We start from the raw sequence: 55,739 nt of genomic DNA on the forward strand, positions 1-55,739 counted from the left end.
CGCAACCAAATCAAAAAAATCAAATCAAACTCACCCCGTCAGTCAGTCTGGCGGGTTCTTTGCGTTCCAAAAACATCAACGTAAAAACACATAGAACCCAATTGGCGATCAAAAACCGTGAAAAACGACTGACACCCTACTGGATGCTGCAGGCGTGATATCGATTCAAAAATAAGCCAAGACCGTTCGTTTTGGGCAATACCCCCACTTACTCCTTCCCGAAGGGCGGCCTCCACCGCACCGCTGCGCGTCATGATTTACAAAATGGGTCGACGTCTGACGTAAACATGTCGGTCGTTCATGGCGTAGCCAGGATAAAAAAAAGGAGGGCCCGCTAGACCCTCCCCGCATCCTGTGGTTAGTCGCTCTCGATCAAAGAGTGACGACAACCTTGTCCCGTGCCGATCTCGCCGCAGCGTCGGCCAGCTTCAGCGCAATCAGGCCGTCTTCAATCGATGGCGATGGTGCCTTGCCGGTCTCAATGAAATCAAGAAACGCAGAGATTTCAGCAGCATAGGCCGCCGTATAGCGCGTCATGAAGAAGTCGTGCAGCGGTGGGCGGGTGTAGCCGTCTTTGGTTGCGACTTCGATCGAGACTGGGCGCTGGTTTTCCGCAGCAACAGAACCTTCAGAACCGTGAACCTCAATACGCTGATCATAGCCGTACGTTGCGCGGCGTGAGTTGGAGATGATCGCCTGGCGGCCGGAGGCCGTTGTCAGGATTAGGCTGGCGCTGTCGTAGTCGCCGAGTTTGCCGATTTCAGGATCGACCAAAACCGCAGCTGAGGCCATGACTGAGGTGATTTCCTCACCGAGCAGAAAGCGGGCGATGTCGAAGTCATGGATGGTCATATCGCGGAAAATGCCACCGGAGACTTTGATATATTCTGGTGGAGGTGCGCCCGGATCGCGGCTGGTAATCGTCACCATTTCGACCTTGCCAATACGACCGTCGTCGATTGCCTTGCGCACCGCCTGGAAATGCGGATCGAAGCGACGGTTGAAGCCGAGCATGACCCGGCCACCGACGCTGCGCACGACTTCGGCGCAGGCTTCCGCTCTGGCAACATCGAGATCGACCGGCTTTTCGCAGAACACGGCCTTGCCTGCCCGGCTGAAGCGCTCGATCAGGTCGGAATGGGTATTGGTCGGCGTGCAGATCAGCACGGCATCAATTGATGTGTCAGCCTCAATTTCTTCAATTGTCTTGACTGCGGCGCCGGTTGCCTCGGCGATGGCCTGGGCAGCCTGCGGAAACGGATCGGCCACGGCGACCAGTTGAGCCCGTTTGTCTTCACCGATCGCCTTGGCATGCACTTTGCCGATTCGACCTGCGCCAAGTAGCGCCAATTTCTTTACCATCGTCATCTCCTCCCGGCTCCGCTTGCTTAGCGGGCCTGCTAACGCTTTTTGTTCAGTACCAAGCAGAGGAACCGCAACCTCTTTGCAGTCACTCAGTTTTGGAATATATGTTCTATTTTGCTAGTTCGTGCTAGCAATCATGTCAAGAGCCGCATCCGTCCTGTCGGACGCGAAGCCGATGACGATATGAATACGGTCACGCTCAGGAAGGGGTACTAAATGCCGGAGGCAATGGCGCGGGCGCCTGATACGATCAGGTCGTTTGAGGAACGTCTCCTGGATGTCTCGGAGGGCCTACCAAAGCGTCTACGGCAATGTGCTGATTACGTGGCTGCCAACAAAGATCGGATCGCAGTATCGACTGTGGCCGAAATGGCTGATGGCGCCGGCGTCCAACCCTCCGCATTCATGCGATTTTGCCAGATACTGGGTTTTTCCGGCTTTTCTGAAATGCAGCGGCTGTTTCGCGAATCCTATGTTGGCGGCTGGCCCGACTATTCCACCCGCCTGCATCATTTGCGCGAGACTGCCTCGGGTAGTCCATCTGCCCTGCTGGCGGAATTTGCCGAGGCCGGGCGGATTTCGCTGGAAGGACTAGTGCAATCTGTGGATTCGCAGGCGTTGGAACTGGCGGTCGAAGCGCTTGCTGGCGCTGGCGTCATCCATATCGTCGGTCTGCGCCGGTCGTTTCCTGTCGCCAGTTATATGGTCTATGCCTTTGAGAAAATGGGCGTTGCGGCCATGCTGCACAGCGGCGTCGGCAAGCTCGACAACCACCACGCGATCCGCGAAGGCGATGTGCTTCTCGCTATTACCTTCTCACCCTATTCAACTGAAACCCTCGATCTCGTCGAGCAGGTATCGCGGCGTGGAATTCCAGTGGTTGCCATCACCGATGCGGTCGTTAATCCCTTGCGCAAACTCGACGTGTTGACGCTGCCCGTTGCGGAGGTGGATTTCGGCGCTTTCCGTTCCTTGTCCGCGACCCTTTGCTTGGCGATCGCTCTTTCGGTTGCCGTTGGCACCGCTCGGCAACGGAATTGAATATTTATATTGCTGGAAGAAAAAATAGAATATATAGTCCAAATAAATCAAAAAATGGAACGGTAGCTTTAGCTGCCGTATCCTCCGGCGGCATCGAGGAGTATGGCGACGGATCGGGAGGACGATGTGGCAAAACTTGACCTGATCACCATTGGCCGGTCTTCTGTGGACCTATACGGCGCCCAAATTGGCGGCCGATTGGAAGACATGGCCTCATTCAATAAATATATTGGCGGCTCGCCCACCAATATCGCCGCCGGAACCGCACGGCTCGGCCTGAAGTCGGCACTGATCACCAGGGTTGGCGATGAGCATATGGGTCGATTCATCCGCGAACAACTGGTCCGCGAAGGCGTCGATGTGCGCGGTGTAAAAACTGACCTGAAGCGGCTGACGGCTCTGGTTTTGCTCGGCATCCGGGATGAGGAGCAGTTTCCTCTGATCTTCTATCGGGAAAACTGCGCCGACATGGCGCTGTGCGAAGATGACATCGATCCAGACTTTATCGCTGAGTCGGCCTGCGTTTGCGTGACTGGCACGCATTTGTCCCACCCCAATACCGAAGCGGCTGTGTTGAAGGCCTTGCGGCTGGCGCGTGAACATGGCGGGCGCACTGCGCTCGATATTGATTATCGCCCAAACCTCTGGGGTCTTGCAGGCCATGGCGACGGCGAAAGCCGGTTCATCGAATCGCAGGCGGTGACGGCCAAGCTGCAATCGACCCTGCATTGGTTCGACCTGATCGTCGGCACGGAAGAGGAGTTCCACATTGCTGGCGGCACGACTGACACGGTCGCGGCACTAAAGGCGGTGCACGGCGTGTCGAAGGCCGTGCTGGTGTGCAAGCGCGGTGCCCTTGGGGCCGTTGTCTTTGATGGAGAGATCCCGTCCAGCCTTGACGAGGGTCAGACCGGCCAGGGCTTCCCGATCGAAGTCTTCAACGTGCTGGGGGCCGGCGACGGCTTCATGTCCGGCCTGCTGAAGGGCTGGCTGACCGGCGAGGATTGGCCGACGGCGCTGAAATTTGCCAATGCTTGCGGTGCCTTTGCGGTGTCGCGACACGGCTGCACGCCCGCCTATCCGAGCCTGGAAGAGCTGGACTATTTCTTCAAGACCGGCATTCGCAACAAGGCGCTGCGCAAGGATGCGGCGCTGGAACAGGTGCATTGGTCCACCAATCGCGATGGCGAGTGGCCGCAAATGCGTGTCTTTGCCTTCGACCACCGCATGCAGTTGGAGGCGATGTGCGACGAGGCTGGCGTGCCGCACGAGCGGATCGGTGTTTTCAAACAGCTCTGCCTGAAAGCCGCTTTGCAGGTCAGCAATGGGCAGGCCGGCTACGGCATCCTTTGTGACAGCCGCCTGGGGCGTGAAGCGCTCTACCGCGCTGCGGGCACCGGGCTCTGGATCGGACGGCCAGTGGAATGGCCGGGGTCACGGCCGCTGGTGCTGGAGCCTGAACTGGGCGAGGATTTCGGCGGCTTGAGCGAATGGCCTGTCGAAAACACGGTCAAGGTTCTCTGCTTCTATCATCCTGGTGACGATGCGGCCCTGAAGCAGGAGCAGGAAGCTACGGTAAAACGCCTCTTTACGGCTTCTCGGCGTAACCGGCTTGAATTCCTGCTGGAAATCATTCCCTCGAAAGTCGGCCCTACCAACGACGAGACGGCCGCGACGATCATTCAGCGCTTCTACGATATCGGCGTCTATCCCGACTGGTGGAAGTTGGAGCCAATGAAAACGGCGGGTGCCTGGGCCAAGGCCTGCGATGCCATTTCGCGCAACGATCCCTATACGCGCGGTATTGTCGTACTCGGCCTGGATGCGCCCGCGGCCGAACTGGAGGAAAGCTTCAAGACGGCGGCAAGCTTTGATTTGGTCAAAGGCTTTGCCGTCGGTCGCACGATTTTTGGCGATGCAGCGCGCAAGTGGCTGGCTGGCCATAGTTCCGACGAAGAGGCGATTGCCGATATGGTTTCACGGTATCAAGGCCTTTGTCAGGTCTGGGATCGGTCGCGCCAGGCTGTGGCTGTGCCGGCCTGAGGCGGCGCTGAACATAACGAAAAATATGCCAGCGGCACCATGGGAGCGCTGCTGAAGGGAGAGAGACGATGAAAACGGTGCGTTTGACGGCTGCACAAGCCTTGGTGCGCTACCTTGCCAATCAGATGACCCCGGAGGGCGTACCGTTCATTTCGGGCGTCTGGGCAATCTTCGGCCATGGCAATGTCGCGGGTCTTGGCGAGGCCCTGCAGGGAGCGAAGGATAGCGTCACCACCTGGCGCGGTCAGAATGAACAGTCGATGGCCCATGCGGCGATTGCCTATGCCAAGCAACTCGGCCGCCGCCGCGCGATGGCGGTAACCTCGTCTATCGGTCCGGGCGCGCTGAATATGGTGACGGCGGCGGCGCTGGCGCATGTCAATCGCTTGCCGGTCCTGCTTCTGCCGGGCGATGTGTTCGCCAATCGTGGTCCCGATCCGGTGCTGCAGCAGATCGAGGACTTTAACGACGGGATCATGTCGGCCAACGATTGTTTCCGCCCGGTCAGCCGCTATTTCGACCGAATTTCCCGGCCGGAACATCTGCTGACAGCGCTGCCGCGTGCTTTTCGCACCATGACAGATCCGGCCGATTGCGGTCCGGTGACTTTGGCATTTTGTCAGGATACCCAGGCGGAGGCCTATGATTATCCCGAGAGCTTCTTTGCACCGAAGGTCTGGAACATCAGGCGTCCTCAGCCCGACGCCGATGAGCTTGATCGCGCCATTGCTGCGATCAAATCTGCCAAAAATCCTGTCATCGTTGCGGGCGGTGGTGTCCATTTCTCTGGCGCGACCAAGACTCTCGCCGATTTTGCAGCCAGGCATCAGATCGCTGTTGTCGAAACCCAGGCCGGCAAATCGGCGCTGCCTTGGGATGACGCTCTGAATTTTGGCCCCGTCGGCGTTACCGGCGCATCAAGCGCCAATGCGGTCTGCGAGACAGCCGATCTGGTCATTGGGGTCGGCACGCGTTTCCAGGATTTCACCACCGGGTCCTGGGCGCTGTTCAAGAACCCTGGCCGCAAGATCCTTGCCCTTAATGTCCAGCCTTACGACAGCGCCAAGCATGATGCGCTGCCGCTGGTTGCTGACGCAAAGATCGGCCTCGAACTGATCTCCAAGGCACTTGGCGATCACCGCTTTGCTGCGCCGGATGCAGGCCTCAAGGCTGATTGGTTCGCCAAGGCCGATGCGGTGACCGCCGCGCCGAAGGATGGCAATAGCCTGCCGACCGATATGCAGGTGATTGGCGCCGTCCAGCGCACTGCGCGCGACAATACCGTGGTCATGTGCGCGGCGGGCACCATGCCGGGCGAGTTGCACCAGCTGTGGAAGTCGGAACTGCCGCTGTCCTATCACATGGAATACGGCTTTTCCTGCATGGGTTATGAGATCGCCGGCGGTCTCGGGATCAAGATGGCCGAGCCGGAGCGTGACGTCATCGTCATGGTTGGTGACGGCTCCTACATGATGATGAATTCCGAACTGGTGACGGCCTGCGCGCTTGGCGTCAAAATCACTGTCGTTATCACGGATAACAGGGGCTATGGCTGCATCAACCGGCTGCAGATGGGCACCGGCGGCGCCGAGTTCAACAATCTCTACGCCCATACCTCCCATGTGCATGCGCCGCAGATCGATTTTGCCGCCCATGCCGCGGCCATGGGCGCCGACGCCAGCAAGGTCACAAGCATTGCCGAGCTGGAAAAGGCCTTGGAGCAGGCAAGAAGTGCCACCAGGCCAACCGTCGTCGTCATCGATACCGATCCATATCCGACGCCAGACGCCGGTGGTTATTGGTGGGATGTTGCGGTTCCCGAAGTTTCGGACCGCTCGGAAGTAAAACAGGCTCGCGCCCGCTACGAGGCAGCGCTCAAGGAAAGAAACTAACATGATCCTCTACGGAACCAACCCGATTGCCTGGTCCAATGACGATGACCGCACGCTCGGCGCCCATATCAGCCTCGACCAGTGCTTGGACGAAACCTCTAAGATCGGTTTTGACGGCATTGAGAAGGGCCACAAATTCCCGCAGGAGCCGGCAGCCCTCAAAGCCGTGCTGGAGCCGCGCGGTTTGCGCTATGTTTCCGGTTGGCATTCGCTGAACCTGCTGACCAACACGATCGAGGAAGAGAAGGCGGCGATGCAGCCGGCGCTCGACCTGCTGAAGGCCATGGGTAGCAAGGTAATCATCGTTTGCGAAACATCGAACGCGATCCATGGCGATGACGGCACGCCTGTCAACGATCGCCCGAAGCTTGCCGACGCAGAGTGGAAGAGCTTTGGCGCTGGCGTCGAAGCGCTCGGTGAGTTTGCCGCGGCGCAGGGCATCGCTCTGGCCTACCATCACCACATGGGCACGATCGTCGAAAGCGAAGAAGAAATCGATGCGTTGATGGCCAATACCGGTCCGCATGCGAAACTGCTGCTCGATACCGGCCATTGCCTGTTCGGCGGCGGCGATCCGGAGCGGGTGGCCACGAAATACATGAGCCGCGTCGGCCATATCCACGCGAAGAATATTCGCCCGATCATTGCCAAACAGGTGCGCGACGAAAAGCTGTCCTTCCTTGAAGGTGTGCGACGTGGCGTGTTCACGGTGCCCGGCGATAGCGAAGGGGGCGTCAATTTCCCGCCGGTGCTTAAAATCGCCGCCGAACACGGTTATCAAGGTTGGCTGGTGATCGAGGCCGAACAGGATCCGGATGTCCGCAATCCCTACGATTACCAGAGCCTCGGCCTTGCCTCCCTAAAAGCCATGGCCAAGGCCGCAGGATTGGATAAGAAGGACTGAGCATCGGACCGAAAAGTGGGAACCGGTTTTCGGAAAAATCCGATGGTCATACAAAAAGGTTAGAGCATCGTGCCGATTACGATTTTCGTCGCGATGCTCTAAGCGAGGCTTCGGCCTGTCATGAAATTGAAAGCAGGCCGATGAATTTTCTCGATCCCCACCATCCTTTTTTCAAGCCGCTCTGGGTACGAATTCTCGTTACCTTAGTGCCGCTGGCATGGGCGGGGGTCGAATTATATGGGGGGAGCCCGACCTGGGCGATGATCTCGCTGGCGCTCGGGGTCTATGCCGGGTTGCAGCTGTTCTGGACCTTTAACAAGACTGAAAAGCCGCCTGCCAAAAAGGATGACGAGAAATGAGCGATCTGTTGCGCAAGCCCGTTGCCGAGAGCGGCAAAGTGCATGACATCACCCCGCAAACGGCCCATTGGGGTTATGTCGGCTTTGGCCTTTACAAGCTGAAGCCGGGAGAGCAGGCGGCGGAAAAGACCGGCGACACAGAGGTTATCCTTGTTCTGGTTGAGGGCAAGGCGGAGATTTCGGCTGCGGGCAAAAACTTTGGCGAACTTGGCGATCGGATGAATGTCTTCGAAAAGAAGCCGCCCCATTGCCTCTACGTTCCTGCTGGATCGGAGTGGTCGGCCACCGCCACCACCGAGTTGACGCTCGCCATCTGCACGGCGCCGGCCAAACCCAGCCGCGAGGCGCAGATCATCGGGCCGGCCGGAATCGCGCTGACCGAACGCGGCAAGGGCGCCAACACACGCTATATTTTCCCGATCGCGATGGAAGACCGGGATGTCGCTGACAGTCTGTTGGTGACGGAAGTCTTCACGCCCCAGGGCAATTGGTCGTCCTATCCGCCGCACCGTCATGACGAGGACAACTTCCCTAATATGACCTATCTGGAAGAGACCTATTATCATCGGCTCAATCCGGCGACGGGTTTTGGCTTCCAGCGTGTCTTTACCGAAGACGGATCGCTGGATGAGACGATGGCGGTCTCTGACGGTGATGTGGTGCTGGTGCCGAAGGGCCACCACCCCTGTGGCGCGCCCTATGGCTATGAGATGTATTATCTCAATGTCATGGCTGGCCCGATGCGCAAATGGCGCTTCCAGAACCATCCCGACCATGACTGGATTTTCAAACGAGATAACCCATAACTGTATAATCGTATCGGGCAGTCACAAAGACCGCCCGATACGCGCCGTCCCGACCTGACCGTTGTTGCGAATCCATTTCAGATTGGTCGCACCGGTCTTGTAAAGCTCGAAACACATCGGCGTGCCTTTGTACCAGGTAGTGAAGCGCTGACAGAGCCGGTCACCGTCGATCCACCACTTGCCCGTATCGTTCGGCTTGACGAAGCGGCCAAGGCCGAGCGCCTCTCCCGAACCGTCAACGACGCCGCTCCTGCGATAGTTCAGTGGAAACTCGCCGCCCATCGGGGTCGCGAGATAGATCCGTTTGCCGATGATCTCGGATTTGATATCGCTTGACGTATAGCGGCTTTCTTCTGCGGCCTGCAGGCTGGCTGTCGTTGTGGCCATGACGGCGATGCAAAGTAACGAGCGTCGAAACAGCATTCTGCCAATCCTCCTGTGATCCATATTGCTTGGTTCAGTCGTAACTGCTTACGCAAGCGGTTGCGAAATGGATGATCGCAGCCGTAAAAAATGTCGCAAAGAGGTGAGAAATGAGTCGCTTTACATCAATGACCTCCCTCGATCAGGGTTATCGTGCGCTTGTCGTTGGCGCTTCCGGTGGTATCGGCTCGGCCTTTTGTGATCTGCTGCGCAATGACCCGGTATGCCTTGAGGTCGTCGCCCTGTCACGCAGCACTGATGGCCTGGACGTGACCGAGGAGAAGATGATCGCTGCTGCCGCCGAGCGACTTTCCGCCGAAGGCCAGTTCTTCGATCTTGTTATCTGCGCCACGGGAGCGCTGACGATTAACGGCATTGGACCGGAAAAGGCCATGAGAGCCGTAACCAGCGAGGCAATGGCCGCACAATTCGCTCTGAACGCCATCGGCCCGGCCCTGGTAATGAAGTATTTTTCGCCGCTTCTCGTCAAAAACCGCCGGTCGCTGATGGGCTTCCTGTCTGCACGCGTGGGCTCGATCGGTGATAACCGGCTGGGCGGCTGGATCTCCTACCGCGCCTCGAAGGCGGCACTGAACCAGATCATCCGCACCGGCGCGATCGAGATCGCCCGGACGCGTCCGCAGTCGGTCGTTGTAAGTCTGCATCCGGGTAGCGTCGCCACGTCGCTGTCGGCCAATTTTGCCGCTGCTCACGAACGGTTCGCACCTGAAGAAAGCGCCGGGCTGTTGCTTTCCACGCTCGATCGTCTCTCACCTGAAAGCAATGGCGGCTTTTTTGCCTATGACGGTTCCGTGATCGAGTGGTAGCGGCAAATCCACCCGCCTCCGCAGCGCGTATCAACTATAGAAATCGCGACGAACGGAGATCTGAACATGTCGGGACTGAAATCTGCGCTTGCGGGCCTCGGCCTTGGCCTTGTCGCCTCTACAGGCTATGCCCATGCCGCCAATTTCGCGTTTGAAGACTATTTCGTCGGCAAGACTGTTGCTGACGGCCATTTCGCAGCAATAAATGGTGTAAACCGCAAGTTTACCGTCGATTTGACGGGCAAATGGGACGGCCATGTCCTGACCCTGCGCGAAGACTTCCGCTTCGAGGATGGCACTCGAGACACCAAGACCTGGCGTTTCGTCAAGACCGGGCCGACCACCTATACCGGCACGCGCGAGGATGTCATCGGTAATGCGATGGTGCACATGTCCGGTGATACCGCACGCTTCAATTACCTCGTTTATCTCTCGCCCGAAACAAAGGGCAACAAGGTGCGCTTCTATGACAAGATGGTGTTGAAGCCGGACGGAACAGTTCTCAACACCGCCTGGGTCACGAAGTTTGGTTTCCCTGTGGCCAAGACCACGGTGAACTTTCGCAAAGTCGATCATGAAATCAGGCACAAGGCCAAACGGCACGAAAGGGTAAATCGGTGATGGTTATGTCCGCCACGAGCCGCGGCCGGGTGGCCTGGATTACAGGCGCCAGCTCCGGTATCGGCCGTGCGCTGGCGCTAAAGTTTGCGCGCGAAGGGTATCAGGTCGGTGTCAGCGCCAGGCGGGCCGAGGATCTGGACGTATTGGCCAAGGAAAGCATGGGCAGTATCCATGCCTTCCCGCTTGATATTACCGATGGTGCCGCCGTTGGGCGTGTCGTGGCCGAGATCGAAGATAAGCTCGGCCCGATCGACATGGCGGTTTTTTCCGCCGGCTCCTACATCCGCGAAACGCCGCATCGGTTCCAGGCAGAGCAGTTCCGCCAGATGGTCGATCTCAACCTCGTTGGAACCGGCCATTGCCTGGAGGCTGTGATTGCGCCCATGGTGGCACGCGGCCGAGGCGGAATCGGCCTCGTCGCTTCTGTCTCCGGCTATACAGGCCTGCCTGGCGGTGGCATATACGGCGCCACCAAATCGGCGCTGATTACGCTGGCGGAGGCGATGCGCCCCGGTCTTCAGAGCAAGGGTGTGTCTATTAGCATTATCAATCCTGGCTTTGTCAAAACACCGCTGACTGACAAGAACGATTTCCCGATGCCGTTCATTGTCACCGCAGAAGATGCGGCCGACAAAATATTCAACGGCATGAAGATCGGAAAATTTGAGATCGCTTTTCCTTGGCAGATGGTCTTGCTGCTGAAGGCGCTGCGACTGTTGCCCTATCCCCTCTATTTTGCGCTGACCCGCAGGATGCTGCGCAAATCCTGAGCTCTTACAGAGAGCCAGACATGAAAATGGGGGCTTTCGCCCCCATTTTCATTTTGCCAGTTCGAATTGCACGACATCCAACCGGCCTGTCCGGAAGCCGGCAGCGCAATAATGCAGGTAGTAGCGCCACATCCGGAAGAAACGCTCATCAAATCCGAGCGGCGCGATGGTCGACCAATGGGCGATGAAGCTGCGGTCCCAGGTCAGCAGGGTCCGCTCATAATCGAGGCCGAAGCGAAACGCGTCGCGTGTCTGCAGGCCAGCTTTCTGTGCCGATTCCTCGAACCGCTCGACCGATGGCAGCATGCCTCCCGGAAAAATATAGGTCTGAATGAAATCGGCTTCACGCTGATATTGCTCAAACCGGTTCTCATCGATGGTGATGACCTGGACAATTGCCCGACCACCCTCCACCAGCAGGTCGCGCACGCGGTTGAAGTAAACCGGCCAATTCTCTTCACCGACCGCTTCGAACATCTCGATCGACACGATCTTGGTGAAGTGCCCCTTCACGTCGCGGTAATCTTCCAGCCGGATGTCGCAGCGCTCGCTTAGATCAGCTGCCTCCAGCCGTGCGCGCGCGTAAGCGGCTTGTTCCTTCGACAGCGTCAGGCCGGTCACCCGGCAGCCGCTGGCGCGGATCGCGTGCTCGGCAAAGCCGCCCCAGCCGCAACCGATCTCCAGAACATGATCGCCAGGCCCAAGCGCCAATTGCTCGACAATCCGCTGATATTTGGCGGCCTGCGCCTCGGCCAGTGGCTGGCTCGGATGCGCGTAGAGCGCCGACGAATAAGTCATCGTCGTATCCAGCCATTGACGATAGAAATCGTTGCCGAGATCGTAATGGAAGGCGATGTTACGGCGGCTGCCGGCCTTGGAATTGCGCCGCAGCTTGTGGCGCAGCAGGGCCAGTTTGCCAAGCAGGGCGGAGGGCGACATCAACCCTTCCCAGTTGCCTTCGTTGGCGATGGCTAGTTCCAGAAAGCCGGCGATATCGGGGCTGTCCCAATCGCCGTCCATATAGGACCGGGAAAAGCCGAGCGTACCCGAAGACAGCAGCCTCCAGACCGGGCGGGCATTGTTGAACTTCAGCACTGCGGATGGTCCGAGCTCGGGCCCGACCACGTGATGCTCCTCACCGCCGGGAAACAGCAGGGTGAGGTGACCATGAGTCAACCGACTTGCCCAGTTACAAATCATCCGCTGCCAGATCGGCGCGCCATGAAGCGACCATTGGCAGGCGTCCTGTTCCGTATTCAGGCCTACACTCTTCTGTTTGGAAAACGAGGTCATTGCTGCGGTTTGCTGGTCGGCATGGGTCATGACGGGCTCCTTGCGTTTGCAGCTTCAGGTAAAATGATGGAACTGGCGATCGGCTCAGTGGCCTTGCGGTGCCGATGGATCGGCACGCCCTTCAGCCACAGCTTCAGCGCTTCCCAATGAATCGCGCCCATGACTTTGAAGGTCATCAGCGGATAGCGGAGCAGGGCGGAAAGAAGCGCGCCGTCTGTCAGGGCTTGGCGCTTGCCCTCGAACGCAGCGTAAAGCAAAGGCCCTTCGGCATCTGCTTCATTAATAGCGATCAAAACCCGCTCGTCTGGCGTCGTGATCTTGAACCGGTACTGGCATTCCATCGGCATGAAAGGAGAGACATACATCTGCTTGGCGCAGGCGTGTCGAATGCTACCATCTTCCTGATTGCCCACCGGAATCACATAGGTATGCCGTTCGTGGAAGGTATTTTCCACTTCGTAGAGGATGGCGATCAACCCGCCTGCGCCGTCATAGCAATAGTAGACGGTCAGCGGATTAAAGACATAACCGAACATACGGGGATAGCAGAGCATGGATACTTTGAGGTCCGCAGTGCCAAGTCCCGCCTGCTGAAGATGCTGCGCCACCCACGCTTTCAGCCCGCCAGATACACCCAGACCATGGTCTCGATCGTCGATCCGCAGTACCGCTCGCCTGTTGTAGCCGAGAAGCTTGAATGTCGCATCGATAGCCGGCAATTCATCAAGGTCAACCAGCAGGCAAAACACGCTATATCGCAACCGATGTTTCTTCGGCCTATGCCTTTCGTGAACAACATCACCGGTGAAGATTGCCGACGTCCAGTTCATTGCGCGGCCGCCAGCACCTGTTCAGCGAAAATCCGCCCGGAAGGATTGTCCACCGTCCACGGGCGCGACAGGCCTCCCAATTGTTCGGCCACCGCGAGACCGGACTGAATACCGTCTTCATGGAAGCCGCTGCCGAAATGGGCGCCGCAGAACCAGGTGCGGTTACGGCCCTGCAATTGCCAGAGCTGTCGCTGCGCGGCGATCGCCTTGCTGTCGAACAGCGGATGGGCATAGTCGAATACCTGGTGCACCTTGGACCTATCGATCTCTCGCGACGGATTGAGCGTCACGAACAGCGGCAGGGACGAATCGAGGTTCTGCAACTTGTTCATCCAATAGGTTACGCAAAGTGCGCCTTCGCCAGCCTTGCGCTGCTCCCCGATATAGTTCCAGCTTGCCCAGACCCGCTGGCGCTTCGGCATGACGCTTGGATCTGAATGCAGAACGGCGACATTGCTCGTGTAATCAAAACAGCTGAGCAGCGCCCGTTCCAGCCCCTGAGCCTCATCCAGAAGCGCCAGCGCTTCATTCGCATGGGTGGCGACAACGACCTGGTCGAAACGGTCCTGATGGCCGCTTTCGGTCACGATTTTTACGCCGAGCGTGCTGCGGATAATACTTTTGACAGGATCGCCGCTGCGAAACTGCGCTGGCGTTGCCGCCTTAAGCCTGCTGACATATTCACGGCTACCGCCGATGACAGTGCGCCATTGAGGACGATCGTTGATGGTGACGAGGCCGTGATTGATGAAGAACCTGATAAATGCAGTGAGCGGGTAGGCCCGCATGTCGGCAACTGTTGTCGACCAGATCGCAGCCCCCATCGGCAGAAGATGATCTTCTATGAATGCCGCACTATAGGCTTCGAGATCGAGATAATCGCCGAGCGTTGCGGCAGCAAGATCTGAACGCTCCAGCAGGTGAGGGGCCGCGCGATAGAACCGCATGATGTCGGCGACCATCCGCCAGAATCGCGGACGAAGTGCGTTCCGGCGCTGACCTAACAAGCCAGACAGCCCGGAACCGGAATACTCGAAACGACCCTGGTCCAAGGAGGCGGCAAACGACATGTCAGACGCCTGCGTGGGCACGCCCAAATGCTCGAATAAAGCGACCAGATTGAGATAGTTGCGGTCGTTGTAGACGATGAAGCCGGTATCGACCGCAACCTTGCCTTTCGGGCCATCCACGTCGACTGTATTGGCATGACCGCCAAGTCGATCTGCGGCCTCAAACACCGTGACATCGAATCGCTTGGCCAGCAGCCAGGCACAAGACAAGCCGGAAATGCCGGATCCCACTACCGCAATCCGACGTGTGCCGGCAGCGAATCCCTTGTCCAATCCGATATTCATGATCGCAATCGCCTTTTCACCATGTTTTACAAGGACTACGACCGGCACTATGGGCTGGATTGCCAACGTCGGATTTTTTTTGGGTCGGTGATCCACCGTAGCAGGGCGGGCGTAAAGACTGCCATGACAATAATCATTTCCCAAGCGGCTCTGGAATGCCACAATGGTAGAATGACGGCCCCACGCCCCTTCAGGCGTAACCGGCCACGTGGGAAATCCGTGCCTCCTGGGGGCGCGAACGGGATGATTATGAAGTCTGAAACGGAAGATATGTCCTGCTTTCTCGCTGCGGTGGCCCGTGAGCGTGATGTGGAGGCATTCGAAACATTGTTCCGTCACTATGGTCCGCGCGTGAAAGCCTACATGGCTCGCCAGACGCGAGACCAGCAGGCGGCAGAGGAATTGATGCAGGAAACCATGATGGTGGTCTGGAACAAGGCCGCACTTTTCGATCCGAGCAGAGGCAATGTCTCCGCCTGGATTTTCACGATAGCGAGAAACCTTCGCGTTTCCGCCTATCGCAAGCAGAACCGTCCGGAATTCGACCCGAACGACCCTGCTTTCGTGCCCGAAGACGTAATGCCAGCCGACCAGGAACTGGAAAGCCGGCAAGAGGCAGACCGGTTGCACAAGGCCATGCGGCAATTGCCCAAGGAACAACTCGATTTGTTACAGCGTTCGTTTTTTCACGAGATCCCTCACAGCGCGCTTGCCAAGGAATTCGACCTGCCGCTCGGAACCGTGAAATCAAGGATCAGGATGGCTTTCGCAAAACTCCGTGCCGCTTTGGACGATAGCCAAGGAGGGGACCGTTGATGTCCGTGCACCATCATGTCAGCGATGAATTATTGCTCGACTATGCTAATGGCAGCCTGTCCGAAGGCTGGAGCATTGCCGTTGCCACGCATCTCGCGCTGTGTCCCCACTGCCGTAAACGCCTGTCCGCTATGGAAGCAACTGCTGGCGCGATGATCGAGTCGCTCGAGCTGGAACCGGCGCAAGCCTCGAATGCCGATACATCTTGGCAGGCGATGCGGGCCCGGCTTGAGGCGGATAAAGTCGGCAACAAAGGCCAGAGTGTTGCTGACAAACCAGCTTCGGCGGCCCCCAATTTTGCTGAAGTTCCGGTTCTGCCGGAACCATTGCGCTCCTATCTTGGTAAGGACATCGATGGTTTGAAATGGAAGCCGCTTGGACGTGGCGCCTATCACATCAAGATCAAGACTGGCGATGCGGATACGAGCGTGCGTCTGTTGCGGATACCGGCTGGAAAGCCGGTGCCGGAACATAGCCACGGCGGCCGAGAGCTGACGCTGGTGCTCAAAGGTAGCTTCTACGATGGCCAGGGTCGGTTTGCCCGTGGCGATCTGGAAGAGGCCGACCAAGATGTAGAGCATCAGCCGATCGCTGATGAGGGTGAAGACTGTATCTGCCTTGCCGTGACGGATGCTCCTTTGCGTTTCAAGAGCCGCCTTGTGCGGTTGGTGCAGCCGATTTTGGGGATTTGAAACAGAATTTCAGGAAAGCTGCTGATCAGTTTCCCGTTCGGTTATGCGGTCACGCAGGTACGTTTCTGAAAAAGTGTTTACCGGTTTTTTGCGTCGCGGGCGCAGCCGAATACAAGGATTGAGAATTACATGCGCAGCTATGTAATCGCCTATTGTGCTACGGCTGCGGTGTTTTTCGGCCTGGATTTTGTCTGGTTGAGCAAGGTCGCGCTCGGTTTCTACAAATCGCGGATCGGCGAATTGATGCGGGATCAGCCGAATTTCACTGCCGCCGGTCTGTTCTACTTGGTTTACATCGGCGGCATCGTTTATTTCGCCGTGGCTCCGGCTCTACAGAGCGGGAGCCTGGTGACCGCATTGGTGAGCGGGGCCATCCTGGGACTGATTGCCTACGGCACTTATGATATGACCAATCTTGCAACCTTGAAGGCTTGGTCGCTATCGCTCAGCCTCGTCGATATGGCCTGGGGCATGGTGTTGACGTCTGTTGCAGCCGGTGCGGGATATTTCGTTACCAGCCGGCTGCTCTGATTGGTTTCACGTGAGACAAAGCTGAAGTCTGCGTTGCGCCATTTTCGTTTTTCACTATGATGAAAGAAAAAACGAAAAAGGGGGGAGGCGCAGATGTTTCTGTCGGCCCGGCAATCTGAAATCCTCGATATCGCCAAGTCCGAAGGCCGGGTGCAGGTAGACGATCTTGCATCGCGATTTTCCGTAACGCCACAGACCATTCGCAAGGATCTCAATGACTTGTGCGAAACCCGGCGGCTGACGCGGGTGCATGGCGGAGCGATTTTTCCAAGCGGCGCCGAAAACGTTCGCTATGAGGCACGCCGCTCAATGGCGGCTCCCGAAAAACAGGCGATCGGACGGGCGGCGGCCGATCTGATCCCCAACAATGCTTCTCTGTTTATCAATATCGGCACCACGACGGAAGCCGTCGGTGAAGCTTTGCTGGACCACAAGGACTTGATGGTCATCACCAACAACATCAACGTTGCCAACCGACTAAGGGTTTTTCCCGCCATTGAGGTGGTGATTGCCGGCGGCGTGGTGCGTGGCTCAGACGGCGGGATCGTCGGCGAGGCGGCGGTCGATTTCATTCGCCAGTTCAAGGTCGATTATGCTGTCATTGGCACGTCGGCTATCGACCCAGATGGGGCGTTGCTCGACTACGACTACCGCGAAGTGAAAGTGGCACAGGCAATCATCGCCAATGCCCGCCACGTGATTCTCGTTGCCGATTCCTCGAAGTTCGAGCGCGCTGCCCCCGTGCGCATTGGCCATCTCAGTCAGGTTCACACCTTCATCACCGATGTCTGCGATATCACAGAACTGGCAAGCATTTGCCGCGATCACGATGTGCGTTTGATCGAGGCCTTCAGGGTCGCACGGCAGGATGGTTAACAGTTACCGCTAAATTTTCATTTGACATTCGTTTTGAGTTCGCTTTAGCTGCTGAAAGTTTCGCATGAGCAATGAAATGCTGCATTGCGAAAGGGACGACTAAAAGGAAACAACCGTGTCCGGCGATCAAGTCTTCGACCTCTTTGTCATCGGTGGTGGCATCAACGGCTGCGGTATTGCACGCGACGCCGTGGGTCGCGGATATTCGGTCGCTTTGGCGGAAATGAATGATTTTGCTTCAGGCACATCATCTGGTGCCACCAAGCTGATCCATGGCGGTTTGCGATATCTCGAGCATTACGAATTCCGGCTGGTGCGCGAAGCGCTGATGGAACGGGAAGTGCTCTGGGCCATGGCACCGCATATCATCTGGCCGATGCGCTTCGTTCTTCCGTTCCACAAGGGTGGCATCCGGCCGGCCTGGCTGATCCGGCTCGGGCTTTTCCTTTATGACCACCTTGGCGGTCGCAAGCTTCTTCCCGCCACCAAAACGCTCGATATGCGCAAGGACCCCGCCGGAAAGCCATTGAAGCCGCTGTTCACGCGCGCCTTTGAATATTCTGACGGCTGGGTGGATGATGCCCGTTTCGTCGTGTTGAACGCGCGGGATGCAGCCGATCGCGGTGCCCTGATCCTCAGCCGGAGCCGGGTACTTTCGGCGCGCCGCGATAAAGGCATCTGGGAGATCGACGTCGAGGACCGCGCTAGCCGTAGCCGCAGCACCGTTCGCGCCCGTATGTTGGTCAATGCTGGTGGCCCGTGGGTGGATAGCGTGCTATCCAACGCCGTCGGCCGCAATAATGTTCACAATGTCCGCCTCGTGCAGGGCAGCCATATCATCGTGAAAAAGAAGTTTGACGACCCCAGGGCCTATTTCTTCCAGAATCCCGATAATCGCATCATCTTTGCCATTCCCTATGAGACGGATTTCACCCTGATCGGCACGACTGATCAGGATTATCAGGGCGATCCGAAGGATGTGAAGATCACGCAGGGCGAGATCGACTATCTCTGCAGCGCCGCTAGCGAATATTTCGCCGAGCCGGTTCGCCCGGAAGACATCGTCTGGTCCTATTCCGCCGTGCGCCCGCTCTACGACGATGGTGCCTCCAAGGCGCAGGAAGCGACCCGCGATTACGTGCTGAAGCTCGAGGTGCCCGAAGGTCAGGCGCCGTTGTTGAACGTGTTCGGCGGCAAGCTGACCACCTACCGCCGGCTTGGCGAACATGCGCTGGAAAAGATCGGCGAAGCGATCGGCGTCAAAGGCAAGCCTTGGACCGCGCAGAGCCATCTGCCGGGCGGCGATTTTCCGCCTACGGGTTACGATGCCGAAGTCGGCCGGCTGAAAAGGGCTTTCCCGTTTCTGGAGGAGCGGTGCGCCCGCCGTCTGGTTCGCTGCTATGGCTCGCTTGCCCATGCCATGCTGGGTGGCGCCAAGGGGCCTGATGGGCTCGGGCGTCATTTCGGCGGAACGCTGTATCAGGCGGAAGTCGATTGGCTGATTGCCCGTGAATGGGCGAGAAGCGCCGAGGACATTCTCTGGCGCCGCACCAAGCAGGGCCTGTATTTGAGTGCGGAGCAGGCGAGGGCACTGGAAGATTATATCGAGGAAGCGCGGGCGGCCTGATCGGCCAAAAGCGATGGAGGAAATGCCGGTTCGGGGCTTCGACCTGAGGAGTTGAAGATTCGTATCGGTACCGATGAGGGAGTGCGATGGGCCATGCGGCGCATCTGTTACTGTCGTCGGCGGGCGGAGGAGGCCTGACAAACAATGCTGGAATTGCGAAACCTGTCGAAGGTGGTAGCGGGGGATGTTCATATCCATCCCGTCGACCTGACCCTGCAGCGCGGGTCGCTCAACGTCCTGCTCGGCCCGACCCTGTCGGGCAAGACATCTCTGATGCGCCTGATGGCGGGGCTGGATAAGCCCACATCTGGCTCCATCGTGTTCGACGGCAAGGATGTAACCGGCGTGCGGGTGCAGGATCGCTCGGTTGCCATGGTCTACCAGCAGTTCATCAATTATCCCGCGCTCAGCGTCTACGAAAACATTGCCTCGCCGCTCAGACTGCGCAAGGCCGACAAGGCGACCATCGACCGCGAGGTCAAGAAGGCCGCCGATCTCCTGAAGCTCACCCCGTATCTGGAGCGCACGCCGCTTAACCTGTCCGGCGGCCAGCAGCAACGTACCGCACTGGCTCGCGCCATCGTCAAGCAGGCGAGCCTGGTCCTTCTCGATGAGCCGCTGGCCAATCTGGATTACAAGCTGCGTGAGGAGTTACGCGAGGAGCTGCCGAAGATCTTTGCCGAATTCGGGGCTATTTTCGTCTATGCGACCACCGAGCCATCGGAAGCCCTGTTGCTCGGCGGTAATACCGCGACGCTCTGCGAGGGCCGCATCACCCAATATGGCCCGACTATCGAAGTTTATCGTCGTCCGGCCGATCTCGTCTCCGCCAAGACCTTTGCCGATCCGCCACTGAACACCGTTCAGGCCGTGCGGCGGGACATGCATTTCATGATCGGCGGTATCCCGGTTCTCACCGTTCCCCCGCACTTGATGCATGTACCGGAGGGACCTCTGACGCTTGCCTTCCAGCCGCATCATCTGTCGTTGTCTGCGGATTCGACATCTTCTGACGGCGTGCTGACGGCTCGCACGATGATTTCGGAAATTTCAGGCTCCGAGAGCTTCATCCATCTTGAGTATGCAGGCGAGCGCTGGGTCATGCTGGAACATGGCATCCACGATATCGAGCCTGGTCGCGATCTTCAGGTTCAGCTCGACACCCGCCATCTGATGGCTTTCGATACCGAGGGCCGTGCCCTTGGCTCAGAGCATGTCCAGGAAAAGTGGACACCGGTTTCTCGTCCGGAAATGCTTAAACACAAAGATCTGGGGGGAGAGTAAGCCCATGGCCCGCATTTCCCTTGATCACATCCGTCACGCCTATGGCCCGAAAGGGCTCGCCAATCCGCTCTATGCGCTAAAGGAAGTGCATCACGATTTCGACGATGGCGGCGCCTATGCTCTGCTTGGCCCCTCCGGCTGCGGCAAGACCACGTTGCTCAATATCATGTCCGGCCTGCTGCAGCCGTCGCATGGCCGCATCCTGTTTGGCGGCAAGGACGTGACTGAACTGTCTACCGAAGCGCGCAACATCGCCCAGGTCTTCCAGTTCCCGGTCGTCTACGACACCATGACCGTCTACGACAATCTCGCTTTTCCGCTGCGCAATCGGCGCGTGCCGGAGGCGGAGGTCGATGCGCGGGTGCGTACCATCCTTAAGATGATCGACCTCGAAAGCTGGGCAAAGCGCAAGGCACAGGGGCTGACGGCCGACCAGAAGCAGAAGATTTCGCTTGGCCGTGGTCTGGTACGATCAGACGTCAATGCCATCCTGTTCGATGAGCCGCTGACTGTCATCGATCCGCATATGAAATGGATATTGCGCGCCCAGCTGAAGCAGTTGCACCGGCAGTTCGGCTTTACCATGGTCTATGTCACCCATGACCAGACGGAGGCCCTGACCTTCGCCGATAAGGTCGTGGTGATGTATGACGGCCAGATCGTGCAGATCGGCACGCCTGCCGAACTCTTCGACCGGCCAAAACATACGTTCGTCGGCTATTTCATCGGTTCGCCCGGCATGAATGTCCTGCAGGCCGGCATCGATGGCGATACGGCCATTGTCGGTGGCGAGCGGATTGCCCTTCCAGGCCGGCCGGTAATCCCCGGCGAGGCATTGACCGAGCTTGGCATTCGCCCGGAATTCATCCGTCTCACCCGCGATGGCTTGCCGGTAGAGATCCTGAAGATCGAGGATATCGGCCGCCAGAAGATCGTGCGCGCCCGCTTTGCCGGGCAGCCGATTGCCGTCGTGCTGCGCGAGGATGCGGACGTGCCCGCCGAGCCGAAGCTGAGCTTCGATACTGCCGCCATCAATATCTACGCAAATTCCTGGCGTGCCGATTATGCCGGCGCTGGATTGGGAGGCTGAGGCGATGAACAAGACCTGGAACAACAAGGCTTGGTTTCTGGTGCTGCCGGTGCTGCTGCTGGTCGCCTTTTCCGCCGTCATTCCACTGATGACGGTCGTCAATTATTCAGTGCAGGACACGTTCGGCAACAATGATTTCTTCTGGGCAGGCTCGGACTGGTTCACCCAGACGCTGCAGTCACAGCGATTTTGGGACGCCCTCTGGCGCAACCTGATCTTCTCGATGATCATTCTCGCCATCGAAGTGCCACTGGGCATTCTGATCGCGCTCAACATGCCGAAAACCGGGCTTGGTGTGCCGGTTTGCCTGGTGCTGATGGCCTTGCCATTGCTGATCCCGTGGAACGTGGTCGGCACCATCTGGCAGGTGTTCGGCCGCAGCGATATCGGCCTGCTCGGCTACACGCTCAACGCCATTGGCATCGACTATAATTACGTGGCCAATACATTCGACGCCTGGGCGACCATCATCGTCATGGATGTCTGGCACTGGACGAGCCTCGTGGTGCTGCTTTGCTATGCTGGCCTGGTCTCCATTCCCGACGCCTATTATCAGGCGGCCCGCATTGACGGAGCCTCACGCTGGTCGGTGTTCCGCTACATTCAGCTGCCGAAGATGAAGCAGGTGCTGCTGATTGCCGTGCTGCTGCGGTTCATGGACAGTTTCATGATCTATACCGAGCCTTTTGTCGTCACCGGCGGTGGGCCAGGCAATTCAACCACCTTCCTGTCGATCGACCTCGTCAAAATGGCGCTCGGCCAGTTCGACCTCGGTCCGGCTGCGGCCATGTCCATCATCTATTTCCTGATCGTCCTGCTGCTGTCCTGGATCTTCTACACGGTCATGACCAGCGGCGACGCACAGAGCGCAACCGCACCGAAGGGAGAATGATCATGCAGAACCGCTCTTCCCTCCGCCCCGTGCTGGTCGTCAGCCTCTATATCCTGTTCCTGCTGCTGCCGATCTATTGGCTCGTCAACATGAGCTTCAAGAGCAACCAGGAGATTCTGAGCTCGCTGACCCTTTATCCGCACGAGCCGACGCTGAAGAACTACATTACCATCTTCACCGACCCGTCCTGGTATTCGGGCTATATCAACTCGATCATCTATGTCGTACAGAACATGGTGATCTCTGTCGCCTGCGCGCTACCGGCCGCTTATGCATTCTCGCGCTATCGCTTTTTGGGCGACAAGCATCTGTTCTTCTGGTTGCTGACCAATCGCATGGCGCCGCCGGCGGTCTTTGCATTGCCCTTCTTCCAGCTCTATTCTGCGTTCGGCATGATCGACACCCATATCGCCGTCGCACTTGCGCACTGCCTGTTCAACGTGCCGTTGGCGGTCTGGATTCTCGAAGGCTTCATGTCCGGCGTGCCGAAGGAAATCGATGAAACGGCTTATATCGACGGCTATTCATTCCCGCATTTCTTCGTGAAGATCTTCATTCCGCTGATCGCCTCGGGCATCGGTGTGGCCGCCTTCTTCTGCTTCATGTTCTCATGGGTGGAGCTGCTGATTGCCCGCACGCTGACCACGGTCGATGCCAAGCCGATCGCTGCCGTCATGACCCGCACCGTTTCGGCCTCGGGGGTCGACTGGGGTCTGCTTGCTGCGGCAGGCGTGCTGACGCTGATCCCCGGTGCCGTGGTGATCTATTTCGTGCGCAACTACATCGCCAAGGGCTTTGCCCTGGGCCGCGTCTGAGGAGGAGAGCGAATGACCCTGTCATGGATGGCCTGGACGATGCCGACCGCCCTGTTCTTCATCGCCATTCTGGCGCTGCTGATTGCGATGTCTGTCTGGGAATATGTCTCGCCCGGCGGCAACCCGCGCGTCGGTATCCTGCGCTTCGAGACCACGCGTGGGGACCGGCTGTTCATCTCGCTGCTCGGCGCCGCCTTTATTCATCTCGCATGGCTGGGGCTTGCAAGCGCCAGCCTGTGGTGGGCTCTCGGCCTTTCGGTGATCTACGCCATAGGCGTTTTCCGGACGGTGTGAAGCGTCAAAGCGTTTCCAGGAAGAATGGGAAGCAATTTCCGTCCGGAAATGCATGAAAACAAAGAGTTAGAGCATGTCAGGGTTTCCGGGAAACGCTGACATACTTTGAGAATACGCCTGCAATCGCAAACTCTGGGAGGACAAGATGCGAAAGCACTTAATGACGACAACAGCAGCCATGCTGCTGGCTATGACCGGCGCAGCCTATGCGGGGATGGATGACGCCAAGCAGTTTCTCGATCAGGAGATCAAGGGCGAATCTTCGCTCTCGCGGGCTGATCAGGAAAAGCAGATGCAATGGTTCATGGATGCGGCCAAGCCCTTTGCCGGGATGGAAATCCATGTCGTTTCCGAATCGCTGACGACCCACGCCTATGAATCCAAGGTTCTCGCCCCCTGGTTCAGCAAGATAACAGGCATCAAGGTCATCCACGACGTCATCCAGGAAGGCGATGTCGTCGAAAAGATCCAGACCCAGATGCAGACCGGCCAGAACCTTTATGACGGCTGGGTCAACGATTCCGACTTCATCGGTACCCATTGGCGCTATGGCCAAGTCCGCAACCTCACCGACTGGATGGCCGGCGAGGGCAAGGACGTCACCGACCCGATGCTTGATTTGAAGGACTTCATCGGCCTTTCCTTCACGACTGCGCCGGATGGCAAGCTTTATCAGCTGCCCGACCAGCAGTTCGCAAACCTCTATTGGTTCCGCTACGACTGGTTCAACGATCCGAAGATCAAGGAAGAGTTCAAGAAAGAATACGGCTACGACCTCGGCGTTCCCGTCAACTGGTCTGCTTATGAAGACATCGCCAAGTTCTTCACCGGTCGCGAGATCGGCGGCAAGAAGATCTACGGCAGCATGGACTACGGCAAGAAGGACCCGTCGCTGGGCTGGCGCTTCACCGATGCTTGGCTGTCCATGGCCGGCAACGGCGACAAGGGCCTGCCTAACGGCAAGCCGGTCGACGAATGGGGCATTCGCGTCAACGAAAAGGATCAGCCGACCGGCTCCTGCGTCGATCGCGGCGGCGACACCAACGGCGCGGCTTCGGTCTATGCCGTTACCAAGTATCTGGAATGGCTGAAGAAATATGCGCCGCCGGAAGCGCAGGGCATGACCTTCTCCGAATCGGGTCCGGTGCCAGCTCAAGGCAACATCGCCCAGCAGATCTTCTGGTACACGGCGTTTACCGCCGATATGGCCAAGCCCGGCCTGCCGGTCGTCAACGACGATGGCTCGCCGAAATGGCGCGTGGCGCCGTCTCCGCACGGCTCCTACTGGCACGAAGGCCAGAAGCTCGGCTATCAGGACGTCGGTTCCTGGACGCTGATGAAGTCCACTCCCACCGATCGCGCTAAGGCCGCCTGGCTCTATGCGCAGTTCGTGACGTCTAAGACCGTCGACGTGAAGAAGAGCCAGACCGGCCTCACCTTCATCCGCCAGTCCTCGATAATGGATAAGACCTTCACCGACCGCGCCCCGAAACTCGGTGGTCTCGTGGAATTCTACCGCTCGCCAGCCCGCGTGCAGTGGACACCGACCGGTACCAACGTGCCCGACTATCCGAAGCTGGCACAGCTGTGGTGGCAGAATATCGGTGACGCGGCCTCAGGCGCCAAGACCCCGCAGGAAGCCATGGACGCGCTCTGCAAGGCTCAGGAAGGCATTCTGCAGCGTCTGGAACGCGCCAAGGTGCAGGGCGAGTTCGGCCCCAAGCTCAACGAGCCGAAGGATGCCGCCTATTGGGAGAAATACGCCAAGGAGCATGGCTCTCTGGCGCCGCAGCCCAAGCTTGCCAACGAAAAGGAAAAGCCGGTTACCGTCAACTACGACGAACTGGTCAAGAGCTGGCAGAAGTAAGACACTACGGTCTGCAACAACCGAAGCCGGGCGCAAGCCCGGCTTCTTTTTGCGTCGGCTTCAGATCGGCCTGACATATGCAGCGGAAACGAAAAACGCCCGGCGCAAGCACCGGGCGTTTTTCGTATTTATCCATCAACTGTAACAGCTTCGATCCGCTCAAAGCCTAAACTGCTCCAGCATTCCAGCCTCGATCACGCGCAGCAAGCACTGATTCGCAATGACCGGTCGATCAGTTGGTCGGCAGCGGTACCGGGCTGTCGGACTGATTGTGCAGATAAACGATGAGGTTAGCACGGTCTTCTTCCTTCGGCAGGCCGGCAAAGCCCATGGCCGTGCCAGGCACGAATTTCTTCGGCGCGGTCAGGAAGTGGTTGAGGTTTTCGAAGGTCCAGTGTTCAGAACTGCCCTTGGAGAAATCCTTCATGCCAGCCGAATAGGCAAAGCCTTCGTGGCTGGCGACAGGCCGGTCGACGACGCCCCAAAGGTTCGGTCCGACCTTGTTGGGACCGCCCTTATCGGCGTTATGACAGGCCGTGCATTTCTTGAAAATCGCTTCGCCAGCCTTCACATCGGCCGATGCCAGCAGCTGGGCGATCGGCTTTTCGGCGGCGGCCGGAGCAGCCCCTTCGGCTCCGCCAGCAGCCGGCGCTTCGGCGGCCACGATGGCATAGCCTTCCTTTTCAGGCTTTGGTGCGTGGAAAATCCCCTCCGACGCAATGGACACCGACATCAGCACGAAGATCGTGCCAAGCAGTGCGCCTGCTCCCATATTCATGTAGGAATTCATTGGTTATCGCTCCCCATGCAGTCCGCGCAGTAGAAATCGGACAAGCCTCCATCTATGAAAAGGCTAAGACTTTTGCTTGACAGTTGCAACCCGATTATGCTCCGCCGCCCTGAGACGTTTTGCCACCTACCCCCCTTGCTTTCAAAGGCGAATCCCGATGTCCGACCCGACAGGCACCAAAACTCTGGTTCTCATTCCCGCCCGCATGGCCTCTACACGCCTGCCGGGCAAGCCGCTGGCCGACATTGCCGGCCTGCCGATGATCGTGCAGGTGGCCAAGCGCGCGCTTGAGGCCAATGTCGGGCGGATCGTCGTTGCCGTCGATCATCCCGATGTCTTCGACACGGTAACCGCAGCCGGTTTCGAGGCTGTGATGACCGGCGAGCAACATCAGTCCGGCTCGGACCGCATCCATGAAGCACTGCTGAAGATCGACCCGCAGGGCGAGGCAGAGATCATCATAAATGTGCAGGGCGACCTGCCGACCATCGACCCCGCAACCATCCGCGCCGCATTGCGGCCGCTGGAGGATCCGGCCGTCGATATCGCGACGCTGACGGTTGAGATCGAGGACGAAGCGGAAAAGACCAATCCGAACGTAGTGAAGGTGGTTGGCTCGCCGCTGACCGAAAACCGGCTGCATGCGCTCTATTTTACCCGCGCGACCGCGCCTCATGGCAAGGGGCCGCTTTATCACCATATCGGCCTCTACGCCTATCGCAGGGCCGCCCTGGAGCGGTTCGTGGCGCTATCTCCCTCGACCCTGGAAAAGCGCGAATCACTTGAACAGCTGCGGGCGCTGGAAGCCGGCATGCGCATCGATGTCGAGATTGTCGAGACGGTACCGCTCGGCGTCGATACGGCTGCGGACCTTGAAAAGGCCCGCGTCATTCTCTCTGCAAAGCAAGGATAACTGCCGTGGCAACGCTGACCAACAAGATTTCCTTCCAGGGCGATTTCGGCGCCAATTCCGATATGGCCTGCCGTGACATGTTTTCGTCCATGGAGCCGCTGCCGTGTCCAACTTTCGAGGATGCATTTACGGCTCTGGAAAACGGTGATGCCGATCTGGCGATGATCCCGATCGAAAATACGCTGGCCGGCCGGGTTGCCGACATCCATTATCTTTTGCCGCTGTCGCGTCTGAAGATCATCGGCGAATATTTTATGCCGATTCGGTTTCAGCTGATGGTGATGCCAGGTGTGAAGGCCGAAGAAATCCGCACCGTGCATAGCCATATCCACGCGCTTGGCCAATGCCGCAAGATCATCCGCAGCAATGGCTGGAAAGCGGTGGTGGCAGGCGATACGGCTGGCGCTGCAAAGCTCGTTTCGGAAAAGGGCGACCGCTCCATGGCGGCGCTCGCGCCCCGGCTTGCCGCCTCGCTCTATGGCCTCGACATCATTGCCGAAAATGTCGAGGATTCCGAGGATAACGTCACCCGCTTCGTCGTCTTGTCGCGCGACGCCGTCGATCTGAAGCGCACCAGCGATGACGAGCATTTCATCACCACATTCGTCTTCAATGTCCGCAACATTCCGGCAGCGCTTTACAAGGCCATGGGAGGCTTTGCCACCAATGGCGTCAACATGACGAAGCTGGAAAGCTACCAGATCGGCGGCAAATTCATCGCCACCCAGTTCTATGCCGATATCGAAGGTCATCCTGAGGACGCGCCGGTGAAGCGGGCTCTGGAAGAGCTGCGCTTCTTCTCGGAAAAAGTCCATATTCTCGGCGTCTACAAGGCGCATGCCATGCGCGGCAAATTCTAACCTTTTGAAAACATTAGAACGTGACAAGCGAATGGCGGCAAGAAGCCACCATTCGCTGTTTTAATCTCAATATTTGATGCCGTAGCCGATTTTGTAGAGCGGTTGCTTGGAATCATGCGGCGTGCTCGGAGACTGCGCCTCGACCGCCTGCATGGAGGAGGGGAGTTCAAAGGGCAGCTTGCCGCGCGCCTTTTCCTTGCCCTCGATGACATTGAACAGCGCGTCGTCGCTGGCGCCGAAATTGCCGATCAGCGCTGCTGTCTTGTCCTTGATATTGGTCAGGATCGCCGGGCGCGACAGGAAGATGGTCGCGATGATCTTGGTCTTGCCAGAGATCGCGACCAGCTTGTCGTAATCGGCATTGCCCGGTTTGAAGGACAGGTCACCTTCTTCCTGGCGTGCGCCGAAGAAATAGTTGGGATGCAGCCGCTCGAACGGCGTCATCAGCCGCGCGAGCGCAAAATCGGCCTCTTCCGGCTTGTCCACCACCTGATAGCCGCGCTTCTTGGCAACGGCTGCATCGACGTTGAGAAGATAGACCTTCTTGCCCGGCTTCATGGGGAGTGTCTTGCTCTTGTTCTGCAAGAGAACCATTGCTCTCGCCTGAGCCTTCTCGCCCTCGGCGATAAATTTTGCATTGCCGACGATGGACTTTGCCTTCTGCGGGTCGGCATAGGGATTTTCGAAGAGGCCCTGTTCGAATTTCTGGACCAGCAGGCGCTGCGCGGACTGATCAATGCGCTTTTCATCGATCTTCTTGTCTTCGACTGCCTTGACCAGCACGTCTGAATTAGCGACGCCACCAAACTGGTCGATCCCGGCATTGACAGCCTTGGCAAAGCGGTCCTCGCGGCTCAGGTCTTCGACGCCCCAGGGCATGCCGAAGGTGTCCGGGCGGATGATCGGCGTGTCGCCGGGCTTTTCACCATCAAGGCACTCGTTCTTGCAATCATTGGTGATCAGCCAGTCGCTGACCACGACGCCATCGAATTTATAGCGCTTGCGCAAGAGATCCGTCAGCAGTTGCTTGCTGTAGCCGGCCGCCACCGGTTCCAGCGGCTTGCCATCCAGCGTCACGCCTTCGACGATCGAATAGGTCGGCATGATGCCCGCCACCTTGGCGGCAAAGGCGCCCTTGAACGGCGTGACATGCTGCTCGAAATCCTTGCCCTTGAACACGACGCGCCGGCCATAGGAATTGTGCCCATCGAAACCGTTGGGTGTGGCGCCGTAGCCGACCCAATGCTTGGCAACGGCGCTGACGCTGCCGGGTTTGAGCCCTGTCGTGCCATTCTGGAAGCCTGCGACATAGGCCTGCGCCATCCTCCGGGAAATCTGCGCATCTTCGCCAAAGGTGCCGGTTGCGCGCGGCCAGCGCGGCTCACTGGCAAGGTCGATCTGCGGCGACAGCGCCTGCTGGATGCCGACGGCGAGATATTCCTGGCGGGCGATATCGGCAAAGCGGCGCGTCAGCCTGGCATCGTCAAGCGCACCGAAGCCCAGGCTTTCCGGCCATTTGGAAAAGCCGCCGTTCTGAGCCGACGCGCCGAGCACATATTGGAAATGATTGCGCGGGTCGGTGCTGATGGTCAGCGGAATGCCGAGCCGGCTCGCCTCGGCAATGTCCTGCAGCTTGTTGTTTTCCTCTGCCAATTGCTCGGGCGGCAAGGAGAGGCGGGTGATGTAGGTGGCAACCTTGGCATCGTTGATCAGGCCCTTCATTCGCTCCAGATCGTAACCGCTGCCGCGCCCCTGACCGGCCTCGGCTCCGGCGGATATGGCCGGCGCTGTGCCATGCATCATCAACCCGGCCTTTTCCGTCAGGGTCATCTGGCCCACCAGATCCTTGGCCCGCTCTGCCGGGGTGCGGCGCCAGTCCTCGTAGATGTCGAGACGGCCGTTGCGGTTCAAATCCCTGAACCGTAGCCCGTCGACAGTCAGAAGCGGGGCGGAGTGCGTGATGATGACGGGCTGGTTTTGGGCATGGGCAACGGATGCCATCAGAACGGCGCAGGACGCCAGACTAAGAAACTTCATCGATATGATCCTGAATCTATGGATTTGTGCTGAAAAGCGGACAGCCGAAAGGCCGAAGCGCGTCGGTCTATCGACGCGCCGCCTGCCGTGTGGTTACGGCAATGGATCTTGAAACCATGATAATCCTCCCTGTTATGCTTCGCTGATCGTCATGGTCAGGGGCTCCTCCCACCAGACCATGACGATTACACGTGGTCACCATAGCGACACACGCTTCCCGCGTAAACGGCGCTAAAGCACTGGACCGAACAGTGGGAACTGGTTTTCGGAATAATCCGATGCGCAAACAAAACGTTAGAGCATCGCGCCGACTCTGATTTTCGGCACGATGCTCTAACGGACTGCGGAGTGGTAGAGGCTCAGGAAGCCTTGCCCCAATCGAGCCAATCGCTCATCAGCCGGTGGGCGATGGTGCCGGGGGCGGGAGCTTTGACGGTCTCAGTCTCGAGGTCGATCATCGCCTGGACTTCGGCCCGGCTGAACCAGCGGCAGTCGGCCAATTCATTTTCGTCTCGGGAGATGTCGAAACTCAGCGCCTCCGCATAGCAGCCGATCATCAGCTGGTGCGGTACGGGCCAAGGCTGGGAGGCGTGGTAGCGAACCCGGCCGATGGTGATGGCCGACTCCTCGTAGGTCTCGCGGCGCACGGCATTCTCGATGGTTTCGGCCGGCTCCATGAAGCCGGCCAGGCACGAATACATGCCTTCTGGAAAATGCGCTCCACGACCGAGCAGGCAACGGTCGTTTTTCTCATCGACCGCCATCATTATCACCACAGGATCGGTACGTGGAAAGGCCTGGCGGCCGCAGGCCGGGCATTCGCGCTTGTAGCCACCCAGCCGTGGCTCCATCGGTTTGCTACAGGTGCCACAAAACCGGTTTTCACTGGCCCAATGCAGCAGGCTGAACCCTTGGGCTGCCTCACCAACCAATTCGGCATCAAGGTTGGGATCGCGAAACAGTTCGCGCGCGGTCAGGGCTTTGTAGCCCTTGGCAAGCTGCTCCTCGCCGATCGTCACGGAAACGGCGATGCGCGGCTCGCCGCTGGGACGCCGGCCAAGAAGCACGGCATTATCAAGATCCGGCTCCAGGGCGGTCAGCTCATAGGGCGCAAACAGCGGGTCGAGAACCTGTCCCTCATGCTTGAACAGCAGGCGATTGCCGGCGAAGGCCAGCACATGCATGCCCTCGGCCTTGAAGGCCTCCGGCAGGCTCTCATCGGACCGATGCTCGGCATAGCGTTCCAGCCCGTTGCCGGCAAAGGCGGTGAGGGCACTTGCCTCCGGATGCGGCGTGCTCTGGTCGAACAGGGAGGAGGTATAGCTCATGTCAATGCATCCAAAATCGTCTGTGTCATGGCCGAAAAGGCCTCGTCCGTATAAGGTTCCGGCGCCCCAAAGCCCCAGATCGGCCCCGGCCAATTGGGATCGCCTTCGAATCGCGCGACGACATGAACATGGAGTTGCCGCACGATATTGCCAATGGCCGCGACATTGATTTTCGCAGCGTCGGTGGCGCCTTTCAGGGCGACGCTGACCATGGTCTGCTCGCGCAGCAGCTGTAGCTGATCGTCCTCGGAAAGCTCGAAAATCTCGCTCACGTCGGCGCGCCGGGGCACAAGGATCAACCACGGCCAGCGGCTGTCCCGCGACAGCCTGACATCGCAGAGCGGCAATTCAAGGATCGACTGGCTATCGCGCGCCAATCTTTCATCAAGACGGAAGGTGGTCAATTCGGAGCCTCCTGACGGTTTTGGCGAAGCTCTAACAGTTTTTTTGGCGCTTGGCTTGCATTTGCCGTCGGAATTGCCGATATGTCGCTCGGGAGGTTGGTGGTGGACGAGCCACTCGCCAACCGGGTCAGGTCCGGAAGGAAGCAGCCCTAACGAGCGCGGCACGGGTCATCGTGCCAGCCTCCCACCCTTCTGTTTATGGCCAGTCCCTGTCGAGCATGGCCGTATTCCGCCCTCACAGGGGAGACTGGCCGCGCGATGTCCGATCTGGAACCCACAGCCCATGCTGCGCCTGCCTCCGGTCAACCCGCAGCGGCCTATCGGGTTCTCGCCCGTAAATATCGCCCCAAGGATTTCACGGACCTGATGGTCGGCCAGGAGCCGATGGTCCGCACCCTCACCAACGCGTTTGAGACCGGCCGCATCGCGCAAGCCTATATGCTGACCGGCGTGCGCGGGGTGGGCAAGACCACGACGGCGCGCATTCTCGCCCGCGCCTTGAACTACAAGACCGCCGAAGTCGACCGCCCGACCATCGACCTCAAGATTCCCGGCGAGCATTGCCAGGCAATCATGGAGGGCCGTCACGTCGACGTGATCGAAATGGACGCCGCCTCCCATACCGGCATCGACGATATCAGGGAAATCATCGAGCAGGTGCGCTACCGCCCGGTCTCGGCCCGCTACAAAGTCTATATCATCGACGAAGTGCATATGCTTTCGACGGCAGCCTTCAACGGACTGCTGAAGACGCTGGAAGAGCCGCCGGAGCACGTCAAATTCATCTTTGCCACCACTGAAATCCGCAAGGTCCCGATCACGGTCCTGTCGCGCTGTCAGCGCTTCGACCTGCGCCGTATCAGCGCCGGCGATCTGGTCGGGCTGTTTTCGACCATTCTGTCCAAGGAAGGCATCGAGGCCGAAGGCGAGGCGCTGGCTATGATTGCCCGTGCCGCCGAAGGCTCGGCCCGCGACGGCCTTTCCCTGCTCGACCAGGCGATTGCCCATGGCGCAGGCCGGGTCGAGGCCGATGCCGTGCGCGGCATGCTCGGCCTTGCCGACCGCGCCCGGGTGGTCGATTTGTTCGGCCATGTCATCAAGGGCGACGTGGCCGAAGCCCTATCTGAGTTCAACAGCCAGTATGAAGCCGGCGCCAGCCCGAGCGTGGTGCTGACCGACCTTGCCGATTTCACCCATCTCGTCACCCGCCTGAAATATGTACCCAATGGCAGCAACGATCCGTCGCTGAGCGAAGTCGAGCGCGTCCGTGGTGCCGATTACGCCGAAAGCGTTGCGGTAACGACGTTGTCGCGCATCTGGCAGATGCTTCTGAAGGGCATTCCCGAAGTGGAAAATGCCGCTCGCCAGGCTGGTGCCGCCGAAATGGTGCTGATCCGGCTTGCTCATGCGGCGCATCTTCCCTCGCCGGAAGAGGCGGCCCGTCGGCTGCTGGATATGGCGCAGGATAGCGGCGGAGCGCCCCAAGGTGCAGGTTCGCGCGGCGGTCATAGCGGCGGTAATGGTGGTGGTGCCTCCGGCAGCTATGGCGGCCAGGCGGTAGCGCGGGCGTCCAGCGATCCGGCCCCGCGCGCAATGAGCCAGCCGCAGCCGACCGCGCATTTGCAGGTGGTGCCCAAGGCTGATGCGTCGCCTGAAATGGCGGTACGGCCTGACGTTAAACCCGAGATTCAGCCTAACGTGCCAGAGCCAAAGGTTCCGGTCCGGTCGCTGGAGGATATCGTCAATCTCTGCACAGCGAACCGCGATCCGAAGCTGAAGGCGCTGACCCGCGCCTATGTGCGGCTGGTCAAGCTCGAAAACGGCCGGCTCGAAATCAACCTTCCTCCAGAAGCTCCGAAATCCCTGGTCGCCGATCTGCAGAAGCGGCTGGAGGAATGGACCGAAATCCGCTGGATGGTGATCCTCAGCCGCGAGCCGGGCGCGAAGACGCTGGCCGAGCAGGAAAAGAGCGATCACGAAGCGCGGATGACCGATGCCGCTGCTGATCCCGATGTCATGGCGATCCTCTCGCGTTTCCCCGGTGCCAAGATCATGGATGTGCGTATCCGTACTGTCGCCGAGGAAGAGGACGACGTTCTGCCGGCGCCAGCCGTGGCCGAATCGGCCGAAGGCGACATCCTGCCGGGCGACGACATCGAATTTTGATAGATTGCTGTATAAACAGGAGTGACAGACGATGCGCGACATCATGGGCATGATGGGCAAGGTCAAGGAAATGCAGGCCAAAATGGAGAAGATGCAGGAGGAGATTGCATCGCTTCAGGTCGAGGGCAAGTCCGGTGGCGGACTGGTGACCGTGACCATGACCGGCAAGGGCGAATTGAAGGGCCTGAAGATCGACCCGTCGCTTTTCAAGGAAGACGATGTCGAAATACTCGAAGACCTGATCGTCGCCGCTCACAAGGATGCTAAGGATAAGGCTGAGGCCATCGCCGCTGAAAAGACCAAGGACATGACCGCTGGCCTGCCGATTCCGCCCGGCTTCAAGCTGCCCTTCTGAGGCTCTTCGACCTCATTGATGACGAGCGGGCGAGGTCAATCCTCGCCCTTTTCGTTTGCAGGATGGGAGCGGTCGACATGGCCCAGGTCCCGTTCAGGCTCGATCACGTCGCGCACCTTCTGCTTCAACTCCTTCGGCCCGGGAAAGCCGCCATCGCGCTTGCGCTCCCAGATCAGATCGCCATTGATGCGGATCTCAAAATTGCCGCCGGTGCCGGGAATCAGCCCAACTTCACCCAGACTGTCGCCGAAGGTCTGCAACAATTCCTGCGCCATCCAGGCCGCCCGCAAAAGCCAGTTGCATTGGGTGCAATAGAGAATGGTGATTTTCGGCTTGTCTGTCATGGCGATCTTAGATCCTAAAAGAAGGCACGGCCGCTGGTTTATCTGGTGGCAGAGACCCTTTTATAGAAAATCGTCGTATCGCAGAAGCGGCCATCCGGAAACAGCGCATAATCGGGCACCAGGCCAGCGCGGGTCCAGCCGAGCCTTTCGTAGATCGCCTCGGCTGGTTCGCCACTTGCGGTGTCCAGCACCAGCAGTGATTTGCCGGCCGCCGCGGCATGTGTTTCTGCCGCCGCCATCAGCAGGCGTGACAGACCTTTGCCGCGGGCGCTGCGATGGATCAGCAGTTTCTTGATATCGGCGCGATGTGGCTGGTTGGGTGGCTGTTTCAGGCCGACCTGGACGGTGCCGACGATCTTGTTCTGGTCTTCGGCCACCAGAAGCAGGAGGTCGCCTGATTCCACTGCCTTTGCGACGCGTTCCCAGAAGAGCCTGCCGGTTGCCGTGTCAAAAGGCATCATGAAGCCCACCGAGGCGCCACCCTCAACGCAGTCGCAGAGAATGTCTGCCAGGACTGGAATTGCCTTGATAGACTCGTCACCGGTCAGGGCCTTGATATTGGGCATCGTTGATTCCTCGGTAGCGCATGTCATCCGAGATCAATGATCACGGCATAACGAGCTGGTCTGTCAGTCGGGTTGCGGAAGGCGCGCACGTCACCAACGGTCATATAAAGGCAATCGCCGGGCGCGAGCCGATACACTGTTTCGCCGACTGTCAGTTCGATCAAGCCGTCAAACAGCCAGAGATATTGCCATTGTTCACGCTGGACGGGTTGGGTGGGAAACTCCACCAGGGCACCGGCGGGAAGCTCCACTTCCACCAGGTCGATCCGAGAACCGGTGCCGGGGCTGGAGACTGCACGGCGCAGATATCCGGTTTGGGGGTCGCGCCAGACCGGCTGATCGGCCCTGCGCATCAGCGGCGCACTGGCATCGGCCTTTGCGAAGAACATCGACAGTGACTGGCCGAGTGTTGCGCAGAGCCGCGCCAGCAGAGCCGCCGTCGGGCTGGCTTCGGCTCGTTCAATCTTCGAAATCATTGCCCGGCTGACGCCTGATGATTGCGCCAGTTGGTCAAGCGTCATGCCCCTTGCGTTGCGGGCGGCTTTCAACCTTGCGGCGATCATGAGATTAAGGTCTTTGTCGTCTGATTCCATTATAGGAGAATTAAAAGATATTTTATTGGAGTCAAGCCGCATTCTGTCTGTGCCGGGGCGGGCAAAATCATGTTTTATCAACAAGCCTCTTGCAAGTCGCCCAACTCCCGGCCTTTTTCGCGTGCCAAGAGAGCGTATGATTCGCACGACAGGACGAGTCGGGCACAACCCCAAGGAGACAGACGTGATAGAGATCAGAAAACCGCAAATCGAGGAAATGCGGCCGAAGATTACCGTCATCGGGGTTGGTGGTGGTGGCGGCAACGCCGTCAACAACATGATCAGCGAAGGCCTGCAAGGCGTCGATTTCATTGCCGCCAATACCGATGCCCAGGCGCTGACCATGTCCAAGGCCCCGCGCCTGATCCAGCTCGGCGCTGAAATGACCGAAGGTCTCGGTGCCGGCTCCGTGCCGGAAACCGGACGGATGGCGGCCGAAGAATCGCTGCACGAGGTGATGGATCATCTCGCTGGCACCCATATGTGCTTCGTTACCGCCGGCATGGGCGGGGGCACCGGAACGGGTGCGGCTCCTGTCATCGCCAGGGCGGCCCGCGAGGCCGGCATTCTCACGGTCGGCGTCGTTACCAAGCCCTTCAGCTTCGAAGGCCGCCGCCGGATGATGGCTGCCGAAGAGGGCATCGAGCGTCTGCGCGAGGCCGCCGATACCGTGATCGTCATTCCGAACCAGAACCTGTTTCGCATTGCCGATGCCAAGACCACCTTTGCTGACGCCTTCGTCATCGCCGACAAGGTTCTGTTCTCGGGCGTGTCCTGCATCACCGATCTGATCGTCAAGGAAGGCCTGATCAACCTCGACTTCGCCGACGTGAAATCCGTCATGAAGGGCATGGGCCGGGCAATGATGGGCACGGGCGAGGCAACCGGCGACAGCCGCGCCATAACGGCGGCAGAAGCGGCAATTGCCAACCCGCTGCTGGACGAAGTGTCGATGCGCGGTGCGCGCGGCGTGCTGATCTCCATCTCCGGCGGCATGGACATGACCCTGTTCGAGGTCGACGAAGCTGCCACCCGCATCCGCGATGAGGTCTATGACGAAGCCGATATCGTCGTCGGCGCGATCTTCGACAAGGAACTGGACGGCACCTTCCGCGTCTCCGTCGTGGCGACGGGTCTCGGCGAAGAAGGCCACCAACAGCCGCAGCGCTGATTTCACCCGTTCGCGGGGTTAAATTATCCTTCAAATGCCCCGCATTTCCGCTTTGCGGCATGCGGGCGCACTGCTATATGCGCAGGCCATGAGCACACAGAACCGCACGCCTCTCGACCATATCCGCAACTTTTCCATCGTCGCCCATATCGACCATGGAAAATCGACGCTGGCCGACCGCCTGATCCAGAATACCGGCGGCCTTGCAGAACGGGAAATGTCTGAGCAGGTGCTCGACAGCATGGATATCGAGCGTGAGCGCGGCATCACCATCAAGGCCCAGACGGTGCGTCTGCACTACAAGGCCAATAATGGCGAAACCTATGTGCTGAACCTGATCGATACGCCCGGTCACGTCGACTTCGCCTACGAAGTGTCGCGCTCGCTCAGCGCCTGCGAAGGCTCGCTGCTGGTGGTCGATGCGAGTCAGGGCGTCGAAGCCCAGACCCTTGCCAATGTCTATCAGGCCATCGACAACAACCACGAGATCGTCACGGTTCTCAACAAGATCGACCTGCCCGCCGCAGAGCCGGACCGGATCAAGGAGCAGATCGAGGAAGTCATCGGCATCGACGCCTCTGAAGCCGTGCTGATCTCGGCAAAGACCGGACTCGGCATTCCCGATGTGCTCGAGGCCATTGTCCACAAGCTGCCGGCGCCGAAAAGCCCGCTGGGCGACAAAGGCCCGCTGAAGGCGCTGCTGGTCGATAGCTGGTACGATACCTATCTCGGCGTCATGGTTCTGGTCCGCGTCATCGACGGCGTGCTGACCAAGGGCCAGACCATCCGCATGATGGGCACGGACGCCAAATATCAGGTGGAGCGCGTTGGTGTGCTGACGCCGAAAATGGTCGCGATGGACAGTCTCGGCCCTGGCGAGATCGGCTTTTTCACCGGCTCGATCAAGGAAGTGGCGGATACCCGCGTCGGCGATACCATTACCGAAGACAAGCGCCCTACCGAGACAATGCTGCCCGGCTTCAAGCCGGCCCAACCGGTGGTGTTCTGCGGCCTCTTCCCGGTCGATGCCGCGGATTTCGAAGATCTGCGCGCTGCCATGGGCAAGCTGCGCCTCAACGATGCGAGCTTCTCTTTTGAGATGGAAAGCTCGGCGGCGCTGGGCTTCGGCTTCCGCTGCGGCTTCCTCGGCCTGTTGCACCTGGAAATCATCCAGGAACGGCTGGAGCGCGAATTCGATCTCGATCTGATCGCGACGGCTCCTTCTGTTGTCTACAAGCTGTTCATGACCGATGGCAGCGAGCGCGAACTGCACAATCCGGCCGACATGCCCGATGTGGTGAAGATCTCCGAGATCCACGAGCCCTGGATCAAGGCGACGATCCTGACGCCAGACGATTATCTCGGCGGTATCCTCAAGCTTTGCCAGGACCGGCGCGGCATCCAGACCGAGCTGACCTATGTCGGCAAGCGTGCGATGCTGACCTATGAACTGCCGCTCAACGAAGTCGTATTCGATTTCTATGACCGGTTGAAGTCGATTTCCAAGGGCTACGCCTCGTTCGACTACCATTTGGACGGACATAAGGAAGGCAATCTCGTCAAGATGTCGATCCTCGTCAACGGTGAGCCGGTCGATGCCCTGTCGATGATGGTCCATCGCATGGCCGCCGAAAAGCGTGGCCGCGATATGTGCGAGAAGCTGAAGGACCTGATCCCGAAGCACATGTTCAAGATCCCGATCCAGGCCGCCATCGGCAGCAATGTCATTGCCCGCGAAACCATTTCGGCGCTGCGCAAGGACGTTACCGCCAAGTGCTACGGCGGCGACGCCAGCCGTAAGCGCAAGCTGCTGGACAAGCAGAAGGCCGGTAAGAAGCGCATGCGCCAGTTCGGCAAGGTCGAGATTCCGCAGGAAGCCTTCATCGCGGCCCTGAAGATGAGCGACGAATAGACCTTCGCTTCAGATTGAGTTTAAAAGAAAGGCGGAAAACCGGGAGGTTTTCCGCCTTTTTCAGTCAAGCTGAGGCCGCTCTCTCAGCTATGGGCGAAGATGTCGGTCTCTTCCCAGCCGAGCAGGTCGAGCTTGGCGCGGGTCGGCAGGAATGCGAAGCAGGCGGCGGCATGATCCATGCGCCCATCGCGCGCCAGTCGCGCCGTCAGCTTGTCGCGCAGTGCATGCAGATAGAGCACGTCGGACGCGGCATATTCGAGCTGCGCCGGAGACAGGGTTTCCGCGGCCCAATCCGAGGACTGCTGCGCCTTCGACACGTCAACATCGAGCATTTCCTTGAGATTGTCCTTCAGGCCGTGACGATCCGTATAGGTGCGAACCAGCCGTGACGCGATCTTGGTGCAGAAAACCGGTGCCGAGGTGACGCCGAAGGTGTGAAACAGCACGGCGATGTCGAAGCGGCCGTAGTGAAAGATCTTCTCGCGGATCGGGTCTTCCAGCATGGCGGTGAGGTTCGGCGCCTGGCGCTGGCCGGGTGCGATGCGAATAACGTCTGCCGTGCCGTCGCCCGGCGATAGCTGCACAACGCAGAGCCGATCGCGGCGCGGGATCAGCCCGAGGGTTTCGGTGTCGATGGCGATGGCGCGGGTGTAGCGCGCTGCATCTTCACTGCTGATGTCGCCTTCGTGATAGCGAATGGTGGAAGCCATGCCTGTCTCCTGCTCTGTCTTTAACCTTGGCGCCGCCTATAGCAGGAAACCTGCCGTCAGCGATACCGGCTATGGCCCTTGGGTCTTAAATCATCGCATCACAGTTTCGGATTGCTGACCGGCCCGGTATCGCAAAGTTCGGTATAGGCCAGGGTCTGGTCCAGATGCTCGGCCCGCAACGACAGCAGTTTTTCGGCATAGTGCAGCCGGGTCGAGAGATAGGCAGGGTCTTCGGCAAGATTGACGAGTTCGCCCGGGTCGGCCTTGAGATCGAACAAAAGCGGCGGCAGACCGGCAAAATGTACATATTTGAAGTTCTGATCGCGGATGACGGAGAGATTGCACTGGCTGGATTTCAGCCCAAACGCCGTCTCGACGCTGTTGCCGACCACATCGCGGAAATCAAATTCGAAAAAGGCATGATCTCGCCAGTCAGCGGGCGTCTCTCCGGCCAGCCACGGCGCCAATGAGGCGCCATCCTGGTGGTTGAGCGCGGTCACGCCCATCCGCTCCGTCAGGGTTGGCATCAGGTCTGTGGCACTGGTAAAGGCCTCGACAGTCCTGCCGTGGCTAAGCTTTGCCTGCGGGTCGCGGATCACAAGAGGCACATGGTAGCTGCCGTCGTAGACGCCACCCTTGCCGAGCATCCAGTGGTCGCCCAGCATTTCAGCATGATCCGACGTGAAGACGATCACGGTCCGGTCCCAGTCCCCACTTTCCTTCAGGGCCGTAACGATCCGGCCGAATTGCGCATCGACCTCGGCGATCATGCCATAATAGGTGGCGCGGATGATGTCGATCTCGTCAGGTGTCCAGTCGCAGACCCGGCCCTCGGCACCAGCGACGAAGGCGGATTGCGGCAGCATCGGCAACATCAGCGCCGCCAGCGGATGCACGGCCATCTCGGCCTCGAGCGATGGATGGCGATTAGGCTTTGGACCCTCACCGGGCGCAAACATTCTATTATATGGTTCAGGAGCACAGAAGGGCGGATGCGGGCGCAGAAAGGAAATATGCGCGAACCACGGCCGCGTCTGCTCCTCGCGCCAGTTGAGAAAAGCTTCGGTCAAAAAGGCGGTCTGGGTTTCCTCGCCGCTGTAGGCCGGCGGCTCCTGGCTTGGCCCTGTCGGGCCCTCTTGCGAAGTCCTGTGAATGGTCGTGACCGGCCGTTTGCCGCCGCGTTTCATTTTCAGCCAACTCAGCCATTGCCGGTCGTCTTCCAGGAGTAATTGGCCGACGGTAAAGCCCGGCAATACACCTTCATAACTGGTCAGATGCGGATCGGCGGGATCAAGGCTGCGCGGATCGGGTGAAACGTCCGTGTAGCCAAACAGAGTTGGGTCATAACCGGCCCGGCGGGCGGCGAGCGCAATCGTGTCAAATCGTGCGTCCAAAGGCGTGCCGTTGCGGCAGACCCGATTGTTCATCTGGTAGAGGCCAGTGTAGATCGCCGCCCGCGCCGGCGAACACGGTGCCGTAGCCGCAAAATGCTGGCGAAACAGCAGGCCTTCAGCAGCCAATGCATCCACATTTGGGGTTTTAACGACCGGGTGTCCGGTGGCGGATAGACAGTCTCCGCGCCACTGGTCAGCGGTAATCAGCAGGATGTTGGGCTTGGATGGCATGGCACGGCTTCGCTTATCGATTGGGGGCATGAAGTCCGTTTATATATCGGGAAGATAATAAGTGTCCTATGCCGGATTTTGGGTGCGTCCGAACGATCACCTTCAAAAGGAAGGGCTTTTCAATGGATATTGAAGCCATGTTCAAGCACGTGTGGTGCCTTAGGCCTTCGACGGATATGCGTTACGCAACAATCCACTGCACAAATTATAACCGAATCGGGTCACGTGATTCGATGTGACGCTGTTAGACAAGATCGAACTGGCCGATAAAGCAGTGTTTCCGCAATGTGCACGCCATAAGCTATGCGCCAAATTCATTGCTGCGATGCACTATTAATGATGTTCATTTTCTCCGAATCCCCTATATTTAACTTCATCGAAGCGACGCACTCCTCCTCCCAGTGTTGCTTCGAGGGGATCGGCGATACTCCTCCTCCCAATTGCCGATCAAGTTCAAGAGCCCGACGCATCCTCCTCCCGCGTCGGGCTCTTTTGCGTTTTGGCCCCTGCTGCACAACGTTAATCCGGTCAAGGTGTCGATACATTTGGCGCACGCGTATGCAGCGGCTCTTTTCCCTGCTGTGAATTCGTTTAAACAGTCCTGATGGATCAGAGCCTGGTAGCATTCACCCATCGGCGACGGGCTTGGCTGCAGGGCACGACGGAGGCTTTCGACATATGGCGGTAAAATTTGGCACCAGCGGCTTGCGCGGCCTGTCGGTTGATCTGGTGGGCAGCGTCTCTGCTCTCTACGCCACGGCCTTCGCCCGGTTCCTCAAAGCCAAAATTAATGCTGAGGCCGGGTCAATCGTACTGATTGGCCAGGATTTTCGCCCCTCCAGTCCTGAGATTGCAGCGACCTGCATGGCCGCGCTTAAACGCGAAGGTTTCCATCCCGTCGACTGTGGCGCCATTCCGACCCCGGCCTTGGCGCTCTATGGCAGCCGCATCGGCGCCGCCTCCATGATGGTCACCGGCTCTCATATTCCAGCAGACCGCAACGGCATCAAGTTCTATCGGCCGGATGGTGAAATCGACAAAGCTGATGAAGAAGCGATCACTGGCTTTGCGGCGGCTCTTGTCACGGATGAAAGCGCCAATAGCGTCGAACATGCCAGTTGCGAAGACCGCAGCGCGGAGGCTACTGCCCTGTTTCTCGCCCGCAACAAGGCCCTGCTGGCACCGGGCCGGCTCGCCGGGCTGCGGATCGGTGTCTACCAGCACAGCAGCGTTGCGCGCGATCTACTGGTGACGATCCTCGACCATTACGGCGCCGAGACCGTGCCGCTTGGGCGCTCGGAACGTTTTGTGCCTGTCGATACAGAGGCGGTTGCGCCGGAGACTGCGCAGATGCTTGCAGCTTGGACACGGGAGCACCGTCTGGATGCGATCGTTTCCACCGATGGCGATGCCGATCGCCCGCTGGTGGCGGATGAGACCGGATCACCGCTGCGCGGCGATCTCCTCGGGCTTATCGTTGCCAAACTGCTGGGCGCGGACGTGATCGTCACGCCCGTCACGTCGAATTCAGGCCTTGAGGCGGCAAGCGGCCTGGATGTCAGGCGCACCAAGGTCGGATCTCCCTATGTGATTGCTGCGATGAATGCGGCCCTTTCCGAGGGCAAAACTGCGGTCGTCGGTTTCGAGGCCAATGGTGGTTTCATGCTGGGCTCGGATGTCGCTATTGGTGGCCGGACGCTCGCAGCCTTGCCGACCCGGGATTGTCTGTTGCCGATTCTGGCGGCGCTTGACGCCGCCGCCGCTGGCCGACCGATGTCTACAGTCGTGGCGGAGCATGCCTTGCCTGTCGCCCTCTCCGACCGGCTTGAAAATTATCCGCTCGAGAAGAGCAGTGCGCTGATGGCGCATCTGCGCGCCGATCGTGAGCAACTTGCCGCCTTCCTGGCGCCTGTTGGCGAAGTGCGCGCGATCACTGATATCGACGGATTGCGGGTTACGCTTGAGGATGGACAAGTTATCCATTTCCGTCCCTCAGGCAACGCGCCGGAAATGCGCTGCTATGTCGAGGCTGCCGATGCTGATCTCGCCGCCCAAACGCTCCGCGAGGGGCTAGGTCTTCTGGAAAACTGGGGGGCTTGATCCCGGCACGGGTGCTTTAAGCTCTGACGGCTGCATGGCGACATCCGTCCGGTGCGTGCAGATTGCAAAGTGGCTTTTTTGCTTCCGCTGTACGGCACCTGCGGCTACACCCGAATGAAGGATCGATTTTACGTAAAGGACAGGCAATGGACCGAGCCCACGACCCCAGCGAGCTTGAAATGGTGGTGCTGATGACGCCTGATATGGCGAATTTTTCCGGCAAGGTGCATGGCGGTGCGCTGTTGAACCTGCTCGACCGCGTCGCCTATTCCTGCGCCTCGCGCTTTTCGCAGCAATATGCTGTGACGCTGTCGGTCGATCAGGTCGTATTCCGCCAGCCGATCCATGTCGGCGAACTCGTCACTTTTCGCGCTTGCGTCAACTATGCCGGGCGGACCTCGATGGAAATCGGCATTCGGGTGGAAGCCGAGGAAATCCGCACCGGTGAGCGCCGCCACACCAATTCCTGCTATTTCACCATGGTCGCCGTCGATGCCGAGGGCAAGCCAACCACCGTTCCGCCGCTCTGTCCCCAGAGCGAAACCAAAATCCGCAGGGAAAAAGCCGCACGCGAACGCCGGGCCCTGCGCCACGAATTCGAGGCGCGATTCAAGCAGGTCAAGGCATCCGGCCTTGTCTGATCGTCCTTTGGCCCCTTGCTGCAGGATCGCCGTCCGGCGGACCGCACCCTGTCTTTTAATTGTTCAGCAAACGATTGCTTCATGACGGAAATTACCGCTGATGTTCTGCCGATTTTCCTGCTGATCTTTCTCGGCTGGAGCCTGGTGCGCAGCCGGTTTTTGCACGCTGACATTGGCGATGCGCTGAGCGAGTTCGTTTTCAAGGTCGCGGTGCCGGTGCTGCTGTTGCACACGATTACCCAGGCGGATTTCCAAGGCGCGTCGCCCTTTCGTCTCTGGGTCGCCTATTTCGCGGGCGTTGGCGTGACCTGGACCATCGGCCATCTCATGGCTACCCGTGTTTTCGGCCGTGATCAGCGGATCGGCGTGCTTGCAGGTGTGTCCTCGGCCTTCGCCAACAACGTCTTCATCGGACTGCCGCTGGTCAGTCGTCTGCTTGGCAATGACGGCATCGTCGCCCTGTCCATTCTGCTGGCGGTGCATCTGCCGCTGATGATGGTGGTTGGAACGGTGCTGATGGAACAGGCCGAACGACGGGAAAGCGGCGTTGAAATGCGCGGCATGGCCAATATCCTGCGTCAGGTCGGTCGCAACCTCGTCACCAATCCGCTGGTCGTCGGGCTGGCGGTAGGGCTCGTTATCCATGGCAGCGGGCTACAGATTCCGCCAATGATCGAGACGGTTCTGGCTCAGATTTCCGCGATGGCGGGGCCGGCAGCCCTGATCTCGCTTGGCATGGCACTTACCAAATATCGCGTCTCCGGCAATGTTGGAATTGCCAGCGTCACATCAGGCCTCAAGCTGATGTTGATGCCCGCCTGCGTCTGGCTTGCCTGCCAGGCCCTCCTCTTGCCGCCCGACTGGACCATGGCATTGGTGCTCACCTCTTCGGTACCAACAGGCGTCAATGCTTGGCTGATCGCCAATCGCTTCGGCGTTGGCCACGCCCTTGCCGCCTCGACCATCACCATAACCACGGCGCTCGGCGTGCTCTCCGTGACCTTTTGGGCCTGGCTTCTTGGAGCGTGATGGTCCTGTCGCCAGAGGCGGTCAAGAAAAACGACGTTAGCAGCTTTGACGTCTCAGATCGTCCTAGGCCAGATCGGCTATCCGCCAATAAAGCGATTCCGCCTGGAAATCCTCCTCTGAGGGTGCCGGGAGAGTTAGGATTGATGCAGTCGGGGCCGATGCAGGCTCTTGCCGGTGGTCCCACTCCATCTCTAGGTCGGCGTCGTTGCTGATGGCGCCATGAGTCCCATGGTCGCTTGACAGTGCGTCCGCATCGTCTTCGGCCTCCTCTGGAGGCTTGTCCTCGCCTCTCTCCCGGTTCTGCTGACCGCTATTGCCCTGATGCGGATCGTCTTCGTTCAGAGCCTCGACGGCATCGACGGATTCGGTCTTGTTAGCGTCTGCCTCATCCTGCATGGCGAGATAGCTGACGATCGGCAAGGGGACGAATTGCGGCACCTGAACCGGGATAGCATGGGCCATGGCCTGAGCCCCGGTCAGTGACAGGACGGCCGGCTCGCGGACAATTTTCTCCTGCTGCGCGATTGCAAGTTGCGCCTCGGCTTCGCTGGCAGGTGTACCACCGGCGCGTGCTACCTCGTTGCTTGCCAGATTTCCCGTCGCTGGAGCGGCCTTGATCCGGCTGGCAGGAACCGCATCATTCGTCTGCTGGCGCGCGGGGGCCGGTGTCCCAAGCATGGCTTGACGCAAAGTTTGACCGGTGTTGGCTCTGTCGAGCAAGTCATCGCCTGAATGCTCTGGTTCTTCCGTCACCTGGAAGAATATCTGTCGTAGAAGATCGTTTTCCTCAGCCTTATCCGCCTCAGCCACGGCGTGGGGACCTGCGACGACGATCTCCATCCAGCCCTTCAGAGCGAGAACGCTTGTCGACAGCCGTTCAAGGGCATCATCGCGTCCCCGAGGACGAGCTACCGGCTCTTCCTTGCCAGACGCCATGCCGGTGATGACTTCATAGGCCCGGTTCGCCGTCCGCATTGTCGTGCTTTCGGTCGGCTGGTCCGGCTCGGTGGCTGCAGAACCTGTGTTCAGACCGGCCCGCAGCGCGTCGTCAGCCAAGGCAGTTCGGGAAGCGGCACTGGGGACCGTCTGCTTGGCGCCTACGATAGTGCCGGGCGTATCCGAACCGGCCGGCGCCTTACCAGGCAGATCAAGCTCGCCAGGGGCCTGACCAACATCTGCACCGTCCATCGCGCTCTCGTCTGCCTGATCAAGGGGGCCAACGGTGTTGGTACCGGCTCCAATGCTCGCGATTTCCTGCGACCGAACCGCTTCTGTCTGGCCTGCCATAACGGCAGCACTTGCTGCTGCCCGGGATGTATCCGCTAGGCTTTGTCGGATGGCGGACTGGTCTTGAGCCTCAACTTGAGCTTCGGTAGTCTCGCTGGCAAACGCTCCGGCTTGGGCGGTCTCACTGGCTGTGCCGTCACCCTCGGTTTGATAGGCAGCGGAAGACTGGGGGTTTGTAGCCGATCCCGATGGTACTTGTGGCGACTGGCTTGCAGGGACTGAGGTTTTTGCTGCGACAGTAGCGACTGCCGCCGCCGGCGCGCTGGCCTCATCCGCCATCGCTGCACCCAGAGCGCTCTCGGTATGCGGTGTCGCATTCGCGCCCGCCGCCTGAATTGCCACCGGTGCCGGTGTTGGCCGGACCGGGGCGAGCAGCGGCGGCGAAGCGCTGGCGCCATTTTGGCTATAGGATGATACGACCGTGCGTGCCTTCAGGTCACCGTCGTTGTTGCGCTGTATCTCCATATAGGCCGAAAGCAGGGCTGCTTCGGGACCATCGGTATTTTGTAGAACCCGGAGGAGAACGTCGAGCTGCAAGCCCTTCAGCGCGTGGTTCAATTGCGTTTGCAGGCGCATCCGCTGGCTATCGTCGAGCGTGCCGAGGGCGTTGGCGAAGCGTTGCGCAAAGGCTGCGTCGCTCTCGCCGTCATTTCGCGTCAGGCCGATTGCGCCGCCAACCAGGTCCGCAATATCAGCCAGGTTGGTCTGCATGCCCTCACGGCCACTGAGAAGGAGATTGTTGATTCGCCCGGCAATCGCCGAACCGCCCTCCCGGTCGACCCGAACCATGGCATCGCTGTCAGTAGCGACGGCCGCCGTTCCCGACGGCGTGGCGTCGTTGGCGCTGTCCTGATAGCTCGTCGCGCTGCGGGACAAGGCTTGGACGGGAGGCAGCATGGCATATCCCTTCGACAATCGGCCAGACATCGAAATCTGGCGGCGCAATCCTGGGTTCAAAGGCAGGGTGTGCTGAAAAGCCGCTCATGCGGCCTGGGATATCGCTTGTCCTTGCTCTGCCATAATGGAGAGCCGTCCGCTTTCCATAAAACATGTCGCGCAAAAGCAGGGACAGGCACTGCGGTAACGACAGGCTTGAAAAACGACTATCCAGAGCGGTCCGCGTGATCTCGGACCCTCGCCAAGGCTTAGGGCATGTCGATCAGCGAGCAGGTCATATACGAATCACTGAATAATATTAGAATAAAGCGCGCCTGGTTAACAATCTATTAATACTCCTTGCGGTCGTCTCCTGTGCCGGATCGGTGGCCGAACGACCCTGAGCCTCGGCGAAACCGGCCGACAGGTACCCGGAAAAAATCTTCACCTTGAACCGGATCAGGTTCCGGGCATTATGCAGTTTAAAAAATACGACAGCATTTCGGCCCTGACGTCACAATGCTGTCGGTAATCGCAACCTGTCGTGAGTAGCTGATGAGCCGTGTCAATCCGATCCTGAATACAGACAGTTACAAGCTGGGGCATTTTCTGCAATATCCACCCGGCACCCAGGCTGTCAGCGGCTATATCACCACGCGCGGCGCATCGATGCAGCCCGAAATCGTGTTCTTCGGTCTCCAGATGTTCCTTAAGGAATATTTGTCGCGCCCGATAACCAAGGCCGATATCGAGGAGGCGCAGGAGATAGCAGCCCTCCACGGCCAGCCTTTCGATCGCGATGGCTGGCATTACATTCTCACCGCCCATGGCGGCTTCCTGCCGCTCAGGATCGAGGCCCTGCCGGAAGGTAGTTTCGTTCATCGCGGCGTGCCTGTCGTGCAAATCGTAAATACTGATCCAGCCTGCTTCTGGCTCACCTCCTATGTCGAGACGGCGCTTTTGCGGGCGGTCTGGTATCCGTCGACGGTTGCCAGTTCGCTGCGCCACGTCAAGCAGACGCTAAAGCCCTTCCTGGACAAAAGCTGCGACGAGCCTGCCGATATCATTGCTTCACGGCTATTCGAGTATGGCGCGCGTGGCGCCTCCAGTCTGGAACAAGCTGGCCTTGGCGGTGTCGCCAATCTCCTGCATTTCGACAATACCGATACGCTTGAGGCCGTGCTCTATGCCCGCCGCTATTACGGTGCCGAGATGGCCGGCTTTTCGGTGCCGGCTTCAGAACATACGACAATGATTGCCTGGGGCCAGGACCAGGAAGCGCAGTCCTTCGCCAATATGGTTGACCGCTTCGGCGATTATCCCGCCTATTCCGTCGTCTCCGACAGCTATGACATTCACAATGCGCTTTCAGAAATCTGGGGCAAGACCCTGCAGCAGAAGGTTCGCTCCAAGCCTGGCATGCTGATCGTGCGGCCCGATAGCGGCGACCCTATCGATGTGCCCGTGCAGACCGTGGCGCAGCTCGCCTATCAGTTCGGCACACGTCTGAACGGCAAGGGTTACAAGGTGTTGGACGACAAGGTGCGGGTGCTGCAGGCCGATGGCGTCTCTCTGCGCGACATCACCATGATCCTCGGCCGGCTCGAGGCGATGGGCTTTTCGGCCGAAAACATTTCCTTTGGTATCGGCGCCTCGCAATTGCAGAAGGTCAGCCGCTCCACCTATTCCTTTACGATGAAATGTAGCGCCATCATGGATGGCCAGGGCAAGTGGCGCGATATTTCCCGCCGTCCCGTCACCTTGCAAGAGCGTATGCCTGAACCTGGCCGCCGCGCCGTCGTACTTGAAGGCGGAGAGCTGGCCTCCGTTGCCTTGGACAGCCTTGGGCGGCGCACCAACTATCTCCAACCCGTATGGGAAAATGGACGTCTGCTTCAGGATCTGACATTCGACGAAATCCGGGCCCGGGCCCGAACACCACACCGCATGGATCAATGAACGGATCGGCAAAACGGCGCTTGTCTATCGATCAGGCGACATCCGCCAGGAACATGCGGTAAAGGCCATTGTCGTCGGAAAGATAGGACGTGGCACGCTCGATCACAGGGCCTGCCTTGTCTTCGCCTGCCGTCATCGCGTCCAGCCAGCTGGCCGGCAACCGGCTTTCCTCCGGCGGGGCTTGGGCCTTGATCTCGGCGAGGTCCTCGATCATCTCAGGCGAGAGCTGTGGAATCTCTTCGCTCGGTGGCTGGCGCTGCGGGCTTGAAAACAGCAAGCCGATTTGGTCACTATCGTCATGAGCGGCCCCGAGGCGGATCGTTCGTTCAACGGGAAACGCCGGTGCGGCAGGCGCCGTGGAAAGCGCAACACCGTCTTTGGTCATTGATGCAATATCCATCATGGTCACACTGGTCGAGCGGATATGGCTTCATCCATGTCCGCTATGGCTTCACCTTGGGCGTCGGAAGGTCCCGTCGAAACGTTGCCTGGTCCTGCTCGTCGATCTTAAGCAACGGGCTGGGCTTTAAGGTCCGCCGCGTCACCGGGGGAAAAGCTAGGCCGAAATCTTTAAGGAACTACTGATGAAACCGGGTGAGCTCGAAACATTTGTTTTACTCGAAACCAACCGATGCTCACCGCGCCTTCCCGGTTGAGCTTTATCCGCCGGAGCCGGTCAGCGAGGTGGCCTGAGCTTGCAAGCGCTGGATTTTTTGATAGGCATGGGAGCAGTGAGAAACGGACCCTATCCATGACGATCACGCTTTACGGCATCAAGAACTGCGACACTATGAAGAAGGCCCGCACCTGGCTGGAAGCGGCCGAAATCGACTATGCCTTTCATGATTACAAGACGAAGGGCATTGATCGCGACAAGCTCGAATCCTGGGCAGGCAAGGTCGGCTGGGAAGTGCTGCTGAACCGGGCCGGAACGACCTTCAAGAAGCTCCCGGAGGAGGCGCGTGCCGATCTCACCGAGCAAAAGGCACTCGATCTGATGCTGGCGCAACCTTCCATGATCAAGCGTCCTGTCCTGGACAGGGACGGCGAGCTCCAGGTCGGCTTCAAGCCGGATCAGTATCAGGCGATGTTTTCCAACTGAGGCCGCCATGTCGAAATCCACGCGCGCGACGCTAGCCATGGAAAAGGCGGGCCTTGCCTTCAGCGTCCATCACTATGACTACGATCCTAGTGCCGAGCGGATCGGCCTTCAGGCGGCGGAAGCCATTGGCGAAGAGCCGCGCCGGGTGCTGAAGACCCTGATGGCCGAAGTGGATGGTAAGCCTGTATGCGTTGTGCTGCCCTCCGATCAGGAAGTCAGCATGAAAAAGCTGGCGGCTGCAGTGGGCGGCAAACATGCTGCGATGATGAAGCCGGCGATCGCCGAAAAGCTGACCGGTTTCGTCGTTGGCGGCATCAGCCCCTTCGGCCAGAAGAAAGTGGTGCCGACCGTCATCGAGATCTCGGCCCTTGACGAGCCGCACATATATATCAACGGTGGTCAGCGCGGGCTGCAGGTGCGGCTGGAACCGAAAGCGGCACAGGCAGCGCTCAACGCCGTCGCCGCAGCGGTGATAGCCTGATCGCTGCCGTGGCCGATCAGTCTTGAACAGAGCGTAAGAGTGTTTCCACTTCATTTTCGTCCAGAAAAGCCTATTTCTTGACGAGCGGCGATTTGCTGTCACCGTTGCTGCAATCCCGTGTCTTCCGCTTTAAAAACCAGGATACCACCCATGACTCTGCCCGATTTTTCTCATTCCATCGATCCGGTCAAGCTCGACAAGCTGGCGGAAGTGGCCGTGAAGGTCGGCCTGCGGCTCGTGCCGGGTCAGGATCTGGTCATTACCGCGCCGCTAAACGCCTTGTCGCTGGTGCGGGCTATTACCCGCCACGCCTATCAGGCAGGTGCTGGTATCGTCACCACCTTCTACGCCGATGAGGAAGCGACGCTTGCCCGCTACGTCAACGGCGCGGATGCCAGCTTCGACCGTGCCGCAGGCTGGCTGTATGAAGGCATGGCAAAGGCCTACGCCGGCGGGGCGGCACGACTGGCTATTTCCGGCGACAATCCTATGCTGCTCGCCGGTCAGGATCCGGCCAAGGTGGCGCGCGCCAACAAGGCCAATTCAATGGCCTATAAACCCGCCCTGGAGCCGATTTCCAATTTCGACATCAACTGGAACATCTCTTCTTTTCCCAATCCATCCTGGGCCGCCCAGGTCTTCCCGGACCTGCCGCTCGATGAAGCCGTCAAAAAGCTTGCAGAGGCGATCTTTGCCGCCTCGCGCGTCAACGAGCCTGATCCGGTAGCTGCCTGGGCGGCTCATAACGGTGAGCTTGCAAAGCGGTCGGCCTGGCTAAACGGGGAGCGATTTTCCTCCCTGCATTTCACAGGTCCCGGCACGGATCTGACGGTTGGCTTAGCCGACGGCCATGAGTGGCACGGAGGTGCTTCCACCGCCAAGAACGGCATTACCTGCAATCCGAATATCCCGACGGAAGAAGTCTTCACGACGCCACATGCGCTGAAGGTGGAGGGTACGGTGTCCTCGACTAAGCCGCTTTCGCATCAGGGCACGCTGATTGATAACATCCAGGTACGGTTCGAAGCCGGCCGGATCGTCGAAGCCAAGGCCTCGCGCGGTGAAGAAGTGCTGAACAAGGTGCTCGACACCGATGAGGGTGCAAGGCGGCTTGGTGAAGTGGCGCTGGTGCCGCATTCCTCGCCGATTTCGGCTTCGGGCATCCTGTTCTACAACACGCTGTTTGACGAAAACGCTTCCTGCCATATTGCGCTCGGCCAATGCTATTCGAAATGCTTCCTTGACGGCGCTTCCTTGACGCCTGAGCAGATCAAAGCCCAGGGCGGCAATTCCTCGCTGATTCACATCGACTGGATGATCGGCTCCGACAAGGTCGACATCGACGGTGTCAAAGCCGATGGCACGACGGTGCCCGTCATGCGCAAGGGCGAATGGGCGTAAATAAACACGAAAACGGCGGAGCCATGCTCCGCCGTTTTCTGTCTGTCGAATACCGCTTTGAACCCGCACATCAGTGCGGGTTCTTGTTACAGCGTCATGCGTTTTACCAAACGCCATAAGTTGCTGTAACACTTTAAATGTGCTGCATAATTTCTCCCCAAATCGACTGCGACTTGAGGAGTTGTGCAGATAGCGCTCAGCCCTGCCGCGCCTTGCGGTTGGCATATCGCAGATCGCGCTGTGCCTTGCGGGTCGCTTCGTCTTCGAGCAGGCGGGAAATCCGTGCCTTTTCGTTGGCCTCGCGGGCGTCGGCTTCGGCTGTCGCAAGCGCCGCAATGGCGGCCTCGCGCTCGGCTGTCTCGGTGCGGATGCGTTCCTGCTCCTCGAGCTTTGCCTGTTCGCGTTCGACACGGCGCGCTTCGCGGGCTTCCGCAATTGCCAAGCGCTCGGCTTGGCGCGCAAGGCGGGTCGGCTCGGACGCTTCCTGCGCAGCCTTATAGGCCTGGAGCAGGGCAGCCTTGGCATCGGCAGCATTGCCGCGACGGTCGACGATTTCGTTTTTACGATTGTTTTTCAAAGAGTAGATCCAGATTGAGGGTGTCTGCCCACCGTGTCATTCCTTTGATCGAGATCGATCAGAGGACGTTCTTCGGTAGATTGGAGTGTTACACCATCGTATGTGCGTTTGATGAAGCGCGCGACGGTGTCATGCCGTGGTGTCAAGCTGTCGAGGCTTCGAGCCTCTCAGGCTTTCGGTGCCGGTTCGGACGCCACTTGTGCGTCCGCCTTGTCCTCTCCGGCATGCGACTGCGAAGTCCCTGCCATCGATTCCTTTGCAAGCCGGGCTTCGCGTAGGCGCGACGTCTTTTCGTTGCGGGCCATGGCAATCGAATCCTGCTCTTCGGCGGCGCGCGCCTTGGCAAAAAACTGGGACTGCTCCTTACCGAAGGCGATTTCCGCCTGCTGACGCGACTTGCTGTAGATTTCCGTCATGATTTCGCCTTTCTGGGCGGCAGCGTCGCATGCCAGGCGTGGCGCGCGGATAACGCTGTGATAGCTGCGGTAGCATCCTCGACGCTACCGTTCTGCGCATTCGACGCACCGTCATTGGCCATGCCGGGTGATTGGCATGGATGCCGGGACGTTGGCGTCGTTGCTGTGGTCTCGTCTGTCGCGGCCCGCTTCTGGCAGGCGTCCAAGCACAAGACCGGTCGACATGCGCCTCTTGCATCATACCTTAAAGCGTTATCGATCTAAGGAATGATGCATTCGGGTGGGGGACTTGCAGGATCATATGAGTGCTCAATAGAGCATGACTCTGGAAGTCCACGACAAAGGCGCCTTCATCTTATCGCAAGCAATAGGGTTACCTGCGACAGATAATAAAAAAGGCCAGGCAAACTTGCCTGACCTCGGTTGGATCATGCTTTCGACAGTGCCAGTACATCCGTGGTCAAAGGAAAGCAGAACCCGATATATTAAGCAGCCTGAAGGTTGCAGGCCGACATCTTGCCGGACTTGTTGTCGCGTTCCATGTCGTAGGAGATCTTCTGACCTTCTACGATTTCGCGCATACCAGCGCGCTCGACAGCGGAAATGTGCACGAATGCATCCGGGCCGCCGTTGTCAGGCTGAATGAAGCCGAAGCCCTTGGTGGAATTAAACCATTTAACTGTGCCAGTGGTCATGATGAACCCTTTCATAGCATATTGAGAAACCACAATGCGACGCATTGCGGATGATGATAGCGATTTTTGAAAGGAAGGTTCGTTCAGGGCGTGGTGCTAATCACGCGGTAACCAAAGCTCAGCAAGCAAATATCGATGACCAATAGATAGACGGCTGAGACCGGAATGTCAAACAAATCTTTGAATTTATTGGATTAGGGGTCGGATGACGACCGGCGCGATCTGCGGCAACACCTTGTAACCACTTCTTAATCACTGATTATTCTTTTTGAGGGTTTCCTGGGTTTTCGGCGGTCATTCGGACGCTGAAAATGGTGCTTAACGGTTAGAAAAGGCTACCTTGTCCGGCCGGCGGGTCTGACTTTTTGGCTGATTTGCCAGTTGCTGCCGGTTTTACGGACGGGCTCGCTGCAGATTTGCGTGCGGTCTGGCTCGCGTGAGCCTCGTCACCGGTTCCGAGCGCGGCGGTCACATCGCCTCCGGTGACCGCTGCGATCCGGCCATCGGCAAATTCGATGGCCACGGCGCGCCCCTCGCTGAGATCTGCGGCTCGCGAGACCGGCCGGTCCATCTCGTCGCGAATCACGGCATAACCGCGCATCAGCACATTCTTGTAAGACAGTGACTGCAACATCCGGTCATGGGCGGTGAGCGCCGAACGGGCACGGCGCAGATCGTTGACGACGGCACTGTCAGCACGCCGCGATAGGCTTTCCAGCCGATCCGCGAGCCGCGCGGTCTGTGCCGTCAGCCGTCCCGGCATGGAGGTCAAGGTTGCGTCGATCCGCCCAAGACGTGCCTTCTGCCGCTCGATCAGCCGTTCGACGATGCGTTCGGCCAGTGCGGCGCGCTCACTGACACGCTGCCGGCTTTCCACCAGCCGGCGCACCAGCATATCGGGCGAGAGTTTTGCGGCAGCGCGCTCGAAGATGCGCCGTTTCGCCATCGTATTGAGTTCGAGGCTGCGGCCAAGGGCGCTTGCAGCCTCGTCGAACCGCCGGCGCGGCAAGGCGAGCAATTGGTCGAGCGAGGGCAGGGCGCGGGCAAGCGCGCGCAAGTTCTGCCGGCGTTGGTCCATCTGTCGGCTGGCGGCACCGGAAAGGCGCGCGGCAAGGCCTGCCATCTGCGCCTCGAGATCCGCCTTGACGGGAACGGCCATTTCGGCGGCCCCGGTCGGCGTTGGCGCGCGCACGTCTGCTGCGTAGTCGATCAGTGTCCAGTCCGTCTCGTGGCCCACAGCGGAAATCAGCGGAATGGTGCTCTCCGCAGCGGCCCGGACTACAGCCTCGTCGTTGAAACTCCAGAGATCTTCCAGGCTGCCGCCGCCGCGCGCTACGATCAGCACGTCCGGCCGAGGCATGGCGCCGCCCGGCTGCAGCGCGTTGAAGCCGTTGATGGCGTTGGCGACCTCGTCACCGGAGCCTTCGCCCTGCACTTTCACGGGCCAGACCAGGACATGGACCGGAAACCGATCCGATATCCGGTGCAGGATATCGCGGATAACGGCGCCGGTCGGCGAGGTGACGACACCGATCACTTTAGGCATGAAGGGCAAAGGCCGCTTGCGGGACGGATCGAACAGGCCTTCAGCGGTAAAGCGGCGCTTGCGCTCCTCGATCAGCGCCATCAGCGCGCCAGCCCCTGCCGGCTCCATCTGCTCTATGACGATCTGGTACTTGCTCGACCCCGGGAAGGTGGTGATTCGGCCGGTGGCGATAACTTCCATCCCCTCTTCGGGCCGGTATTTCAGCTTGGAAAAAGACCCTTTCCAGATGACCGCATCGATCCGCGCCTTGTCGTCCTTCAGCGAAAAATAGGCATGGCCGGAGGAGTGTTGGCCACGAAAACCGGAGATTTCGCCGCGCACCCGCACCTGATCGAAGGCTGTCTCGATCGTGCGCTTGATCGAGCCGGATAGTTCCGAAACGGAAAATTCGGTCAGATTGCTGGGTTGGTCGTCGCTGAAGAAATTGGCCATGGCCGGTTTTACTCAAGCTTACGAAAAAACGCATCTCTTTTTCGGAAAATCAGCCGACTCATGCCGGTTAAAACCTGTCGCTATAGGTCAATCGTTAACCCTCGGGTGGC

At 59.1% G+C, this 55,739-nt stretch carries 53 protein-coding genes and 1 other RNA gene; 34 read left to right on the forward strand and 20 right to left on the reverse strand.

The annotated features are described in order from the left end of the window. Positions 1-372 precede the first annotated feature (372 nt). Positions 373-1,362: an inositol 2-dehydrogenase gene (iolG, locus tag BJF91_RS05155; RefSeq protein WP_075613437.1), complete on the reverse strand. Its 990-nt coding sequence runs from the start codon at positions 1,360-1,362 to the stop codon at positions 373-375. Between the two features lie 219 nt (positions 1,363-1,581). On the opposite strand from iolG, the gene BJF91_RS05160 reads away from it, so the two are divergent. From BJF91_RS05160 to iolB, 6 genes are all read left to right on the forward strand, one after another. Further along, the gene (locus BJF91_RS05160; protein ID WP_075613438.1) at positions 1,582-2,406 is read left to right on the forward strand and encodes a MurR/RpiR family transcriptional regulator; all 825 of its coding nucleotides are present in this window, start codon (positions 1,582-1,584) and stop codon (positions 2,404-2,406) included. A 126-nt stretch (positions 2,407-2,532) separates the two neighbouring features. Then, the gene (locus BJF91_RS05165; RefSeq protein WP_075613805.1) at positions 2,533-4,449 is read left to right on the forward strand and encodes a bifunctional 5-dehydro-2-deoxygluconokinase/5-dehydro-2-deoxyphosphogluconate aldolase; all 1,917 of its coding nucleotides are present in this window, start codon (positions 2,533-2,535) and stop codon (positions 4,447-4,449) included. A 68-nt stretch (positions 4,450-4,517) separates the two neighbouring features. Further along, the gene (iolD, locus tag BJF91_RS05170; RefSeq protein ID WP_075613439.1) at positions 4,518-6,341 is read left to right on the forward strand and encodes a 3D-(3,5/4)-trihydroxycyclohexane-1,2-dione acylhydrolase (decyclizing); all 1,824 of its coding nucleotides are present in this window, start codon (positions 4,518-4,520) and stop codon (positions 6,339-6,341) included. 1 nt (position 6,342) lies between these two features. Continuing rightward, the gene (iolE, locus tag BJF91_RS05175) at positions 6,343-7,245 is read left to right on the forward strand and encodes a myo-inosose-2 dehydratase (RefSeq protein ID WP_075613440.1); all 903 of its coding nucleotides are present in this window, start codon (positions 6,343-6,345) and stop codon (positions 7,243-7,245) included. 140 nt (positions 7,246-7,385) lie between these two features. Further along, the gene (locus BJF91_RS05180; protein ID WP_075613441.1) at positions 7,386-7,604 is read left to right on the forward strand and encodes a hypothetical protein; all 219 of its coding nucleotides are present in this window, start codon (positions 7,386-7,388) and stop codon (positions 7,602-7,604) included. Beyond that, positions 7,601-8,410, forward strand: a complete 810-nt coding sequence (gene iolB / locus BJF91_RS05185) for a 5-deoxy-glucuronate isomerase (protein ID WP_075613442.1) — start codon at positions 7,601-7,603, stop codon at positions 8,408-8,410. The genes BJF91_RS05180 and iolB overlap by 4 nt, the downstream gene beginning before the upstream one ends. A 21-nt stretch (positions 8,411-8,431) precedes the next feature. On the opposite strand, the gene BJF91_RS05190 is transcribed toward iolB, so the two are convergent. Continuing rightward, on the reverse strand, positions 8,432-8,797 hold the full coding sequence (locus tag BJF91_RS05190) for a hypothetical protein (RefSeq protein WP_234801566.1): 366 nt from the start codon (positions 8,795-8,797) through the stop codon (positions 8,432-8,434). A gap of 146 nt (positions 8,798-8,943) precedes the next feature. On the opposite strand from BJF91_RS05190, the gene BJF91_RS05195 reads away from it, so the two are divergent. The 3 genes from BJF91_RS05195 to BJF91_RS05205 all read left to right on the forward strand — a co-directional run bounded on the left by BJF91_RS05195 (position 8,944) and on the right by BJF91_RS05205 (position 11,051). Beyond that, positions 8,944-9,660, forward strand: coding sequence for an SDR family oxidoreductase (locus BJF91_RS05195; RefSeq protein ID WP_234801550.1), 717 nt, complete (start codon positions 8,944-8,946; stop codon positions 9,658-9,660). A gap of 66 nt (positions 9,661-9,726) precedes the next feature. Further along, entirely contained in the window at positions 9,727-10,281 is a 555-nt protein-coding gene (locus BJF91_RS05200; RefSeq protein ID WP_075613445.1) for a DUF3833 family protein, read from the forward strand. 5 nt (positions 10,282-10,286) lie between these two features. Continuing rightward, entirely contained in the window at positions 10,287-11,051 is a 765-nt protein-coding gene (locus BJF91_RS05205; RefSeq protein ID WP_324615705.1) for an SDR family NAD(P)-dependent oxidoreductase, read from the forward strand. A 48-nt stretch (positions 11,052-11,099) separates the two neighbouring features. Here BJF91_RS05205 and BJF91_RS05210 read toward each other — a convergent pair whose 3' ends face one another. The 3 genes from BJF91_RS05210 to BJF91_RS05220 are packed head-to-tail and all read right to left on the reverse strand — an operon-like array spanning position 11,100 to position 14,529. Further along, positions 11,100-12,374: an SAM-dependent methyltransferase gene (locus tag BJF91_RS05210; RefSeq protein ID WP_083943162.1), complete on the reverse strand. Its 1,275-nt coding sequence runs from the start codon at positions 12,372-12,374 to the stop codon at positions 11,100-11,102. Further along, entirely contained in the window at positions 12,371-13,174 is an 804-nt protein-coding gene (locus tag BJF91_RS05215) for a DUF1365 domain-containing protein (protein ID WP_075613447.1), read from the reverse strand. The genes BJF91_RS05210 and BJF91_RS05215 overlap by 4 nt, the downstream gene beginning before the upstream one ends. Next, positions 13,171-14,529 (reverse strand): NAD(P)/FAD-dependent oxidoreductase, encoded by a 1,359-nt coding sequence (locus BJF91_RS05220; protein WP_075613448.1) that lies wholly within the window; start codon positions 14,527-14,529, stop codon positions 13,171-13,173. Before BJF91_RS05220 ends, BJF91_RS05215 begins: the two co-directional genes overlap by 4 nt. A 249-nt stretch (positions 14,530-14,778) precedes the next feature. On the opposite strand from BJF91_RS05220, the gene BJF91_RS05225 reads away from it, so the two are divergent. From BJF91_RS05225 to BJF91_RS05275, 11 genes are all read left to right on the forward strand, one after another. Next, positions 14,779-15,345, forward strand: a complete 567-nt coding sequence (locus tag BJF91_RS05225) for a sigma-70 family RNA polymerase sigma factor (protein WP_075613807.1) — start codon at positions 14,779-14,781, stop codon at positions 15,343-15,345. After that, positions 15,345-16,037: a ChrR family anti-sigma-E factor gene (locus tag BJF91_RS05230; RefSeq protein WP_075613449.1), complete on the forward strand. Its 693-nt coding sequence runs from the start codon at positions 15,345-15,347 to the stop codon at positions 16,035-16,037. The genes BJF91_RS05225 and BJF91_RS05230 overlap by 1 nt, the downstream gene beginning before the upstream one ends. A gap of 129 nt (positions 16,038-16,166) precedes the next feature. Further along, on the forward strand, positions 16,167-16,568 hold the full coding sequence (locus BJF91_RS05235; RefSeq protein ID WP_075613450.1) for a DUF2177 family protein: 402 nt from the start codon (positions 16,167-16,169) through the stop codon (positions 16,566-16,568). Positions 16,569-16,661: 93 nt separating this feature from the next. Continuing rightward, positions 16,662-17,444 (forward strand): DeoR/GlpR family DNA-binding transcription regulator, encoded by a 783-nt coding sequence (locus BJF91_RS05240; protein ID WP_075613451.1) that lies wholly within the window; start codon positions 16,662-16,664, stop codon positions 17,442-17,444. Between the two features lie 115 nt (positions 17,445-17,559). Continuing rightward, positions 17,560-19,071 carry a glycerol-3-phosphate dehydrogenase gene (locus BJF91_RS05245; protein ID WP_075613452.1) on the forward strand — a complete coding sequence of 504 codons (1,512 nt, stop codon included), beginning with the start codon at positions 17,560-17,562 and terminating at the stop codon, positions 19,069-19,071. Positions 19,072-19,215: 144 nt separating this feature from the next. Next, complete coding sequence (locus tag BJF91_RS05250; protein ID WP_083943164.1) at positions 19,216-20,355, forward strand: ABC transporter ATP-binding protein; 1,140 nt, start codon at positions 19,216-19,218, stop codon at positions 20,353-20,355. A 4-nt stretch (positions 20,356-20,359) separates the two neighbouring features. After that, entirely contained in the window at positions 20,360-21,445 is a 1,086-nt protein-coding gene (locus BJF91_RS05255; protein ID WP_075613453.1) for an ABC transporter ATP-binding protein, read from the forward strand. A 4-nt stretch (positions 21,446-21,449) separates the two neighbouring features. Beyond that, positions 21,450-22,337 carry a carbohydrate ABC transporter permease gene (locus BJF91_RS05260; protein ID WP_075613808.1) on the forward strand — a complete coding sequence of 296 codons (888 nt, stop codon included), beginning with the start codon at positions 21,450-21,452 and terminating at the stop codon, positions 22,335-22,337. After that, complete coding sequence (locus BJF91_RS05265) at positions 22,334-23,152, forward strand: carbohydrate ABC transporter permease (protein ID WP_208610935.1); 819 nt, start codon at positions 22,334-22,336, stop codon at positions 23,150-23,152. The genes BJF91_RS05260 and BJF91_RS05265 overlap by 4 nt, the downstream gene beginning before the upstream one ends. 12 nt (positions 23,153-23,164) lie before the next feature. Beyond that, complete coding sequence (locus tag BJF91_RS05270; RefSeq protein ID WP_075613454.1) at positions 23,165-23,446, forward strand: DUF2160 domain-containing protein; 282 nt, start codon at positions 23,165-23,167, stop codon at positions 23,444-23,446. 145 nt (positions 23,447-23,591) lie between these two features. Then, positions 23,592-25,313 (forward strand): ABC transporter substrate-binding protein, encoded by a 1,722-nt coding sequence (locus BJF91_RS05275; protein WP_075613455.1) that lies wholly within the window; start codon positions 23,592-23,594, stop codon positions 25,311-25,313. Between the two features lie 232 nt (positions 25,314-25,545). Here the strand turns inward: BJF91_RS05275 and BJF91_RS05280 are convergent, their stop codons facing one another. Then, complete coding sequence (locus BJF91_RS05280) at positions 25,546-26,103, reverse strand: c-type cytochrome (RefSeq protein WP_075613456.1); 558 nt, start codon at positions 26,101-26,103, stop codon at positions 25,546-25,548. A 157-nt stretch (positions 26,104-26,260) separates the two neighbouring features. Between BJF91_RS05280 and BJF91_RS05285 the strand changes: the two genes are divergently transcribed. Together BJF91_RS05285 and BJF91_RS05290 are read left to right on the forward strand one after the other, a co-directional pair. Then, a complete protein-coding gene (locus BJF91_RS05285; protein ID WP_075613457.1) occupies positions 26,261-27,016 on the forward strand; it encodes a 3-deoxy-manno-octulosonate cytidylyltransferase in 756 nt (251 codons plus the stop codon). Between the two features lie 62 nt (positions 27,017-27,078). Beyond that, positions 27,079-27,876 (forward strand): prephenate dehydratase, encoded by a 798-nt coding sequence (locus BJF91_RS05290; RefSeq protein ID WP_234911382.1) that lies wholly within the window; start codon positions 27,079-27,081, stop codon positions 27,874-27,876. A 66-nt stretch (positions 27,877-27,942) separates the two neighbouring features. Here the strand turns inward: BJF91_RS05290 and BJF91_RS05295 are convergent, their stop codons facing one another. The 3 genes from BJF91_RS05295 to BJF91_RS05305 all read right to left on the reverse strand — a co-directional run bounded on the left by BJF91_RS05295 (position 27,943) and on the right by BJF91_RS05305 (position 31,645). After that, a complete protein-coding gene (locus tag BJF91_RS05295; protein ID WP_083943166.1) occupies positions 27,943-29,913 on the reverse strand; it encodes a glycoside hydrolase family 3 protein in 1,971 nt (656 codons plus the stop codon). Between the two features lie 359 nt (positions 29,914-30,272). Next, complete coding sequence (gene nudC, locus BJF91_RS05300; RefSeq protein WP_075613460.1) at positions 30,273-31,241, reverse strand: NAD(+) diphosphatase; 969 nt, start codon at positions 31,239-31,241, stop codon at positions 30,273-30,275. Continuing rightward, positions 31,238-31,645 (reverse strand): HIT family protein, encoded by a 408-nt coding sequence (locus BJF91_RS05305; RefSeq protein WP_075613461.1) that lies wholly within the window; start codon positions 31,643-31,645, stop codon positions 31,238-31,240. The genes nudC and BJF91_RS05305 overlap by 4 nt, the downstream gene beginning before the upstream one ends. A 91-nt stretch (positions 31,646-31,736) precedes the next feature. Here BJF91_RS05305 and ffs point away from each other — a divergent pair. The 3 genes from ffs to BJF91_RS05320 all read left to right on the forward strand — a co-directional run bounded on the left by ffs (position 31,737) and on the right by BJF91_RS05320 (position 34,166). Continuing rightward, positions 31,737-31,833: signal recognition particle sRNA small type (gene ffs, locus BJF91_RS05310), an RNA gene on the forward strand. A gap of 70 nt (positions 31,834-31,903) precedes the next feature. Then, the gene (locus BJF91_RS05315) at positions 31,904-33,811 is read left to right on the forward strand and encodes a DNA polymerase III subunit gamma/tau (protein ID WP_075613462.1); all 1,908 of its coding nucleotides are present in this window, start codon (positions 31,904-31,906) and stop codon (positions 33,809-33,811) included. Between the two features lie 31 nt (positions 33,812-33,842). Next, positions 33,843-34,166 carry a YbaB/EbfC family nucleoid-associated protein gene (locus BJF91_RS05320; RefSeq protein ID WP_012654590.1) on the forward strand — a complete coding sequence of 108 codons (324 nt, stop codon included), beginning with the start codon at positions 33,843-33,845 and terminating at the stop codon, positions 34,164-34,166. Positions 34,167-34,201: 35 nt separating this feature from the next. Here the strand turns inward: BJF91_RS05320 and BJF91_RS05325 are convergent, their stop codons facing one another. Genes BJF91_RS05325 through BJF91_RS05335 form a run of 3 tightly spaced genes read right to left on the reverse strand, consistent with a single transcriptional unit; the run spans position 34,202 to position 35,639 of the window. After that, positions 34,202-34,510 carry a SelT/SelW/SelH family protein gene (locus BJF91_RS05325; RefSeq protein WP_075613463.1) on the reverse strand — a complete coding sequence of 103 codons (309 nt, stop codon included), beginning with the start codon at positions 34,508-34,510 and terminating at the stop codon, positions 34,202-34,204. Positions 34,511-34,548: 38 nt separating this feature from the next. Continuing rightward, on the reverse strand, positions 34,549-35,076 hold the full coding sequence (locus BJF91_RS05330) for a GNAT family N-acetyltransferase (protein WP_075613464.1): 528 nt from the start codon (positions 35,074-35,076) through the stop codon (positions 34,549-34,551). Positions 35,077-35,099: 23 nt separating this feature from the next. Then, positions 35,100-35,639, reverse strand: a complete 540-nt coding sequence (locus BJF91_RS05335) for a helix-turn-helix domain-containing protein (RefSeq protein ID WP_234801552.1) — start codon at positions 35,637-35,639, stop codon at positions 35,100-35,102. A gap of 214 nt (positions 35,640-35,853) precedes the next feature. On the opposite strand from BJF91_RS05335, the gene ftsZ reads away from it, so the two are divergent. Then, positions 35,854-36,840 (forward strand): cell division protein FtsZ, encoded by a 987-nt coding sequence (ftsZ, locus tag BJF91_RS05340; RefSeq protein ID WP_075613466.1) that lies wholly within the window; start codon positions 35,854-35,856, stop codon positions 36,838-36,840. Positions 36,841-36,928: 88 nt separating this feature from the next. Beyond that, on the forward strand, positions 36,929-38,752 hold the full coding sequence (gene lepA, locus BJF91_RS05345) for a translation elongation factor 4 (RefSeq protein WP_075613810.1): 1,824 nt from the start codon (positions 36,929-36,931) through the stop codon (positions 38,750-38,752). 83 nt (positions 38,753-38,835) lie between these two features. On the opposite strand, the gene BJF91_RS05350 is transcribed toward lepA, so the two are convergent. Together BJF91_RS05350 and BJF91_RS05355 are read right to left on the reverse strand one after the other, a co-directional pair. After that, positions 38,836-39,462 carry a ribonuclease D gene (locus BJF91_RS05350; RefSeq protein ID WP_075613467.1) on the reverse strand — a complete coding sequence of 209 codons (627 nt, stop codon included), beginning with the start codon at positions 39,460-39,462 and terminating at the stop codon, positions 38,836-38,838. 98 nt (positions 39,463-39,560) lie between these two features. Beyond that, positions 39,561-41,087, reverse strand: coding sequence for an alkaline phosphatase family protein (locus BJF91_RS05355; protein ID WP_139310590.1), 1,527 nt, complete (start codon positions 41,085-41,087; stop codon positions 39,561-39,563). Between the two features lie 678 nt (positions 41,088-41,765). Between BJF91_RS05355 and BJF91_RS05365 the strand changes: the two genes are divergently transcribed. The 3 genes from BJF91_RS05365 (at position 41,766) to BJF91_RS05375 (ending at position 44,857) form a co-directional block, all read left to right on the forward strand. Beyond that, positions 41,766-43,187, forward strand: a complete 1,422-nt coding sequence (locus tag BJF91_RS05365; protein WP_075613470.1) for a phosphomannomutase — start codon at positions 41,766-41,768, stop codon at positions 43,185-43,187. A gap of 146 nt (positions 43,188-43,333) precedes the next feature. Beyond that, positions 43,334-43,828 (forward strand): acyl-CoA thioesterase, encoded by a 495-nt coding sequence (locus BJF91_RS05370; RefSeq protein WP_075613471.1) that lies wholly within the window; start codon positions 43,334-43,336, stop codon positions 43,826-43,828. Between the two features lie 81 nt (positions 43,829-43,909). Further along, positions 43,910-44,857 (forward strand): AEC family transporter, encoded by a 948-nt coding sequence (locus BJF91_RS05375; RefSeq protein WP_075613472.1) that lies wholly within the window; start codon positions 43,910-43,912, stop codon positions 44,855-44,857. 63 nt (positions 44,858-44,920) lie between these two features. Here BJF91_RS05375 and BJF91_RS05380 read toward each other — a convergent pair whose 3' ends face one another. Next, entirely contained in the window at positions 44,921-47,041 is a 2,121-nt protein-coding gene (locus tag BJF91_RS05380) for a hypothetical protein (protein ID WP_139310591.1), read from the reverse strand. 534 nt (positions 47,042-47,575) lie between these two features. Between BJF91_RS05380 and BJF91_RS05385 the strand changes: the two genes are divergently transcribed. Then, positions 47,576-48,979, forward strand: a complete 1,404-nt coding sequence (locus BJF91_RS05385) for a nicotinate phosphoribosyltransferase (protein WP_075613474.1) — start codon at positions 47,576-47,578, stop codon at positions 48,977-48,979. A 31-nt stretch (positions 48,980-49,010) separates the two neighbouring features. On the opposite strand, the gene BJF91_RS05390 is transcribed toward BJF91_RS05385, so the two are convergent. Then, positions 49,011-49,364, reverse strand: coding sequence for a hypothetical protein (locus BJF91_RS05390; RefSeq protein WP_139310592.1), 354 nt, complete (start codon positions 49,362-49,364; stop codon positions 49,011-49,013). Between the two features lie 366 nt (positions 49,365-49,730). Between BJF91_RS05390 and BJF91_RS05395 the strand changes: the two genes are divergently transcribed. The 3 genes from BJF91_RS05395 (at position 49,731) to BJF91_RS05405 (ending at position 51,963) form a co-directional block, all read left to right on the forward strand. Further along, entirely contained in the window at positions 49,731-50,081 is a 351-nt protein-coding gene (locus tag BJF91_RS05395) for an ArsC family reductase (RefSeq protein WP_075613476.1), read from the forward strand. 7 nt (positions 50,082-50,088) lie between these two features. Further along, a complete protein-coding gene (ybaK, locus tag BJF91_RS05400; protein WP_075613477.1) occupies positions 50,089-50,562 on the forward strand; it encodes a Cys-tRNA(Pro) deacylase in 474 nt (157 codons plus the stop codon). A gap of 150 nt (positions 50,563-50,712) precedes the next feature. Continuing rightward, complete coding sequence (locus tag BJF91_RS05405; RefSeq protein ID WP_075613478.1) at positions 50,713-51,963, forward strand: aminopeptidase; 1,251 nt, start codon at positions 50,713-50,715, stop codon at positions 51,961-51,963. Positions 51,964-52,159: 196 nt separating this feature from the next. Here BJF91_RS05405 and BJF91_RS05410 read toward each other — a convergent pair whose 3' ends face one another. The 4 genes from BJF91_RS05410 to xseA all read right to left on the reverse strand — a co-directional run bounded on the left by BJF91_RS05410 (position 52,160) and on the right by xseA (position 55,629). Next, complete coding sequence (locus tag BJF91_RS05410; protein ID WP_075613479.1) at positions 52,160-52,540, reverse strand: DUF6481 family protein; 381 nt, start codon at positions 52,538-52,540, stop codon at positions 52,160-52,162. Between the two features lie 167 nt (positions 52,541-52,707). After that, positions 52,708-52,956 (reverse strand): hypothetical protein, encoded by a 249-nt coding sequence (locus BJF91_RS05415; protein WP_075613480.1) that lies wholly within the window; start codon positions 52,954-52,956, stop codon positions 52,708-52,710. Between the two features lie 485 nt (positions 52,957-53,441). Then, positions 53,442-53,651, reverse strand: coding sequence for a cold-shock protein (locus BJF91_RS05420; protein WP_075613811.1), 210 nt, complete (start codon positions 53,649-53,651; stop codon positions 53,442-53,444). A gap of 325 nt (positions 53,652-53,976) precedes the next feature. After that, positions 53,977-55,629: an exodeoxyribonuclease VII large subunit gene (xseA, locus tag BJF91_RS05425; RefSeq protein WP_075613481.1), complete on the reverse strand. Its 1,653-nt coding sequence runs from the start codon at positions 55,627-55,629 to the stop codon at positions 53,977-53,979. Positions 55,630-55,739 lie beyond the last annotated feature (110 nt).

This window comes from Gillisella taibaishanensis, assembly GCF_001938985.1.
Lineage (GTDB): Bacteria > Pseudomonadota > Alphaproteobacteria > Rhizobiales > Rhizobiaceae > Allorhizobium > Allorhizobium taibaishanense.

Bases quoted from the DNA above. Each gene is read 5' to 3' on its own strand.
- iolG (WP_075613437.1), bottom strand. From the start codon at position 1,362: ATGGTAAAGAAATTGGCGCTACTTGGCGCAGGTCGAATCGGCAAAGTG.
- BJF91_RS05160 (WP_075613438.1), top strand. From the start codon at position 1,582: ATGCCGGAGGCAATGGCGCGGGCGCCTGATACGATCAGGTCGTTTGAG.
- iolD (WP_075613439.1), top strand. From the start codon at position 4,518: ATGAAAACGGTGCGTTTGACGGCTGCACAAGCCTTGGTGCGCTACCTT.
- iolE (WP_075613440.1), top strand. From the start codon at position 6,343: ATGATCCTCTACGGAACCAACCCGATTGCCTGGTCCAATGACGATGAC.
- BJF91_RS05180 (WP_075613441.1), top strand. From the start codon at position 7,386: ATGAATTTTCTCGATCCCCACCATCCTTTTTTCAAGCCGCTCTGGGTA.
- iolB (WP_075613442.1), top strand. From the start codon at position 7,601: ATGAGCGATCTGTTGCGCAAGCCCGTTGCCGAGAGCGGCAAAGTGCAT.
- BJF91_RS05190 (WP_234801566.1), bottom strand. From the start codon at position 8,797: ATGGCCACAACGACAGCCAGCCTGCAGGCCGCAGAAGAAAGCCGCTAT.
- BJF91_RS05195 (WP_234801550.1), top strand. From the start codon at position 8,944: ATGAGTCGCTTTACATCAATGACCTCCCTCGATCAGGGTTATCGTGCG.
- BJF91_RS05200 (WP_075613445.1), top strand. From the start codon at position 9,727: ATGTCGGGACTGAAATCTGCGCTTGCGGGCCTCGGCCTTGGCCTTGTC.
- BJF91_RS05205 (WP_324615705.1), top strand. From the start codon at position 10,287: ATGTCCGCCACGAGCCGCGGCCGGGTGGCCTGGATTACAGGCGCCAGC.
- BJF91_RS05210 (WP_083943162.1), bottom strand. From the start codon at position 12,374: ATGACCCATGCCGACCAGCAAACCGCAGCAATGACCTCGTTTTCCAAA.
- BJF91_RS05215 (WP_075613447.1), bottom strand. From the start codon at position 13,174: ATGAACTGGACGTCGGCAATCTTCACCGGTGATGTTGTTCACGAAAGG.
- BJF91_RS05220 (WP_075613448.1), bottom strand. From the start codon at position 14,529: ATGAATATCGGATTGGACAAGGGATTCGCTGCCGGCACACGTCGGATT.
- BJF91_RS05225 (WP_075613807.1), top strand. From the start codon at position 14,779: ATGAAGTCTGAAACGGAAGATATGTCCTGCTTTCTCGCTGCGGTGGCC.
- BJF91_RS05230 (WP_075613449.1), top strand. From the start codon at position 15,345: ATGTCCGTGCACCATCATGTCAGCGATGAATTATTGCTCGACTATGCT.
- BJF91_RS05235 (WP_075613450.1), top strand. From the start codon at position 16,167: ATGCGCAGCTATGTAATCGCCTATTGTGCTACGGCTGCGGTGTTTTTC.
- BJF91_RS05240 (WP_075613451.1), top strand. From the start codon at position 16,662: ATGTTTCTGTCGGCCCGGCAATCTGAAATCCTCGATATCGCCAAGTCC.
- BJF91_RS05250 (WP_083943164.1), top strand. From the start codon at position 19,216: ATGCTGGAATTGCGAAACCTGTCGAAGGTGGTAGCGGGGGATGTTCAT.
- BJF91_RS05255 (WP_075613453.1), top strand. From the start codon at position 20,360: ATGGCCCGCATTTCCCTTGATCACATCCGTCACGCCTATGGCCCGAAA.
- BJF91_RS05260 (WP_075613808.1), top strand. From the start codon at position 21,450: ATGAACAAGACCTGGAACAACAAGGCTTGGTTTCTGGTGCTGCCGGTG.
- BJF91_RS05265 (WP_208610935.1), top strand. From the start codon at position 22,334: ATGATCATGCAGAACCGCTCTTCCCTCCGCCCCGTGCTGGTCGTCAGC.
- BJF91_RS05270 (WP_075613454.1), top strand. From the start codon at position 23,165: ATGACCCTGTCATGGATGGCCTGGACGATGCCGACCGCCCTGTTCTTC.
- BJF91_RS05275 (WP_075613455.1), top strand. From the start codon at position 23,592: ATGCGAAAGCACTTAATGACGACAACAGCAGCCATGCTGCTGGCTATG.
- BJF91_RS05280 (WP_075613456.1), bottom strand. From the start codon at position 26,103: ATGAATTCCTACATGAATATGGGAGCAGGCGCACTGCTTGGCACGATC.
- BJF91_RS05285 (WP_075613457.1), top strand. From the start codon at position 26,261: ATGTCCGACCCGACAGGCACCAAAACTCTGGTTCTCATTCCCGCCCGC.
- BJF91_RS05290 (WP_234911382.1), top strand. From the start codon at position 27,079: ATGGCCTGCCGTGACATGTTTTCGTCCATGGAGCCGCTGCCGTGTCCA.
- BJF91_RS05295 (WP_083943166.1), bottom strand. From the start codon at position 29,913: ATGAAGTTTCTTAGTCTGGCGTCCTGCGCCGTTCTGATGGCATCCGTT.
- nudC (WP_075613460.1), bottom strand. From the start codon at position 31,241: ATGAGCTATACCTCCTCCCTGTTCGACCAGAGCACGCCGCATCCGGAG.
- BJF91_RS05315 (WP_075613462.1), top strand. From the start codon at position 31,904: ATGTCCGATCTGGAACCCACAGCCCATGCTGCGCCTGCCTCCGGTCAA.
- BJF91_RS05320 (WP_012654590.1), top strand. From the start codon at position 33,843: ATGCGCGACATCATGGGCATGATGGGCAAGGTCAAGGAAATGCAGGCC.
- BJF91_RS05325 (WP_075613463.1), bottom strand. From the start codon at position 34,510: ATGACAGACAAGCCGAAAATCACCATTCTCTATTGCACCCAATGCAAC.
- BJF91_RS05330 (WP_075613464.1), bottom strand. From the start codon at position 35,076: ATGCCCAATATCAAGGCCCTGACCGGTGACGAGTCTATCAAGGCAATT.
- BJF91_RS05335 (WP_234801552.1), bottom strand. From the start codon at position 35,639: ATGATCGCCGCAAGGTTGAAAGCCGCCCGCAACGCAAGGGGCATGACG.
- lepA (WP_075613810.1), top strand. From the start codon at position 36,929: ATGAGCACACAGAACCGCACGCCTCTCGACCATATCCGCAACTTTTCC.
- BJF91_RS05350 (WP_075613467.1), bottom strand. From the start codon at position 39,462: ATGGCTTCCACCATTCGCTATCACGAAGGCGACATCAGCAGTGAAGAT.
- BJF91_RS05355 (WP_139310590.1), bottom strand. From the start codon at position 41,087: ATGCCATCCAAGCCCAACATCCTGCTGATTACCGCTGACCAGTGGCGC.
- BJF91_RS05365 (WP_075613470.1), top strand. From the start codon at position 41,766: ATGGCGGTAAAATTTGGCACCAGCGGCTTGCGCGGCCTGTCGGTTGAT.
- BJF91_RS05370 (WP_075613471.1), top strand. From the start codon at position 43,334: ATGGACCGAGCCCACGACCCCAGCGAGCTTGAAATGGTGGTGCTGATG.
- BJF91_RS05375 (WP_075613472.1), top strand. From the start codon at position 43,910: ATGACGGAAATTACCGCTGATGTTCTGCCGATTTTCCTGCTGATCTTT.
- BJF91_RS05380 (WP_139310591.1), bottom strand. From the start codon at position 47,041: ATGCTGCCTCCCGTCCAAGCCTTGTCCCGCAGCGCGACGAGCTATCAG.
- BJF91_RS05385 (WP_075613474.1), top strand. From the start codon at position 47,576: ATGAGCCGTGTCAATCCGATCCTGAATACAGACAGTTACAAGCTGGGG.
- BJF91_RS05390 (WP_139310592.1), bottom strand. From the start codon at position 49,364: ATGACCAAAGACGGTGTTGCGCTTTCCACGGCGCCTGCCGCACCGGCG.
- BJF91_RS05395 (WP_075613476.1), top strand. From the start codon at position 49,731: ATGACGATCACGCTTTACGGCATCAAGAACTGCGACACTATGAAGAAG.
- ybaK (WP_075613477.1), top strand. From the start codon at position 50,089: ATGTCGAAATCCACGCGCGCGACGCTAGCCATGGAAAAGGCGGGCCTT.
- BJF91_RS05405 (WP_075613478.1), top strand. From the start codon at position 50,713: ATGACTCTGCCCGATTTTTCTCATTCCATCGATCCGGTCAAGCTCGAC.
- BJF91_RS05415 (WP_075613480.1), bottom strand. From the start codon at position 52,956: ATGACGGAAATCTACAGCAAGTCGCGTCAGCAGGCGGAAATCGCCTTC.
- BJF91_RS05420 (WP_075613811.1), bottom strand. From the start codon at position 53,651: ATGACCACTGGCACAGTTAAATGGTTTAATTCCACCAAGGGCTTCGGC.
- xseA (WP_075613481.1), bottom strand. From the start codon at position 55,629: ATGGCCAATTTCTTCAGCGACGACCAACCCAGCAATCTGACCGAATTT.